The organism is Streptomyces xantholiticus (genome assembly GCF_014651015.1).
In the GTDB taxonomy this organism is placed as follows: Bacteria; Actinomycetota; Actinomycetes; order Streptomycetales; family Streptomycetaceae; genus Streptomyces; species Streptomyces xantholiticus.
In genome coordinates this window covers 1-57671 of the sequence record NZ_BMWB01000030.1, presented here as the reverse complement: position 1 = coordinate 57671, position 57671 = coordinate 1, and the positions used below count along the sequence as shown (strand labels likewise).

Genomic DNA, 57671 nt, shown 5'->3' with positions numbered 1-57671 from the left:
CCTTCCCGGCTGCCCTGCGAGGTCGTCTTCGTCGACGACTCCACCGATGAGACTCGACAGGTGATCCGCAGCGCTGCGAGGGACTGCCCCTTTCCAGTCGCTGTCATCCACCGTCACAAGCCGGTCGGCGGCCTCGGCGGCGCGGTCGTCGAGGGGATGAAGAGCGCGAGCTCCGACTGGATCGTCGTCATGGACGCCGACCTCCAGCATCCGCCCGCGCTCGTCCCGGAGCTCGTGGCCGCGGGGGAGCGGTCATCGGCGGATCTCGTCGTCGCCAGCCGCTACATCCGTGGCGGCAGCCGCGAAGGACTCGCGGGCGGCTGTCGCATCGCCGTGTCGCTCGGCGCGACCTGGCTGGCCAAGGCGCTGTTCCCGCGCCGGCTGCACGGCATGTCCGACCCGATGAGCGGCTTCTTCGCGATCCGACGCAGCGTCGTGACCGCTGATGCGCTCCGTCCGCTCGGCTACAAGATCCTGCTTGAGCTTGTGGTGCGCTGCCGCCCGGAGACGGTCACCGAGGTGCCGTTCGTCTTCCAGGACCGGCTCGCGGGCGAGTCGAAGTCGACGGTGAGGGAAGGGATGCGCTTCCTCGGGCATCTTATCGGGCTGCGTACGGCATCGCCGGTGGCCGGATGCTCGCGTTCAGCCTGATCGGCCTCACCGGCTTCCTACCGAACCTCGTCGGACTGCATCCACTGACCGGCGCCGGGATCACTGCCTCCTGGCCGAGCTCGTCGCCCACCAGTTCGACCTGGCCTGGAACTTCTTCCTCACCGAGCGGCTGCTCTTCCGGGACCGCCGATGCCACCGGCACTGGGCCGACCGGGCCGGCCGATGTGCGCCGCTCCCCAACGCCGACCTGCTGCTGCGCATACCGCTCGTCGCGCTGCTTGTGGGACGGAGGGACATGGCGGTGCTGCCCGCGACCCCGCCGGCGCTGCTGACCACATTCGTCCTGCGGTTCGCGGCGACGGAAGCGCTGGCGTATCCGCCGCGCAACGCAAGAAGCAAGATTCGCCCCCGCCGGGTTCGGCTGACCTCAGAGACGTACGACTCGGACGTCCACAACCGTCCGGCATGTCACCACCGAGATAGGGGCCACCTGCCCCACTCCTACCGACACCTCAGCAGAACCCCCAGCCAGCCCCCAAGGATCCCGCAACCAGGCAGTACTGCAGCTCAGACGCCAGTTCGCCGGTTCCGGCAGGGCTGATGTGCCCCAGGTGATCCATGTGCCGAGCAACGGCGGCTCGCGAGAGGTCCATGGGCACCGCAGAAGGATTCAAAGACCTCACCGGCTGGGCCGATTGCCTGTCAGCGCAGCTTCCCAGCCCCAATGGGCGGCAGTGCGCCGCCGCGAGGAGACGAGCCATGACGACAACCCAGCCCACTCATGTCGAGGGCAGCGAGCCCGCCGAAAAGCCCATATCCGTTCCCGAGCAGCGCCCTGCAGTTCCCGCGAGTCGGTTCCGGAGTGAGGGATCTCATGATGTCGGCCGGGTGAACCCGCTCGCCAGGATCCGTTCTGGCGGGCCCCGCGGCTTCCTCGGCGTCGTCCGGCCGAAAGTTCCATCACCTGTTCTCCTGGCCCTGGTGGTGGGCGCTGTACTGCATGCGCTGTGGCTAGCGCTGCTCGCCAACAGCGGAGGTGATCTGGCGGCGCAGGATGCCTGGGCGGGGTTCGCTGGGGAGCATCCGGACTCGGCTTACCACCTTGGGTGGTATGGCGGGCTTCACCCGGTTTCGTACAGTTTCCTCTCTCCCTATGTCATGGCATTGCTCGGTGTCCGTACGACGATGCTGGTTGCCGGCACCGTCTCGTGCGGCTTGCTGGCGCTGATCCTGGTGCGGAGCCCTGGAGTGAAGCGGCCTGTGCCGCCTGCGCTGGCGGGTGCGTTCGCGCTCGTTTGCAATGCCGTATCGGGCCGTGTCACGTTCGGACTCGGGCTGTGCTTCGCGCTGGCTGCTGTCGCTGTCATGTACTGCTGGCCGCGCACCCCCCGCCTGCGTACGCCTCGGGGCCGGGCAGCCCAGGGGGTGGCTGCGGCTGTACTGTCCGGGCTGGCGACCGCCAGCAGTCCGGTGGCCGGCCTCTTTCTCGGCATTGTTGCCGCCGCGCTGTTCGTTCGCGGGCGCCGGGCTGCGGCATGGGCGCTGGGGATCCCCGCGTGTGCCGTCGTGGGCGTCTCGGCGTGGCTGTTCCCCTTCTCGGGGACTCAGCCGATGCCGTTCGGCGCCGCCGTGATGCCGTTTCTCAGTGCTGTCGGCGCGGTGCTGCTGGTCCCGAGGCAGTGGCGGACGGTCCGGCTGGCCGCTGCCCTCTACGCGGTCGGGGTCGCTCTCACGACGGTTGTCTCCTCGCAGGTGGGCAGCAATGTCACCCGCTTCGCGCTCCTCTTCGCGGGGGTGGTGTTCGCCGCTGCGATTGGGTGGAGCGCTCCACGCTCGCGGCAGTGGCTCCTGCTCTGCATATCCCTTCTTGCGGTCACCGTGTGGCAGGTGACCAACACGGTCGGGGACCAGCTACGGACCACCCCGGCCGCATCCTGGAGCCAGGAGGAACTGGCGCCGCTGCTGGACCAGTTGCAACAGGTGCATGCCGAGCGCGGGCGGGTTGAGGTGGTCCCGTCCGCGAGTCACCGGGAATCCTCCGCCCTCGCCATGCGTATCCGTCTCGCCCGCGGCTGGAACCGGCAGGCCGATGCCGAGCGAAATCCGCTCTTCTATGACGGCACCCTTACTCCGGACAGCTATCGCTCCTGGCTCAAGCGCTGGGCGGTGCGCTATGTCGTGCTGCCCAAGGAAGGCAAGCCGGACCACGCGGCAGTCGAGGAAGCCAAGCTCGTAGAGCGGGGGCAGCCCTACCTCAAAGAGATCTGGGCCAACGCCAAGTGGAGCCTGTACGAGGTCCAAGACCCTGCCCTGCTTGTGGAGGCGCCCGCCACGATCAAGCACGCGACGGCTGCCGAACTGACCATAACCGTGCCGTCACCAGGAACCGTGCTGGTTCGCATCCCGTACTCACCTTGGCTTGCATTGGTCGACGAGGAGAACACCCGCGTGTCGCCAACGCCAACCAGCGGCTCCTCAACCCGTAACGGCTGCCTCACCAAAGCGCCGAAGGACCGGGCGGGTGATGAGTGGACTTACCTGCACGCCCCGGCGGCCGGTGAATACCGGATCGGGGCGCCGTATCAACTCCTGCGGGGAACACCGTGCTCGTAGCGAAGTCCCCGAGCATTAGCGGGGTGGTCGGTAGCGGCATCACCGTGAAGTGATCGACGCCATCGCCTGGAAGTTCCAGACCGGATCGCAGTGGATGCACCTGCCGGAGAACTACGGCGACTGGCGGGGCGTATACAACCGGGTTCGAATGTGGGCCGTCGACGGAAGGTGGGAGCGGGTGTGCGGGGCCACGAAAAGGGTAACGGGGCCCCGGCCGGCGAGCCCGGCGACCATGCCATCGGCCGCTCCCGCGGCGGGCTGACCACGAAGATTCATCTCGCCTCCGACGGCGACTGCCGACCGTTGGCCTTCGTGCTCACGGCCGGCCAGGCCGGTGAGGCACCCGCCTTCCCGGACGTGATGGCCCGTCTGCGTGTCCCACGCCGGCGCGGCAGACCTCGCACCAGGCCGGATGTGGTCCTAGGCGACAAGGGGTACTGCTCACGCGCCATTCGCGACCACCTGAGCAAGCGCGGCATCCGAGTGGTGATTCCCGTCCCGGCGGACCAGCGGGGCCACCGACTGCGTCGAGGCAGCCGCGGCGGTCGGCCACCCGCCTTCGACCGCGAGGCATACAAGCAGCGCGACACGGTCGAGCGGTGCATCAACCGTCTGAAGCAGTGGCGCGGCATCGCAACCCGCTATGAGAAGACCGCGACCATCTACCTGGCCGGACTCCACGTCGCGGACATCTTCCTCTGGTCCGCGAGATGAGGCCTTATGACGATGCCGTCTCTTCCAAGCAGGATTGCAGCCGTCCCTGCAGGGACGGGACGGCTGCGGCATCACAAGACATGACAACCACGAGCCTGCCGAGTTCGATGCCCTCGGGCCGCTGTGTGTAGGACCATGCCTGACCTGCCCGCAGCAGGGTGTTGAAGAGCAGCCGCTGTTCGAAGGGATCGCCCGACAGTGCCTCATCCGCGGCCTCGAGGATCAGTACGCAGTGGTCCGCAGACAGCCACTTCAGATCACGCAGACAGTCGGAGAGGGCATTCCAGTTCCACCCGAAGTAATCCGGCAGCCTCAGTCCGTCGTAGAACTCTTGGAACACAGCGTCCATGTCGCGCATCTCCCGGCCGTCGAGACGCGCTACGTACGTTCTGCCGGTCACGGGCAGCAGCAGATCGACAGGCAGAGCGCCTTGCTTCGCAACTACTTGCAACCAGGGCACGGTGTGCATCGCCAACCTTCCTCCCGTGATTCAGGCCGTCGACCACCGTCAGCCGGTCATGGCGGCGAGCTGCAAAGTCTAGATCCAAACCAAACGCCCCGACTCAACCTCGCCCACTATCTGCGCTGTCGGATCGTGAGCCGCCGCGCCGAGCAACTTCCCGGGCCCGCGCCGTGAGACGGCGCGCGGCGGAGGCGAGGCCGGTGACACCACTCGTGGCATCCCACGAGCTCATCAATGGGTTCGGTGAGGGGAACGATGGACGGCTTCGCGTGCCACTCGCCAGCACTCGACGGTCGCGTCATGGAACCAGTACCGCAAGATCCTGACCAAAGCCGACCAGCAGCCGACCGTCGGAGGTTGCTGCCACGGCTTCGACGGGCACGGGAAAAAGCAGTTCCTCGCCGATCGGTCTGCCGCCGGCAAGGTCCCAGATCCGCACGGTGGCGTCGCGACTGCCCGTGACGGCGACCGGTCGTCCGGCGACCACTGCCGTGGCGACGGCGGACACACAGTCACCGTGCCCAGTCAGAGGCCCCCCGACCGGCTCACGGGTCGTCAGGTCCCAGATGCGAACTGTCGCGTCGTCACTGCCCGTGACAGCAACCGGACGGCCGGAGACCACCGCCGTGGCGACGGCGGACACACAGTCACCGTGCCCAGTCAGAGGCCCCCCGACCGGCTCACGGGTCGTCAGGTCCCAGACACGAGCTGTCGCGTCGTCACTGCCCGTGACAGCAACCGGACGGCCGGAGACCACCGCCGTGGCGACAGCGGACACACAGTCAGAGTGCCCAGTCAGAGGCACTCCGACCGGCTCCCTCGTCGACAAATCCCATACCTGTAGCGTGGTGTCCCAACTTCCGGTGACGGCGACCGGTCGTTCCCGGACCACTGTTGTCGCCACTGCAGAAACACAGGCACTGTGTCCGGTCATCGGCTCACCGACCGGCTCACCGGTCGTCAGGTCCCAGATGAACATGCTCCCGTCACCGCTGCCGGCGACCAGGACCGAACGCCCGTCCACCACGGCAGTGGCCAGCGCCCAGACACCCGAACCGGTAAGGCCGCCGAAGGGTTCGCCGACCGGCTTCCCGCCGACCAGGTCCCATACCCGGACCGTCCCATCGCCGCTGCTTGCCGTGACGGCGACCGGACGGCCGTCGGCCACCCCGGTCGCCACCGCGTCCACCGTGGCGTTGTGGCCAGTGCGGGGTTCACCGAGCGGTTTGCCATAGACCAGGTCCCACACCCGTACCCGTCCCCTGCGACAGCAGGTGACTGCCACCGGGCGACCGCCCACCACGGTCGTGGCGACGCTTTCCAGCCCGACGTCGTCGTAGCCGTCGTCGGGTGAACCGATCCGTTCGCCGCTGGCCAGGTCCCACACCTCGAGCATGCCGCCCTGATCGGTGGAGACTGTCACAGCGACCGGATGACCTTGCAGAGTCGTGGTGGTCACGCCCGTGAGAAACCCGTTGAGTTGCCCGGGGTCCAGAAGCGGTTCGCCAACCGGCTCCCCGGTGGCCAGGTCCCACACCCGCAGGGAACGGGCGTTGGCGGTCACCGCGACCGCGCGGCCGTCGACTTTCGCCGTTGCACAGCCCACGAGTGCGAAAGCGCCTTCGGTATCCGTGTCGATGGGCCCACCTACCGGTTCGCCGGTGCGCAGATCCCACACCCGGACCACCTGGTCTGCGGATGCCACGACGACGGGGCGTCTGTCGAGTACCGCCGTGGCCCGCACTGACACGCTGCCGGCATGACCGGTCAGGACGAGCTCACGGTTCTGCCTGCCGGTCACCAGGTCCCATGCGCGGACCGTCGGGTCATCCCCACCGGTGAGAGCAACCTGCCGGCCGTCCAGCGTGATCGTCGTCCATCCGGAAACCCAGCGCTGTCCCAGGGGGAACTCGCCGACCAGGGCCTGAGCACTCAGGTCCCACATGCGCACGGCCGTGTTCTGCCGAACCCAAGTGAACGCGACCGGACGGCCCTCGACCACCGCGGTGCCCAACACCTTGTCCGCCGGCGGAGTGCACCGGACTTCTCCCACCTGTCCGCCGGTGACCAGGTCCCACACCCGCAGGGTGTTGGTCCAGCGGTTCTTGTAGTCGCCGAGTGTGACGGCAACGGGGCGGCCGTCGACCAGCGCCGTGGCTATCGAGGTGTTCCCGGGCCCGTTGACGAGCTCGTGCCGGAAGGGGCGCCCAGCCGTGGAGGCGGCCCAGGCCACCTGCCACCGCTCCGTCGGCTCGCCGTCCACCTCCACTGCGGAGATGCTATGGCACAGACGCCGGCTTCCCAGACGCGCGGCGTCCAGCGCGAGCACCTGCCGCCGCACCCCCGCAGTGACATCCCGGTGCCGCCCGGCCGACATCCGGTACACCGATGCCACCCAGCACGACTCCGGGACCACAACGCCCTCCAGCAGAGCCTCCACCCGCCCCGGATCGGCCCGCACCAGAAACCCCGGATCCGCCAGTGCCCCGTCGATCGATGCGCACTCCCCCAAATGCTGCGATCCGTCTCCGAAAGTGCTCCACGCGCGTGGGCAATCGGAATCAGGGCACTTCGGCGTAGGAAACATCCGCTCAGTCTGTAAGCAGAACTCCAGCCCGGGCAGAGCATCGATTACTCACCGATGCCGTGCTACTCCCGCAGGCGTCACAGCAGTGGTGCCCTCCAAACCCCGTCAGGGTCCGGTCGCGGGAGCACGAGTCCGGGACAGCTCGCCGCTCCGCTTCCTGCACCCCGTACAGATCATCGCCGTCAGCTCAGCACTCGCCGTATGTCTCGAACGTGAGGTATTCGCCGAACTCATCCTGATCCCAACAGGGGTTCGCCCATCGCCCACCATGCTCCAGCGAGCCTTCATACACGATTTCCAGGACACTTCCCTCGGCATGGCCGGACAGGGCGAGCCGGCGGTTCCTGCTGTACAGAAACAGCGAAACACTGGCGTGGGGCTTCCCGTCGATGGGCTCCATCCCGAGGATTCCCTCCCAGCTGAGCTGGAAAGCTCGGCCCTGCGGGGGTGAACTGCGGATGAGGCAGGAGAAAGCGTCGTCATCGACCAGGCACTCTTTGAGTGACTCCACGAGTATCACCGGCTCTTGCAGAAACTCGCTCAACTCTTCCACGAGCCTTGTGATCCATCGAGGCCGTGGATCGCTACCACTGGACATGCGCGACTGCCCCGATCCCCTGGTCGATTCTTGATGACTGGCCAATGCACCAGACGCCGCCGACCCACAGGTCTTGACAATAACTCCCCCGCTGCCCGGCCTGGGTCAAGGACGTCCGGACCAGGGCCCGCCGCCGGGACAGGGTGCGCGTGAGGACTTCGTGCTGGAAACCGTCTACTGGGACGCCGGCACCGGCGGCTCCTGCCCCGACTGCTCAAGGGCCGCACTCTCGAGGCCGTGTTCGTCACGCACCGGCGCCCGGGGGCGGGGGCGTCAGCCTCGCGACGTCTGCCCGGACACCGGGCCGGCACGGCCACCTGTGCGTCTTGTACCCCGCACAGGCGACGACCTGCACCCGCTGGCTTTCACCGCCACCATCAGCGAACTTCTGGCCCACCTACGGCGGTCACTGACCTGGGATCAGGGCAACGAGCCGGCAAGTCACCACCTCTTCTCCACCGCCACGAACACGCGGCCCACTTCTGTAATCCTGCCTGCCCATGGCAGTGCGGACCGGGCCGAACGAGAACACGAGCGGCCCGCTGCGCCAGTCCCCCCAGGCACCAGCGCGTCGCGTTACAGCCGCCAGGACCTGGACGCCGCCGCCGAACTCAACAGCCGCCCACGCAAGACGCCCGACGGGGAAACCCCAGCCGAGCGTCTGTCCAAACTGCTCACCGCCACACGGCGGTGATCACGCGTTGCGATACGACCACTGGAATTCGCCCACCGGACAGGGGCCCACGCTGCACCGGCTCCCGCTTCGCACGAAGCCACGGATCCCGGGCATCAGACAGCGAGAGGCACCTGTTGCCCCTCGGCCGGGTTCCGGTAGTGGGTCCAGATCTGGTTCAGCTCGTGCTGGTAGTAGAGCGCGTGCAGGCCGGCGATGATCATGAGGATCAGCCCGATCCAGGGATTGCAACTGGGCTGCATCCCGGCCGACTTCTGCATCTCGGCAATGCGCTGACCGGTGTTGTAGACCGACACGAAGGGAGGAACGATCACCAGCCAGCCGATGAGGATGGCCAGGACGGCATACGCCGGATTGACTTCGATCCGCGGATCGAAGTCACGGGCCTCGCGATTCACCTTGTAATACCAGACGAAGTGGTAGACGCCCAGCGTGATCAGCGGCCAGATCAGCCACACAAGAAGGATGTTCCTGGGTTTCCCTGCACGACCGGACACGATGCACCTCCTGATTCCAGTGCAGCACACTCACCGGGATCGTGCGCGCCGCACGGGCGGGACCCCAAACAAGCCCCCTGCCTGCGGGTTTCACCGCACGCAGGGGCCTCGCCCGTGTGCAGGAGCGGCCCGCAGGCAGCCTGCCGCACGTGCCCGGTTCCGCGGGCCGAACGAAAGCGCAAGCGTCGCGTCCATGAGCTACCCGGTGACCGAGTCGACGAAGTCGAGGAAGTACGCGGCCTTGCGCTCGTATCGGCGGTGCAGACGGCGGGCATCCGTTGAGTCACGACGGTGCGTTCCACGACCCTGCGATGCCGGCCCAGTCGGTTGGGAGGTTCGGTGCCGCGGCGGACGATGCGGGACGCGATCCGGGCGGCGCAGCCAGCCGCGCAGACGGCCGAAATCCTAGTACTGCACCGGTGCGTGACGGTGGGCAGTCGGATCGTTCTGCCGGGTATCGGGTGGGAGAGGTTGCGGGCGAATGCCCGGGCGTGGTCGGCGGGCTTGCTGAACTGCAGCCGCATGAGCGGTTCCTGTACCGATTCGGCAGGGTGGAGCCGCGTGAGTCGTCGTTGGCGTATGGCGAAGATCTCCTTCAGCGGCAGCAGGGCGCGCTTGACGGTGTTCCTGCCGTGGGTCCGCCCCGGCCAGGGCATGACCGCCGGGCCGCCCGGCCCAATGGCCGGACGGCCTCTCACCAAGATATTCATGGGCCTTCCAGGGCATATCCGTCGGCCCGCGCCCCGTGGGCCCGGGTGCCGACGACGCTGCGGCTTCACCTGGCCGAAGGACCTTTCAGGTGGGGTCCATTCCCCCGTCTCCGCCCTCCCCCGAGGGAACCGACTCGTCGGGATCCTCCGTCGAGGGCTCATCGGCATAGGTGGGGCGAGAGTGCTCGTCCGCGAAGTCGGGCTCCTCCTCCGGTTCGGGAATCACGTACCCGTTTCCCCGATCAGTCATGGCCCCGATTCCTTCCTGTGATGGACGGTGTACGCCTTCATCGTTGTCCTCCCAGTCCCAGGCCGCATGCCCATCAAGACATGGCAGGTCCGTCAGCGGGAGGTCCCGTCCACTTCCCGAAGGTCCACGTCGTAGCCAGGTCGTCCGGGCCCGACCAGCACGCGCCGGACCATTGGCCCGGTGCTGACTCCCACTCCGGTGAACAGGGCTTTGTGCACCCGCTCCCCTGGGCCGGCACTGTGCCGTCCCGTCCGGTGCAGCTGCAATCACGAGGGAGGCCCCCGCAGGCGGGACCGGCTGCCATCAATGGGCGGGCACGCGATGACACCGTTGCCGCAGTTCCTGCCCTGGCACCGGCAGCGCGGTGGCGCCGAGCGCGCCCGCAGCAAGAAGCAGAATGAGGCCCCCTGGGCGGACCTACGAGGTTGACGTGCGCTTCGGCGGTTCGGCCGGGTTGGCGGGAGCTTGACGGGACTCGGGCTGGGGCCTGACGAGAAGCAGCGCCACGTCGTCGTGGACCATGGGCGGCAGCAATCGGCGCAGGAGGTGGTCGCAGATTTCCTCCAGCGGGACGTGGGGGTGCCGAAGGGCTTGGGAGAGCTGTTGCATGCCCTGGTCGAGGTCTTTGTCGCGGGTCTCGATGAGTCCGTCGGTGTACATCACCAGCAGGCTGTGCGGGGGCAGTGAAACACGTTCGTCGGTGAAGCCCTGTCCGCCTGCCCCTAGCGACGTACCCGAGGGGCCTTCCAGGAACGCGACCGTTCCCTGGGCGTCGGCCACGGCCGGCGGTGGATGGCCGGCCCTGGCGATCAGACAGCTACTGGTGGCTGGATCGTGGACGGCGTAGACGCAGGTCGCCATCGCGTTCTCGCCCAGGTCGGCCACGGTGGCGTCCAGGGCGTAGAGCAGCTGGGCCGGTGCGATGTCGCTGCGAGCCAGCGTTCGCACAGCGGTGCGCAGCTGCCCCATGACGGCCGCGGCATGGATCCCGTGCCCCATCACGTCTCCTATGACGAGCCCTGTCCTGCCGCGCGGCAGCGCGATGACATCGAACCAGTCACCGCCGACCTCCTGATCGCTGGCGGGCAGGTAGCGCCCGGTGAGCTCCAGCCCCGTCACTGTCGGCAGCGAGGCGTTCATCAGGCTGCGCTGCAGGGTGAGCGCCGCATGTCGCTGGCTGGTGTACATGCGTGCGTTGTCGATGTTCAGTGCCGCGCGGGCCACCAGCTCGTCGATGAGCACGATGTCCTGGTCGTCGAACGGCTCCCGGTCACGGGTACGCGTCACCAGCACCGCCCCGAGCGGACTGCCCCGGGCGAGAAGGGGGACCATGCGCGCCGAGCCCACACGGGTGCGAAGGTAGTCACGCAGCTGCTCGCTGCCCGGATCGGTGACCAGGGGTTCGATATCGGTCAGGTAGAGGTTCAGGGGACGTCCCTCGTCGATCACTCGCTCGTACACCGAGCCAGGCGGGACCTGGTAGGTCTTGCCCACCGCCAGTTCCTCTGCCGGGGCGGCCGGATCGGTGTAGAGAACCGCCATACGACGCGCCACGCCGTGAGAGGACGCCGCGGCCTGATCGGGGGCGAGCACCCTGTCCAGCAGGTGCACGTCGGCCGAGTCGGCAAGCTGGGGCACCAGTACCTGCACCACTTCTTCGGCGGTCTTCCGCAGGTCCAGGGTCGTTCCGATGCGCGTGCCGGCCTCGGCCAGCAGGGCGAAGCGCCGGCCCGCCTGTTCGGCCCGGACGTGGGCCTGCTGCCCTTCGGTGATGTCGATCAGGGAAGCGATCAGCCCCAGCGGTTGACCGGGGCCCCCGAGTAGCGGGGCGTAGGAGCAGGACCAGGTCCGGTCGTGATCGGGGTCGGCCGGGGTGCGACCGGCGCGGCGGAAGTCCACCACCGCCTCCCCCCGATCCAGTACCTGCCGCATCACCGTTTCAAGCTCCGCGGCATTGACCCCAGGCGCCACTTCGCCCACCCGCTTGCCGATGTGCTCGGCCGCGGGGACGCCGTTCATCCGCACCAGGGCGTCGTTGACCCGCAGGTAACGCAAGTCAGGGCCGAGCATGGCCAGACCGATCGGGGACTGGGTGAACAGTCCCTCGAGTGCCGCCAGCGAGTCCCGCATGTGCACCACCGCGGAGGTCTCGGCGGCGATGGCCAGGAGACCGGTCCGACCCTGCGCGTCCGCGGCCGGGCAGATCCACATCTCCATCTCCACGATGTGCCCGTCACGGTGCCGCACCGGAAGGCACCCGAGCACGGCTTCGCCCAGCCTGACCTTCCGCGCCAGCTCGTCGGCCAGCTCCCTGTTCGCCTCGGGCACCAGGATCGGCGTCCCGTACCGTCCCAGCAGCTCCTCCGGCGCGTAGCCGAGCAGATCCTTGGCGGCGAGAGACCACTGCACGATGCGCCCCTGCGAATCCGCCCTCCACAGCGCGATCGGCAGCAGATCACGGAACACACCCGCGTACCCGACCGCCGGCTGAGGCGGCCGGTCCGGCACATCACTCGTCGACGCGCGCGTGTCCACCACAGTGACCCATCCCTGCCCGTGAGGGGCGCTCCGCTCGCCGACCGCTCGTCCGGCGCCAGGCCGCCGCCCACGACCATCGGTTCAGCCCCTCAGACGCAAGGTCCTCAGGCACAGGATCCCCGAACACAAACTGCTAACAACCAGGCTATCCGAGGCGCTGACGTGGACAAACGCAGCGGCGGCCCGCGCTTCGCGGCAACGGGCCGACCAATCGCTCCCCACCGCGACCGTATCCGCCCACTTTCTGCTCCCTGTCATCAGGAGGACCCGGCAGTCCCAGTCGATGAGGGGACTTTTGACCTTCTCCCAGGCCAGCGGGAAGATCACCTGGTCCACGAAGAGCAGCTGCCCTGGCCGGGCCCCTCGTAGCCGAGGGCGTTCCAGCCGAGGTCCAGCGCGACCGGAACGCTGCAGGTCTACATATCGACATTCTGCCCGTCACTGCTATTCATGAGGATCACGGTGGGGCGCCGGGTCTTCGACTCGTCCGCCCGTAAGAACCACACCGGCAGCGGGGTCCGCCGTACGGGACAGCCGCCTGCCGCACGCCGAGGGCGGCGCCGGATGAGCGGGTGATGTCCGTCTGAAACCCAAGGGGCGGCATCGTCGTACGAGGCCGTCGTCGGCACCGTGTCGGGGGCGCCGTAGAAGCGGTCCGACCGTCGGGCTCGGCGCAATTTTCCAGCTTCAGCGCTCGGCGGGCGCCTCTGTCTGCGTGGCCCTCCCTGTGGCAGATGGCTCGTCAGCGCGCTGGGGGCCGATGAGGCGGGCCAGCAGAAGAGCGATGTCGTCGCTGCGGCGCGGTGCCCGGTGGGCCCCGGCAAGGAGTTCGTCGGCCAGGACCTCGAGGTCGGCCGTCGCGGCTCCTGCCAGCCCTGTCAGAAATGCTTCGATGGCCACGCCGATGTCTCCGCCCGCGGTTTCCAGGAGCCCGTCGGTGGTGACTGCCAACACGCTGCCGGGGCGGATCGGGATCCGCTCGGTCGGGTACTGGGCCTGCGGGTCGACACCGAGCGGGAGGCCACCGGCGATGTCGAGGAGGCGCGGTGGCTCACCTGGAGCGATCAGGACAGGTGCCAGATGGCCCGCTGTGCAGGCCTCGAGCATCCCCTCGGCAGGGCGGATCAACAGATAGCAGCAGGTGGCGAGCATCGCCCGGTCCGGATCCGGGTTGAACTCGACCAGCAGGCGATTCGTCCGTGCCAGAACGGCCGCCGGACCGTGACCCTCGCTTGCATAGGCGTGAATGGCCGTGCGGAGCTTGCCCATCAGGGAGGCAGCATGCACGCTGTGGCCTTGGACGTCTCCGATCACCAGTGCCACCGCGCCGTCGGGAAGGCAGATGGCGTCGTACCAGTCACCGCCGATCCGCATGTCCGACGTGGCTGCCTGGTAGCGCGCGGCGATCGTCAAACCGGGCGCCGACAGAGGGCCGGGGGGCAGGATTCCGCGCTGCAGTTCCGTGGCCAGAGCGTGCTGCGACTCGTACATTCCCGCCCGCTCCAGGGACTGGGCGAGCAGTCCGGCAAGGGCAACCAGCAGCGCCCGCTCTTCGGGACCGAACTCCCGGGGCGAAGGAAACCCCATCAGGCAGACCCCGATCGGCCCCCGGGAATCCGCCATAGGAATCGCCGCCCACGCCCGGCAAGACCATTCCGCGGTCTGCTGCGCCGCCGACTGCGGGTACGCGGCGGCCAGGTCCGTGACGGAGGCGACGAACACCGGAGCATGGCGCACAAGGGCGTCCTGCAACAGAGAGCCCGTGCCGGTGTCCGCATCGCAGACAGCGGCCAGCTCCTCCTCGTCATAGCCGCAGGAGGCCACGATGGACAGTCCATCGCGCTGCGACGCCACCACGGCGAGCCCGCTCGCACCGAAGTCCTGCAGCCCCACCTGTGTGGCGGCCAGGATGTCCTTGACCGTCACGGCGGCCGCGAGCGCGGCGGTGAGCTGCTGCATCCGCAGATTGCGGGTCGCCCTTTCGCAGAGCCGTCGCTTCTCGGCTTCCTGACGCTCATGAGCGGCCGTGGTGTCCATCACCACCCCGACCATCCTTGTCGGTACTCCCGCCGCATCAGCGAGTACACGCCCGCGAGCTTCCAGCGAGCGCCAGCCGCCCTCACCCAAGGCGATGCGGTAGGCGATCTGGTAGTTGCCCCCGGCCTCCGCCATCGACTGCAGTGCACCTATGAATTCGGGCAGATCGGATTCCGGGATCCTCGACAGGAAGGTCTCGAGTTGAGCGGGGCTGTCCTCGGGCAGGCCGTGGAGGTGGTAGGTGGGCGGATCGCAGTCGATCTCCCCAGTGGCGACGTCCCAGCAGAAGAACCCAGCCTGGACCGGGCCGGCGCTCGGCTGGAACAGGGAGTTCGACGACTTGTGGTCCATGCCGGTGTCCTTGGCACCGTGCTCACCCGTCCGCCGGGCGGGGGAGGGCAGCGCGGAAGTGGTGCGCCCTGTGATGCTCTGGTCGGTGCTCGGCCAGGACTGGAATCCGACATCTGTCACCGATCACTCCCCGCTGTAGGCAACGACGTCTCCCTGAGAGTCATGTGACGAGATATCAGCGTAGAACCACGATGCCCGCCATGCGGAGACCCGATCAGCCAGGCACCTGAAAGGGTGATCCTGTCGCAGAAACTGGACCTGCTCGCCAAGAGGTGTCCCGAGTGCGGATGCTGTTCGCCGGGGTGCCGGGGCCGCGCCGGCGGCGCATCACCCGGTGTAAGGAGCGTCGACACGGTGACGAACGACTCCGGGAGTGAAGGGCGCGGGGCAGGTCGTGTGGGTGCTTCCCTACGCCGGGGTTGTGCTACCACTCTGGACGCGATCACCGGTTCGCGCTCTGATAATCGCACCGAGCGCCGGGTTGGGGTGATGATGCGCCCGAGCCACTGCCACCGTAACCCACATAAAGAAATCTGAACAAGGAGAGCGCTGTGCAAGAATTATCTTTCGACCTTCCCTTCCCCTCGCGGATCAGTCAGGACGTCAAATCGGCAGCGGCTCACCATATCACCTGGATTCAAAAGCACGGACTACTGGGCCAGGGATCCCTGGGCGAGTACTGCCGATGGGATGTACCGGGCGTTGCTGCCCGCTTCTGGCCACATGCGAGTGGAGCAGACCTGGCGTTAGGGACAGATGTTGCAGGTTGGTTCCTCCTGGTGGATGACCAGTTCGATGGACCGCTGGGAATGCAGCCCGGCAGAGTCGCACAGATCATCCAACAACTCATCGATGTCGTGCACTCACCTCGCGGAGCGGTGCCGAGGGGGAACCCCACTCCGGCGGCGAGCGGGCTGGCCTCGATATGGTCTCGCCAGGTCCGCGGCATGTCCGCCTCGTGGCAGCAGCGGTCGTCCCGGAACTGGAAAGACTTCCTCAACGCCTACACCAGCGAGACCATCAACCGCCACAGCGGTATCGTGCCCGACGTCGACACGTACCTCAGACTGCGCCACAAGACAGGGCTGGAAAATGTGTTGATCGACTGCGCCGAACGCATCGGTCATTACGAATTGCCTGAAGCCGTCTTTTCCATGCCGGAAATCCAGAAGATGCATAATGCGACGGTCCAGGTCGTCAACATCATTCAGGACGCGTTCTCCGTGTCCAAGGAGGAAGCCAGGGGCGACTTCCACAACCTGGTGCTCGTGCTCCAACATCACCGGCACTACTCGCGCCAGGAAGCCCTGGCGGAGACCCGATCGACAGTACGCCGCTACACCGACGAATTTCTGCACCTCAAATCGCAGCTCCCCGCACTTTTCGATGCCGCCGCCCTTCCCGTGCCCGACCGGGAAAGCGCCTATGTATTCATCGATGACCTCCAGGCGCAGATGAGAGCCTGTCACGACTGGTGCCGCACCTCCCACCGCTACTCCCGAGTGATCCGCGCGCGGCCTGACCAGCCCACCTACCTCGAGGAAATGCACATGGAAGGACTCGGATGACAGGCACCGTGACGCTACCGTCCCCTGCGTGGTGATCGCAGCCATCCAGGACCCCGCGTCCTCTCGCCCCTGCGCGAGCATCTGGCCGGGAGCCCCATTGCGGGTCATGAAGAAGTGCAGGCGTTCAAACGGCCTTCGGATGAGTCGCTGCGGGGCCCACGGTGCCGGAGGCCGAAGCCGGCATTGAGCGCGCCGATGGCCCGCTCGGGGCACAGCCGGTGCTCGCGGTCGGAGTCGAATGGGAGCTGCCCCGCGACCGCGGCCGCGGCCACCAGGCGGGCAACACGCAAGAACGGCTGGCAGCTCGCCGAAGGGGCAGGCCACCGCACTCCTGACAGCCTCCAGCAGCTGTTGCACAGCAGCGGTGGTCGCGTTGCGTGCCTGGCAGTCACTCGAATTCCTCACCGTCCGCGACCGATAGGCGGCGCGCCGTGGAACAGCGCATTGCGGGCCGCTCTCGCGAACGTCGGCAATCCTTGTGCGGCCATGTGGATGCTGCTCTTGGCCGTCGTGGTGCTCCCGGCCGCGAACACCCTCAACGGGCTGCTCGCGCCCGCTTGGTACGTGCCGGTCTGTGCAGTTGCGGCCGCGCTGCTTGTGTTGATCGCCCGCCGGTCCGGTCTCGCTTGGGACGACCTGGGGTTCGGCAGGGCCGCTGCCCGCCGCGGTCTGCGCTGGGGCCTGGTCCTCGTCGGAGCCGTTCTCTTGGTCTGTCTGGTGGGCCTGGCACTGCCGTTCAGCCGGGAGGCATTCCAGGACGAGCGGGCCGCGGGCCTGTCTCCCGAGGAACTGGTGTACCGCGTACTGGTCCGGGTACCGCTCGGCACGGTGCTGCTTGAGGAGATCGCATTCCGCGGCGTGCTGTGGGCCATGGTTCGGCGACGGTGGGGGCCTCTGTGGGCCACCGTCGTTTCCTCGGTGCTCTTCGGGCTCTGGCATGTACAGCCGTCACTCGGGCTCACGCGCGCGAACGCGGCGGCCCAAGCGGTCTTCGGAGCCGGCCAGGTCGGCGTCGCCCTGTCCGTGACAGCGGCGGTCGTCGGCACCGCCCTCGCCGGTGTGCTTCTCTGCGAACTCCGCCGCCGCTCCGGCAGCCTCATCCCACCCGTGGCGCTGCACTGCGCCCTCAACAGTGCGGGTTACGCACTCGCCTGGGCGGCGAGTCGCTGGTGGGGCTAAGGGCCCCAGGCCGGCGGCCCGGGGCTGCTTTGAACTTCGCCGATGGGCGCGCCATCCATCCATTCCGGGCTCTCGAGCCTGCCGGACGGACGAGGCGCACCTTTTCTGTACATTGCCTTGACATCTTCCACGCATCCGGTGACGATCCCGGAATCCCCCACCGCACGCACTGCATGAGGGGGCGCCCGCCATGGGCCCGCACATCCGCACCTGCGCCGTCATCCACAAGGCTGGGCGGTACACGACCCTCGTCTCTCTCAGCGGCTGGTGTGGCGGGGTGGTGCTGTGCCCCGTTGCCACCCGCACCATTCACGACGTGCTCGGCGACCTGCCCCGCGCCGACTGGCCAGGTGTCGAACTCACCGTGCACGTCCGGGTCGACGCCACCACAGCCGAGGACCTGGACTGTGTCGGCTGGGACATCGTCCGGTTGACGACTGCGGCTGTAGGGAAGGCCCGGCAGCCCCACGGTGACGGAGCCCGAATGTGGATGGGAAGCCAAGGGAGCACGGTGCCGTCCACCCAGAGGGCGGCCTGACCACGCAGCCTCATTGGACCGGCCGGAGGCAGCGTCCCTGTCGCAGACTGCGCAGGCCCTGTCGGTGCCTGGCGGTACCGACAACCGGTTGGGCGACCGGCAGCGTGGCCTACTCCCCCCTCACGGGCACCAGGCAGACGAGGGTGCGTGCGTACCGAGCACGGCTACTGCGGTGGATGGCCGGAAATTCCTATGTACCAGTCGTCAGCCTCGGTCATCCCGTCCATGCTCGGGAAGTACGGCTTGACGACGTCGTCAAAGTCCTTGAAGTACACCGTGGCGCACAGCGGATACTGCTCACCTGTTGGAGCCGTGATCGTTTGACGCGGCGCCACCCACGCGAACTTCCCTGCCTGTCTCCAGCGGGCCCGGGCGAAGGTCAAGCTCGAATCCGCAGTTCCTCGCTCCAGCACATCTGACCAGCTCATGTACGTCACGAGGTCAGCGTAGAGCGCTGTTCCGACCAAGAAGGAGGGGAGTTGACAACTCCCACCGCATTCCGCTAGCGCCGCACTTCTGCACGATTCGTCTGCCTGTCCGTGGTGCCCCTGCTGCCCCGAGCCCGCGAGCCACGGGACTGGCGCTGGGTGATGGCTGCGAGTTCCAAGGCTGTCTGCTGCGCCGCCTGGTGGGCGCGAACCTCATTGATGGCCTCGCGACAGCCCTGCGGCGGCTTCTTCCGAGGCTCTCGTTGAACTTCCCGCACGGCTTCAGCTGGAGCCCCGTCAGCGGCGGGAGGCGCTGACAATTCAGAGTTTGAGGAAGTACCCCCATTGGGATGCAACGACCAACCCGCGAACTCCCCCAGCCGAAGGCGACTTCGGTGCTGCCCGTTGCCGGCGCCGAACCCTCCGGGTAGCCACAGCAGCGAGCCGCGCGATCAAAAGCCGCCCGTGCTTCCCGATACCAACCGATTCGGGAGACCGTGCTGCTGTGCGGCGCGCGGTCGAAGGGATGCCGTCCTCGCTCCGAGTCAGGTCACTGGATACCGGTGGCTCTGGTCACCATGCGTGGATGACCGGCGCGTCGGGTTCGTGCTGCCCCCAGGCCTCGTTGAGGCGCGCGAGCCGGTCCGCGGCGGCGATGCCGCGCAGGGACGCCACCTTGCCGTCGCTGACTTCGAACGCCACGGCGCCCACGACCCGGTCCTCGATCACGGCGAGGACGGCCGGGGAGCCGTTGACCAGCGCGATGTGGAAGGCGGGGGAGCCGCCGGCCAGCCGCCGCTTCGCCGGCGTGGGCTTGAGGCCGGCCCGCACGTGGGAGGCGATGCGCTCGCGCGTCTTGTACCGCAGCAGCCGCCTGGCCAGTCCGGCGCCGTCCGAGACCGCGGTCGCGTCGGCGGTGAGCATCGCCACCAGCCGTTCGGTGCGCCCCGACGTGGCGGCGGCGAGGAACTCCTCGACGATGCGGCGCGCGGACGCGGGGTCCACCTCGTCGCCGCCGCGACGCTCGGCGGTGACCCGGCGTCGGGCCCGGTGGACATGCTGCTGGCTCGCGGACTCGGTGATGTCGAGGATCCCGGCGATCTCGGCGTGGGGGTACGAGAAGGCCTCGCGCAGGACGTAAGCGGCCCGCTCGACCGGCGAGAGGCGCTCCATGAGGGTCAGTACGGCCAAGGACACCGATTCGCGCTGCTCGAAGGTATCGGCAGGGCCGAGCATCGGGTCGCCCTCGAGGAGTGGCTCGGGCAGCCAGTCCCCGACGGCGCGCTCATGGCGCGCCTGCGCGGAGCGGAGCCGGTCGAGGCAGAGATTGGTGACGACCTTGGTCAGCCACGCCTCCGGCACCTCGATACGTTCCCGGTCCGCGGCCTGCCAGCGCAGGAACGCGTCCTGCACCGCGTCCTCGGCGTCGGCCGCCGAGCCGAGCAGACGGTACGCGAGCGAGGCCAGCCGGCCCCGGCTGGCCTCGAACCGATCGATGGCGACGCTGTCCATGCGGAACAGGCTATGCGGCGACCCGTACACCGGACCGGTCCGGTGCGGTGGCCAGCCGGCGCTTGCGTTTCGGCATGCCGAAGGTCGGGTGGGCGATGCCCCACCCGGCCCCCTTGAGCACGCCCGACTTGAGCCGCGCGGCGGTCCGGCCGCCCAGGTACCAGGACTTCGACCGGACGTCCCCGTCCACCATCTGGAAGATCGCGTCCCGCCGCCCGAGGCTGATGTGGTTGCCGTGGTACTTCAGCCCGGTGGTCGGGACCTCGCGGCCCGTCAGGCGGGCGATGATCGCGGCGGTCGCCTGCATGTTGGTGAAGCCGGCCGAGGCGCAGGACATCGGCAGCGGCCGGCCGTTCTCGCCGATCGCGTAGGCGCAGTCACCGGCGGCGTAGACGTCCGGGTGCGAGACCGAGCGCATGGTGCGGTCGACGACGATCTGGCCGGTCTCGGCGACCTCCAGGCCGCCGGCGGCAGCGATGGGGTGCACGGCGAACCCGGCCGACCACACGGTCACGTCGGACGGGATGGACGTACCGTCGGCGGCGATCGCACGTGTCGGCTCGACGGCTTCGATGCCGGTGTGCTCGTGGACGGTGATGCCGAGCCGGTCGAAGGCCTGGCGCAGGTGGCGGCGGGCCTTCGGGGAGAGCCAGGCGCCCAGCTCGCCGCGGGCGGCGAGCGCGACCGACAGGTCGGGCCGGGCCTCGGCGAACTCGGTGGCGGTCTCGATGCCGGTCAGCCCCTCACCGACGACCAGCACGGTGCCGCCCCCGTCCAGGCCGGCCAGGCGCTCGCGCAGCCGCAGCGCCGAGGACCGGCCGGCCACATCGAAGGCGTACTCGGCCACGCCGGGGACGCCATGGTGGGCGACAGAGCTGCCGAGCGCATAGAGAAGCGTGTCGTACGCGAGCTCGCCGTCGCCGTCCTCGCCGGTCACGGCGACGGTCCTGCGCTCGGGGCCGACGCCGGTGACGCGCGCCAGGCGCAGCCGCACCCCCGTACCGGCGAACACGTCGGCGAGCTTGCGGAACGCGACGTCCTGGCCGATCGCCAGCTGGTGGAGCCGCATCCGCTCGACGAAGTCGGGCTCGGCGTTGACGACGGTGATCTCGGTGTCGGCGGGGGAAAGGCGGCGGGCCAGGTTTCCGGCGGCGAAGGCCCCGGCGTATCCGGCGCCGAGTACGACGATGCGGTGCTTCATTGCGTTGCTCCTGTCTCGTTCGCGTGCCCCTTGAACGAGACGGCGCCCCGATTGCTGACAGCCGCCGGGTGTGACGCGGGTCACCGAACCAAGACGAGCGGCTGGGCCTACGACAGGCGCGGCCTGTCTTGGGCAGTCGAAACGGGGCGCTGGCCGACTGGGGATCTCTGCGCCCGCGGCGACCTCGCAGAGCGCCTCGGCGGCCTGCGCCGGGTCGGTGGCCGACGGTGGTGGGCCTGCGATCACGGCAGGCCCACCGTTCGCCGCGTCAGCGGCCCGGCAGGCGGTCACTGCCAGAACTGGCCGTGTGTCGGACAGGTCTGGCCGGTCCCGCCGCAGGTGCTGCATGTTCTGCCTGCCCGGCCATTGCAGTGAGGACAGTTGACGACCGGCGTGTGGTCCTTGCGACATCTGGCGCCGCTGCCCGTGCGGCCGGAGCTGAACAGGCCGCCCCCGGTCGTGCGGGCCCAGTCTTTGCCATGTGTCGAGCAGCGGTATCCCGAGGTGCAGCGGCTGCAACCGCGTGTGCAGCACTTCTCCAGTGTCTGGCCGCACCTGCACTTGACCTGGCTCATGTTCGTTCCTCCTCCGCCTCGGCGAATCAGGCGATGGTCCAGCCGCGGGTGCGGATACTGCATTGCTGGAACGTGAGGGAGAGGCCGCCGGTGAGCCCCATGGCGTTGCCCATCCAGCGGTTGATCGCTCCCATGCGCCGGTCGAAGTACGCCTCACCGACGCAGCCGCTGCCGTTGGACGTGACGTCGACCATGAAGCGGAAGTACGTCTCGATCCTGTTGCCCGCGGTCACCGTCAGGCCGCTGTCGTCGAAGCGGGTCAGGTAGATCGAGGCGGCCAGGCCGGGCTCTGAGACAGTCGGCGTGGCGTTGCTGAGCTGCTCGGACACGCCGTTGTAGAGGATCGTCATCGTGTCGGCGACCGAGTGCGGGGACTCGAAGGCGCCGACCCGCTTGGTGAACCTGCCCATGGTCTGCTCCTGATCTGTGGGTGTGTGGTGCGCCGGCACCGCGGCCACTCGCCAAGTGGCTGCGGGGACCGGCCGGTTCACCTACCTTCGCTTCGGCGGGACGTCACTGTATGTCCCCGGGAAAGGGGACATACTCGCCCGCCGCCCGGTGGTAGACCCTTCCTCAGGCTTTCAGGGGCGTCATCGTGAGGGAGAAGGATGAACGGTACGCAGGGTGCGAGCAGTGAGGACACAGCGGCCGGGGCGCTCCTGGCCGCCGTCGACGACCACCCGGTGATCCTGCACGGCATTCGTGCCTGCCTCACCGAGTTGGCGCCCGAGGTCACATGGGTGGGCAGCGCCGAGACCGTCACGGACCTGCCCTCGAGGGTGACGGTGGTTCCCACCGTCGTACTGCTGGACATCGAGTTGAGCGACGGAAGCGACGTCGGCGAGAACGTCGGGCGTCTGCGGGAATGGGGCCCGCACGTCATGCTGTTCAGCCGTGAGCACCGCCCCGTGGTGGTCCGCAGAGGTATCGAGGCCGGGGCCTTGGGACTGGTGCTGAAGGAGGACCCGGACGCTCAGCTCGTCGAGGCCATCGGGGCCGCGCACAGCGGGAAGGCGTACGTCTCCAGCCGGCTGGCCCACCAGATCGTCAACGACCAGCGGGGGAAGGTCCGTCTCAGTGCGAGGCAGCTCGAGGTGCTGGAGCTGCTGGCCCGCGGATTGAGGCCGGCGGACATCGCCAAGCGCCTGTACATGTCGGAGGACACCGTGAAGACCCACCGCAGGCGTGCCATCGACGCGTTCGCCAAAGGCGGCGGCAAGAAGCTCGACTACAACTCCCAGCTGGTGTGGCGCTCGGTGCTGGACGGGCACATCGACATCGGCCCGGACGTGGCGGAGTGACGGGACGCGGCACCTACCGCTCCGGCGTGGAGAGCGCGCTCCGGCGGTCGTTCGCCGGCATGGCCCTGCTGTTCGTCGTCGCCTGGTGGATCGTGGTGGCGTCGCTGGTCGTCTCCGGGTCGGTCGGGCTCCATCCGCTGACATCGGCGGCAGCGGTGCTCTTCGCGGGGTGCACCGCGGCCTGGGCCTACCGGGGTGCCTTCGTACGGATCGGGCGGTACGACGCCCTGACGGCGGTGGCCGTGGCACTGGCCGTGCACGCCGCGTACGCGCTCGAGCAGCCCGACGAGATCGTAACGGGACTGCGTTGCATGGTGACGGTCACGGCGGTTCTCCTCGCCGTGGCATACCTTCCCGGCGTATGGGGCCGGCCCCTGGCCGTGGTTTGTCTGGCGGCACAGGTGGCGGCCGGGTGGCACGAGGGCATGTGGACGGCTCTGGAGGGGATCTGGCCGCCGTTCGCCGGGGGTGTGGCCGCGGCCGTGCTGGCCCCGGTCATGCGTGGCGCCGGGGAGCGAGCCGACGCCGCCGTACGCGAGGACCTGGACGCGAGCGAGGCCGCCGCGCGGGAACAGGCCGCGCGACGGAGCCAACGGGACTTCCAGCGTCTGCTTCATGACGACGTCGGTGCCGCGCTTCGAGCCGCGGGCACACGCGGCGTCCCCGTCGACGAGCAGCGCGCGGAGGCCCGTCGTGCGGTGGCCGGGCTCACCGCCGGGGCGGCCCCGGAGGAGGACGGCGCCGAGACCGACCTCGTGTCGTTGCTGTCGGGGCTCGTGGCGACCTCCGTCGGTGGCCTCCCCCGCCCGCGGGTCTCGACCGACTTCCCGTCGGGTGGATTGCCGCTGCCGCACGAGGTGGCTGCCGCGTGTACCGGGGCGGCCGTCGAGGCGCTGCGCAATGTGCGGTACGCCGGCGCCTCGCACGTCCACGTCCGGCTGAGCGGAGACCGGCGCGCCCTGGAACTGGCCGTCTGCGACAACGGCAAGGGGTTCTCCGTCTCCCAGGTCCGCAAGACGGCCGTGGGACTGCAGGACTCGGTGCGTCAGCGCATGACGGACGTCGGCGGGGAGGCCGACGTCCACAGCGAACCCGGACGCGGTACCACGGTGCGTCTGCGGTGGAGCTCGCCGGTGGCCGCCCCGGGCGGTGGTGTGCCGGCGGGCCGACGCGGGCGGCTGGAGACGCTGCGGGCAGCGGTGGGGGACGTCCGTGCACCGCTGGCCGCGGTGTGTCTGCCGTATCTGGCGGTCATGGTCGTCGTCGCGGTGGTCCGGACCGTGCACATGCCCCAGATGGTGGCGCATCTGGTGTGGTACGCGGCCCTGACCGCGGCTACGTGCATCCTGCTCGGCCGGGCACACCGCCGGATCAGCGCGAAGGTGGCCGCCGTGCTGCTGGTCGTGGCGACCGCCGGCGCGGTGAGCAGCCTGCTGGTGATCCCGCCGGAGGGCATAACGGACTATCGGTCGTGGCCGATCGGCGCGGTGACGCCGCTTCTGACCCTGCTCGTCGTCGTGCGTCCGCTGCGGCAGACGGCACTGGCACTGGCGTGCGAGGAGGCGGGCATAGTCATCCTGGTGGCCGCCGATCCGCCGGCCGCGGCGACACCGACGGGTGCGGTCGCCATGGCGCTGCCGGCGATGCTCGCTCCGGCGATGGGCGTCGTGATGGGGCTGGTCATCAGACGCACACTGGTCACTTTGGGCGGCGCGGTCCTGGACGCCCACCGGCACCGCATGGTGGTCGTGGCGACCGAGTCGGCGGCCCGGGCGCGAGCGGTGCAGCATCGCAGACGGCTCGCCGAGATCGACGAGCAGGTGCTGCCGTTCCTCCGCTCGGTGGCCACCGGCGAAACGCACGATCCGGGTGCACTGCGGGGACGGGCGGACCGGCTGGCCCAGTCCATCCGCGACGAACTCCACCTGCCAGGGGTGTTCGACCGGCCCCTGCGTGAACTGGTCGGCGGTGCCCGGGAGTCGGGCTGTGTGGTGACCGTCCACGCCCATGCGGACCTCGACGTGCCGCCCGTGGACGCAGCGGCCCGGACGGCACTGGTGCGCAGCGTTCTCAGCGCGGCCCTTCGCGGGCAGGAGACCCCTGCTGAGATGGTGCTCAGCATCCAGGACGGGGCACGACAACCAGGCCTCAGCCTGGTCGTCATGCCCGGAGACACGCGCCGGGCGGACGCGCTGCGCGCCGCTCTGGAACCCGGGACCTACACGCTGGAGGACACCGCCGACCTGACGTGGGCCGAGGTGAGCTTCCGCCGCTCGTGACAGTGGCCTCGTCTCGTCCGGCGTCCCCCCGTCCCGCATCGGCGGCGACCTCACCACAGCAGCCGCCGGCCTCGCCACCGGCACCCGCTCCGGCGGCCTCCGACCGCAGCGACACGGGCCCAGCAGCGGCGCCCGACGGCGGCGGCCACCGAGGCACGGACCAGGGAGCGTCCCAGCCGAGCCCCCCGACGACCACACAACCGGACCAGCACTGCCTGCTGGTGGTCTGCCTCGGCCGACCCACCTGCCCAGCCGGCCCGGCTCCGCAGGCCGGGATTCATCCGCGCTGAGAGGAGGTCTCCGCGTGGGTCGGTGCCTGTTCCACGGTGGTTCGGACCCGGGCCTCGCTCACGGCCCGGTGAAGGAGCCGGGCGAGGCGCTGGTCGGCGTCGGGGGCGGTGAGCAGGACGCGGAGGGCGTGTTCGAGGTGGTGGTGGCCGGGGCCGCGCCACCACAGCATGTCGGCGATGCGGGCCGGTGTCGTCGCGGTACGGGCTCGGGCGAGCCGGTGGGCCCGGGCGTGGCAGGCCGCGCTGCGCCATTTCAGGCGCCGAGACTCGGGCCGCACGCGGAGGGCGGCGTCCACGACCGTGCCCACCAATAGCGGACCGTAGGCACGGTCGGCGGGGTTGGCGTCGGCAAGATCGGCGGCCAGCGGCCACAGGGTGTGGCGGGTGGCGTCGTCGACGGCGTCGTTGACCGCACGGGCGAGCGCCGCGAGTACCGGATGCGTGCCGGGCGGTCGGTCGGTGAAGCGGCCGGTGGCCAGCAGGGAGGCCTCCTCCATCAGGCAGGCGCCGTCGTCGGGGTGCAGATGACTGAAGCGGCCTGGCACGGGGAGGCCGTCGGGGAGGCCGGCGCCTGGTGGCTTGCCCGACTTGGGAGTGGGTGGGGTGGGCATCGTGGGCCTCCGCTGCGGTCACAGGCCAGTGATGGCGTGCAGGATCAGATAGAGGGCGGCGGCGGGCAGCCCGGCTCCGGGGAAGGTGAGGATCCACGCGGTGCCGATGGAACGGGCCACCTGCCAGCGCACGGCCGAGATGCGCCGGGTCGCGCCGGCGCCCAGAATGGCCGCGGTGATCGTCTGGGTGGTGGAGATCGGGGCCTTGAAGACGAACGCGGTGGTGTAGAGGACGGCCGTGGCGGCGGTCTCGGCGGCGAAGCCGCGTGGCGGGTCGAGGTGGACGATGCGCCGGCCCAGGGTGGTGATGATGCGGCGTCCGCCGCTGTAGGTGCCGGCGGCCATCGCCACGGCCACTGCCGCGATCACCCAAAGGGGTACGGAGAAGTCGTCCTGCCATCCCGCCGTGACCAACGCGAGGACGATGACGCCCATGGTCTTCTGCGCGTCCTGCAGCCCGTGTCCGAGGCCCATGGCGGCGGCTGACATGGTCTGCGCCATACGGAAGCGGCGGGTGACGGGGCGCGGGGCGGAGCGGCGGAACGCCCACAGGATGATCGTGTGCAGTGTGTAGCCGAGGGCCACGCCGACCAGCGGGGACAGCAGCATGGGCAGCAGGACCTTGTCCACAATGCCGGTCCAGTGCACGGTGGCGGAGGCGGCGAGGGCGGCACCGACCAGTCCGCCGATCAGGGCGTGGGAGGACGAGGTCGGCAGCCCCCGCCACCAGGTGAAGACGTTCCAGCCGATCGCGCCGATGAGCGCGCACAACACCAGCAGCAGGCCGGACAGTTCCTGAGGTGCAGCGATGATGCCGCTGCCGACGGTCTTGGCCACCTCGGTGCCCAGGAAGGCACCGAGGAAGTTCATCACGGCGGCCATGGCCAGGGCGATGCGGGGCGTGAGGGCCCGGGTGGAGATGGAGGTGGCAATCGCGTTCGCGGCGTCGTGGAAGCCGTTGGTGAAGTCGAACGTCAGCCCCACGATGATGATCAGCACCACCAGAGTGAGCTCCATGGCCGGATCACCTTTCGCCACGCACACGGTCACGGCACCCGGACGGCCGCAGGCACCCTCGCCCTGTCTCCATCCTGCCGCGAAACCCCCGCGGTTGCCGGGCACGGACACGCGACACGCACACGGCGGATGAACGTCGCTCTGCACGGACCGGAACAGGCCGCAGGGTGCCCATACACGGTGCGGGCCGGGCGCGAGCCGGGCGCCATGCCGGGCACTGGGGTGCTGGTGACGTATGCCGAGATGATCCGCCGCGCCCGGACCGAAACGACGCAGGTCAGTGATCGGTGGCATCCGTGGCACGGCCTGGCGAGGGCGGTGGAGAAGGTGGTGGCGGCGCACAGCACCTGCTGGGCGAAGGCCGGACCGAAACGACAGGGGCTCACCCGCGAACACACCGCCCTGGAACGCCGGCACGCGTTCCATGCCCTGATCGACAACGGTGTGGGACTGCTGGACTGCGCTCGACGGCTCAATCTCGCCCTGAACACATCCGAGCGGTACGTACCCGAGCCCGACCGGCTCCATCGCCCGCCCCAATACCGCGCCTGCCTGGTCGACCCCTACCGCGATCACCTGCGCCGCACCGAAGAGCCCGGTGTGCCGGCCGTTTCTCAACGGCCTCGACCCGGACCACGACGCCGGCGTCGCCGGCCTCGCCCTCCCCTACGGCAACGGCCCCGCCGAGGGCGTCAACACCAAGACCATGCTGATCGCGCGACAGATGTAAGGCCGGGCGGGATTCGCCCTCCTGCGTCACCGGATCCTCCCCGGGTAGCAGCACGCTGCGTCACCACCGAAAAGGTGAGACAGGACCGAACCACTTACAGCCCCATCTCGGTGACCGCGTCCCGCTGATGCGGAATGGTGACCGAGCCCTGTTGGAGCGCGACCGTCCGTGCGGGCGCCGGAATGCGGATGCCCTCCGCCGAGTACCGCTTGTGCAGACGCTTGATGAACTCGTGCTTGATGCGGTACTGGTCGCTGAACTCACCGACCCCCAGGATGACGGTCATGCCGATGCGGGAGTCGCCGAAGGTGTGGAAGCGCACGGCGGGCTCGTGGTCGGGGACGGCACCGGTGATCTCGGTCATCACCTCCGTGACGACCTCGTTGGTCACCTGCTCGACGTGGTCCAGGTCGCTGTCGTAGCCGACGCCCACTTGGACGAGCAGGGTCATCTGCTGCTCGGGGCGGTTGTAGTTGGTCATGTTCGAGCCGGCGAGCCGGCTGTTTGGGATGATGACCAGGTTGTTGGAGAGCTCACGGATGGTCGTCTGGCGCCAGTTGATGTCGACGACGTATCCCTCTTCGCCACTGCTCAGCTTGATGTAGTCGCCTTGCTGGACCGTCTTCGAAGCGAGGATGTGGATGCCCGCGAAGAGGTTGGCGAGCGTGTCCTGGAGGGCCAGGGCGACCGCGAGACCGCCCACGCCCAGGGCCGTGAGGAGCGGGGCTATCGAGATACCAAGGGTCTGCAGCACCACCAGGCAGCCGATCGCGAGGACAACGACGCGCGTGATGTTGACGAAGATGGTGGCCGAGCCTGCGACCCCGGGGCGTGACTGCGTGATCGTACGCAACAGGCCGGTGATCACCCGGGCCGCCGTGATGGTCGTGACGAGGATGAGCAGCACGGTCAGGGACTGGTTGACGTGCCGCTGGACCGTCCTGGTCAGCGGCAGCACCGCAGCCGCAGCCGCAGCGCCACCAGCGATCGCAGCCCAGGGCACCAGCGCGCGCATCGCGTGCACGATGACGTCATCGCCGCTCCAGCGCGTCCTCATCGCGTGCTTGCCCAACCAGAGCAGCAGCATGCGGAGAAGGAGCGCAACCAACAGGCCTGCCGCCAGGACGACCCCGGCCACGATCAAGTCGCCGAGGGCGAGGTCCCGGTTCATCGGTCGCCTCCCGAAGGACGCGGGAATCGGCCCACCGGCCGGATCTGATCATTCGTCACTTGCCACCTGCTCGAGTCCAGGATGCACGATCACGCCCGGACGTGTTTACGACATCGGGTGCGACCGCTCATCCTGCCCTACATGCCTGGCCGCTTGTCACCGGGGCGGCGCAGACCAGCCACTACTGGTGCGGTATCAGGCAGCGTTGGCCCTGTTCCGGAGGAGAGGAGCACCTCGCAATCACCGGGGCTGACGGTCTCGACCTCGGCGACCACGCTGATTGTGGCGGTCACCGTGAACGCGGCCCTGGCGGCGCCGGGCCGAGGGGCGGGCCCGCTGCGCCGGTGGGTCTGTGCTGTCGTCCCGCCATGGGTCGTCCGGCCGTCTGCCGGACCGTCGACCGGATGTCTTCGGCGGTGTGCGGGACCGTGGGCGGGTCCCCTTTGGTGGCCTGACCGGGCGGCGGTCAAGCGGGGGCGTCGGGGTCCGCCCCGGGGGGATCCGGTGCGGCGGGACCGTCACGCTCGGTACGGGGCGTGCCCAGGCGATCGGTGAACATGCAGCCGATCACCGCGCCCAAATGGATGACCACCCCTACCGCCACCAGCCAGGAGATAATGATCAAGACGACGCCGACCGGGCCATACCGCTGTTCGTTTGCCACGATCGATGCCGAGAAGTAATGCGTGGAGAACAGGCCCAAGCCTGACCAGCACACACCTGTGGCCAGCGCCGCAGGCAGGAGGGCGCGCCACCGTACTGCGCCGGAGAGGAGGATCCAGACCGTGCCCCACCAGAAGGCGACCGCCCAGACCCATCCCGCCAGGCTCCTGAGAGGCAGCCCTCCCATCACGCGGCCCAGTCCGGTTTGGACGGCGCTGAAGACGAGCAGGCCCACGAGCCAGACCACTTGGACCACGACGTCCCGCCATCCCCGACCAGGGGCGTCGAAGAGCAGCCGGTACCAACTCTGCAGAGTTCCCGCCACGGCCATAGCCCCCAGTGCCATGAGGAAGCCGCTCACCACCGTCACGGTGTCCGAGCCGGGCCCGGGAACGATGAGCGAGGCCACCGCCATTGCCGCCTCCTGGTTCAGCCCCAGCCACTGGATCAGGACCGCCGCGGTGTCGCGGCCTGTCGCCTCCGTGAGGACGATGAGCATCGGGAAGAAGCACAGCAGCGCGAGTGCGGCCAGCTGAAGCGCGTGATCGAAGAAGTCGGCCTCGGTGAGCCGGCTCCACAGGTCACCCCACAACCTGCCCGGCTGGCTCTCCCTGAGGCGCCGAGTCGCCTGAGATGCCCATTGCCCGGCCTGTAGCGGACCTTTGCGCCTGCGCCGAGCCTCGCCTCCCATGAAGGCATTGAAACCCGCGGCTCCCTGCCTGTCGCGCTGCCGTGCCGTTCCGGGCCTGGGATGTCGTCCTGCCGGGCTGGGACCGCGTCGTGCACCACCGCCGTCCCGGCCCTTCGGATACCCCCGTGCCCCGCCGTCCCGCAGCCGTGCCGCGTCACGGTGCCGCCGGCTCGGCCGCTCGGCCCATGCCCGTTCCGCCGTGGTGCCCGACGCTGTGCCGGCAGTCCCCCTCCTGGCCACGACCGTTCGGCCGCATGCGACCCTCGCCGGCGCGCACCAGGAACCATCAGGTCGTCGGCGCCGGGGTGGGACCGCTCAGCGGGCTTGATGCCCAGCTGCGCCACAACGGCGGCCGCGTACGCGACCGGTTACCCGTGCTTCGATGCGGCGAACCGGACGAACGTCAAAATTTCGTGGCGGCGATCGCTGCACCTCACCCGAACTGGGTGAGGCGTCCAGCCGCCCGCCGACGGCAGTCTCGGAGCGCGCCCGTTTGCGCCGGCCTGGACCCTCGCCGGACGGCCGCCGCCGTCCCGACACCCGTAGACCCTCGCGGTCCCGATTCCATGGCCGATCCGACTCCCCGCTCGGGAGTCGGATCGTCAGTTCGGTCCGAAACCGGGGTCGCGCCGCCACCGGCCCGGCGTCAGGGGGGCCAGCGCCAGCCGTGTGACGCGCGGCCAGTCGGCGGCCACCTTGCTGAGTGGCGTACGCGGGCGTCCGCGCGGAAGGCGGACACGCAGTGTCCCGGGAGCTGTCCGGCAGATCACGGGTGTCGGCAGCAGCACATGCTCCCCGTCGATACCGGCCGGAACACTGCCCGTGTCCGCTTCCACGACCACCTTTTCAGCGGTCAGCCGCTGGATGCCGGAGGAACGGGTGCCGCGTACCATCTGTGCCGCCTGGGCCGTGTTGGCGACCTGCACGCACAGGACGCCGAGCAGCCCCGAGTCCAGCCGCGCCCGACGCCCGGGGTGGGCCGAGTCCACGGCTCGCCGATACGGGTTGTTGCTGATGAGCAGTGCCTGCAGCGCCTCGGCGCGGACGTCTCCGGCCTGCATCCGCAGTCTGGGCGCGTCAGGACCGGTGAGGAGGCCGGGGAGCGTCTGCAGGGTCGTGTGCACCTTCTCGCCACGGTAGGCGGGGTTGCCGACAACGGCCGCGTACGTTCCGAAGGATGCATTGTTGACGAACACCCGGTCGGCGGCGAATCCGAGGTCGACGCGGAGCTCGACGCCGTCGGTGAGGGCCTTGAGGGCCGCCGCCGGATCGTCACGATCGAGGCCGAGGTCAAGGGCGAAGTGGTTGCGGGTGCCTGCGGGAATCACCAGGAAAGGCAGGTCATATCGCGCCGCGACCTCGGCCACCAGCGCTTGCGTGCCGTCGCCCCCCGCCACGGCCAGCAGGTCGGCGCCCTCGGCCACGGCCCGGCGGGCCAGTTCGGCCGCGTCGTTACCTTCTCGGCCGAGCAGGACGACGCGGGCGCCTGCCTCGTGCGCCTGTTCCTCCAGGTGGAAGCGTTCCACCTTCCCGCCTCCGGACCGCGGGTTCATAAGGATCCAGGGGTGACGGGGGGCCTCGGCAGGTGCAAGGTCCTGCGGAGAGGGGGCCGGTGCCGGCGCTGTGGCGGTCTGCGCCGCCTGTACGGCCAGCACCCACAAGACGAGGGAGCAGAGGGCCGGCCCCAGCATGCCGAAGGCTGCGTACAGGACCAGGACGGTGAACGGCGCGGCCACGCTCAGAAAGACACCTGTCCACCGCACGAGGCCGGTGTGAGCCAGAGCCCACCACACTCCGACGGCTGCGAGGGCCAGCCCGGCGAGGCCGGCCACCACCCATAGCACGCTGCGCAAGCCGGCGGCCACGAGTGCCACGACCACGCTTGCCATCAGGGTGATCAGTGCCACGCGTGCCCATCCGGCACGGCCTTCGGCCGCCGTGGTGCGGCCACCGGGTTCGTCCGCCTCAGCGCTGTGACGGCCCATAAGGCCCCCTGCCCGGTGCCGGGACGGGGATCCCGGTCACAGGTCGTCCGGCCGCACCACGCACAGGGCCCAGATGATGAACGCGGAGGCAGCGATCATCACGATGGACCACACCGGGTAGTACGGCAGGGAAAGGAAGTTGGCGATGATGACCAGTCCGCCGATGGCCACCCCGGCGAAGCGGGCCCACAGCCCCGCGGTGAAGAGTCCGATACTGACGATGATGGCGACGGCGCCGAGAACGAGGTGGATCCAGCCCCAGCTGGTGAGGTCGAACTCGAAGACGTAGTTGCTCGTCGTGACGAAGACGTCGTCCTCGGCGATCGCCATGATGCCGCGGCAGACCCCCAGAATACCCGCGATCATGAGCATGACTGCTGCGAACAGCGTCAGGCCACCGGCCCACGGGTTCCTGTCCGTCTTCGTCTGGGCAAATGTTGTGTGGGTCATCCTGCTGCCTCCATCGAATCTCGCAGAGTTTGACGGGATGTCATGCTGCTTCATACGACGTGATGCAGTGCCCTCAAGGAGCAGGTGCGGACGGGCCACCGCCCGCTCGTTCCGATGAGCCCGCGCCACTGAGGACCAGTTCCTTCGCCCTGCGGAATTCCTCGTCCGTTATGTCACCGCGGGAACGGATGTCGGACAGCCTGGCGAGCTCGTCGACGCTGGTGGGCCCAGCCTTCGCGGTCTGGCGGACGTAGCTGTCGAACGCCTCCTGCTGCGCACGCGCCTGCGCGATCTCCCGGCGGCCCATGTTCTTGCCCCGGGTGATCACGTAGATGAAGACACCGAGGAAGGGCAGGACGAGAACCGTGATCAGCCAGCCGGTCTTGGCCCAGCCGCTCAGGGCGTCGTCCCGGAAGATGTCCGTGACGATCCGGAAGAGCAGAACGAACCACACGACCCACAGGAAGAACACGAGCATGGTCCAGAAAACGCTCAGCAGCGGAAAGTCGTACGCGAGGTACACCGGCCCACTCATGGCTCACCTCCGTCGTCCCGGGCATGCGCCCGGCAGTCGATCTGTGCCGTTATCAGGCTGTCCTCGTCAGGGGCTCATGGCTTCACCCGAGGCGGGTGAAGTGACCGCTGCGGCAGTATCCGGACGACGTCGCTCACAGGCCCCTAGGACGGTATCCGGACGGCGCGGCCCACCGGCCTGTTCACTTGCCGGCCTTGACCCGGCGTATGGCGAAGGCCGTCCGATACCAGGTGGACGCCGTGATCGCCTCGCCGAGGGCCAGGCCCGAGACAGCCGGCAGGAACACGGGGACATAGCCAGGACAGGAAGGTGAAGACGGCCCCGAGTAAGCGGAAGTCGTCGGAACCGCGCTCCATGGCCGCAGGCACCAGCAGTCGAGCGGCCCAGCTCAGCACCACCACGCCCGTTGCGGCCGGCACCGCCCCCCGGCGCAGGAGCCCACCAGCCGACCCTGCCGCCCAGCAGCAAGTGCTTATCCACCACCACAGGAGTGCCGCGGACAACGCGGAGAGCACCGCTCCGGTCAGGCCACCCCGGCCGAAGCCGTGACGCAGCGGTGCCTGGACCAGAAGCGCGGCCGGCCGGACGACCAGCCACAGCAGCGAGCGCCGGACCACGTTCCGCAGTGGCGCCCTGGGCAGTGCCGGCATCGTCTCCACACCGCGCCGGAGGCAGCGCGGTGGCTTCCCCCCGCCGCGCGCACTCCGCCCGCGCGGCGGGGAGGAGTCAGTCCGTGGCGGCCGCGTCGGACTCGGTCCCGGTGCGCGACCCGTCGGCCGCGGCTCGCGAGGCGAAGGCGACGGCAGCCTCGACGAGGCCGAGCAGAACGAGCCACAGACCGAGCAGACGGGTCAGCGCCAGCGCCGACTCCATCGGCAGGGCGAGCACCACGATCCCGGCGACGATGCCGAGCAGCCCGGCGCCGAGGACGGCCCCGCGATGGGGCAGGTTGCCGGCGGCGATGGCCGTGTAGAGGGTGAGGATGCCGGACGCGAGCCAGACGATCCCGGTGATCAGCGACAGCGCGGCGATGGTCTGCAGCGGATTCCTCAGGCACAGCACCCCGCCCATGACGTACAGGATCGCGAGAAGCAGCCCGGGCAGCCGCTCGCCGTGCCCCTCCCGGGCGAAGATCCCGACGAACCGGAAGGCACCGGCCACGAGCAGGTGGAGGCCGATGAGGACGGCCAGGACATGCAGCGTCTCATCCGGCCAGACCAGGATCAGCACACCCGGCACGAGCGAGGCGAGTGCCGCAGCCAGGATCCACGTCCAGGAGCGCTCGAGCTTCACCGGCAGGTCCACCGGAGCGCCCGACGGCACACAGGGCGCGCGCTGGGACTGGCGTTCCTGTCCGGTTGGCGACGCCGGACCACCCGGCACGGTCATGGCTCCTCCTTGCGGGGTCGAGCCGCTCGCAGGTGCCGCCGACGCGGTGTGGTGCGGCGCTCCCATCCGGGGTGCGGTCGATCCCTGGTGTGGTGCGGTGATCCCGCCCGGCCGGCGGTCCCACCGGGCCAGTGTCCTGCCCGCCGCCGGGCGCAGGGTCACCCCCGGCGGGTGATCCGGTCGCACCGCCGGGGCGATGAGGTAAACGTCCGGAGACATGCGCCGCCGCAGTGCGGGACGGCGGGCCGACGCACCGCGGAACGACGATGAGACGCGACATGAACGATCCAGCGGCATCCCCTGTGGAGCCCGGCGCCACAGTACGGGCTCCCCCACCGCAGGTGGCCGCGCCGCCTGCGACGGGCGCCGGTGGTGACCGTTGCCTTGCGACGCCCCCTGGGCCCCGCACGTGACGGCACCACGGGCTCCGGCTGCCGTTGGGCAACCGAGCGATCCGATGGTCGACGCCCCCACCGAGTCATTCCGGTAGCTGGCGCATCTCCATGACTCGCAGTCCAAGCGACCGGCAGCGGGCCAGCAGGCCGTACAGGTGCGCCTCGTCGACGACGTGCCCGAACAAGACGGTCTGGCCGGACATCACTACGTGCTCCAGCTCCGGAAAAGTTGTGGTCAGCGGCTCGGACATGTGTCCTTCGACGCGGATCTCGTAGCGCATGAGCTGCTCTCCCCGCGGGCGACCCGGAACAGGCGGATTTCCCGTTCTCTCCGATGGTCAGCCATCGAGTAGCCTCCGACCTCACCCCGCAGAGGTGACTGTGGTGCCGGTGCGCGGCCTTGCGGCGTCAACGTGCGGCGTCAGTGTGTCAGGAAGATCTTGAGCGAGATGATGAGCAGGCCGAACACGAGGTTCGCCGAAGCCGTGAGGGCCACCAGGCGCCAAGTGGCGCCGACGCGTCGCGCTGCGGCCACCGACCAGCCCACCTGCCCGGTCACCGCCACCGAGAGCGCGAGCCACAGGGCACCCTGCACGTCGAGTCCCAGAAGGGGGCTGACGGCCACGGCGACAGCCGGAGGGACGGCGGCGTTGACGATCGGCCACTCGTCACGGCATGCGTCCCGCAGGGCCCGGAAGTCCAGGCTGTGCTGCGCCAGGCGCGCGCCGAACAACTGGGCATGCACATGGGCGATCCAGAAGACCAGGCCGGTGAGCAGGAGCAGCAGCACCACCTGCAAGCGCGGAAAGGAGCCCAGGGACCCGGCGCCGACGACCACGGAAGCGGCGAGCATCGATCCGTAGACCCCGCCGGTGTAATCGGCACCGGCCCGGTGTGCGGCACGGGGCGCCACTCGGGCTGTCTTCTTCTCCGTGCGGGACATCGCGGCCTCCTTGCCGGCTCAGCACGTCGAGTCCGACGCGTCGCCCCCGGCGTCGCCGTCGGGTGGCTTCGTACCGCTCGCCCGCCCGTTCGGCAGGTGTGGTGTGACGAGGAAGCCGTGGAGGGTGATGCCTCCGGTGGTGAGGGTGGCCGCCTTCAGGCCATCCAGTTGCTCCGACGCGTAGGAGTCCACGAGAGCGTCGGCTAGGGAGACGTTCATGCGGACGTGTCCAGAACCATCAGGAACTGGGCCGTACCGAGGACGATCAGAGCCCTCCAGCGTTTCACGGTGTCCACCTCTCGGGGGCGGCTGGGGGACGTCGGCGGAGTCGGCCGGGCGACGGCAGGCGTACGACCGGCCACCCTCTCGATGCCAGTCGAACAACGCGATGGACACCTCACCCACCGCGGGCGAGGCGGTCGGTCCACCGGGGCACCGGCCGGGCCGCACTACCGCAAGGTTGTGCCGGGGCGGCCCGGCCCCCACCTCACAGCAGCCGGTGTTCGCGCGCACGGCGCACCGCGTCATTGCGGCGGTTGACCGCAAGCTTCCGGTAGACGCTCTTGAGGTGCGTCTTGACGGTGTTGACCGATACGTGTAGATCGGCGGCGATGTCCTCCGTCGACATCATCTCGGCCAACCGCTGCAGCACGTCGCGTTCGCGTCCGCTGAGCTCCTCCAGAACCGGTAGCGGATGATCGTCCGCCCGGGACGGGCTGCCGTTCGGCGAGAGAGTGGGGCTGAGCCATCCTTCGGCCAGCCCTCGCAACGGCGCCGTGCTCAGCAGGGGCCAGATCCATGGCCCGACTTCGAAGAAGGGACGCCGCAACCTCTCGCGGCGGGCCTCACGCAGGGCCTGCGCGACAGCACTGCGCGACGTCGCGTGATCCCCCTCCTGGTCGGCGGCCTGCGCGCGCACCAGCATGGCCCGGACGATCAGCGCCGGGCCCGCGCGGCCCCGGAGGGTGTCGAGCAGGTCGTCCGCCGAAACGGACTCACCGATGGCGAGCCGGGCCCGCGCGACCTCCACGTCACAGGCCGGCTGACCGTCCGGCACCGTGCGCAGCAACTTGGCGGCCTTGTCCGGTCGGCCCTCGGCCAGGTGCGCGGCCGAGGCGACGAGCGCGGTGCCCCCCTGCGCCCAGGGCGAGGCCACATCGGCCGGGACCGCCTGTTCCGCCGCCTCGAGCGCGGCTCGCGTTTCGCCGCGGGCCAGCAGCAGGCGCCCGGTGGTGATCGCCCGGCCCGCCTCCGTCACCGGGTCCCGCAGCACGCCCCGCGGGCTGGCCTTTACGTCGAGGAGGAGTTGCGCCTTGTCCAGTTCGTTGCGGTCGACGGCCACGGCGGCCAGAACCAGCCGTCCGATGTCGGAACCAGATGGCTGCGCCGGGCTGAACCGCTCCGACGCGGTCACGGCCGCCAGCGCCTTGCGCTCCGCCCTGCCGAGCCAGCCGTTGAGGTAGTCGATCAACGCCAGGCTTCCCAGCGAGTCCCCCCGCGGCAGTGCCGTCGCAGCCCCTCCCGAAACGCCGGCCACCCGGGACAGGGCGGCACGCGCGTCCTCGAAACGCCCGGCCCACAACCACGCCAGACCCACATGGGTCAGCAGGAGGGCGGTCAGCTCCGGATGCTTGTCCAGGAGGTGGGCCGGAACCTCGTGCCGCAGCCTCTGGGCCGCCTCCGCGGCCACCTCCGCCCTTCCCGGCGAGCCGGTGAGCCGCGCTGCCAGGGCTTCCAGCAGAGCGCAGCTCAGCCGGGCCGTCGACTGGCCGGCCGGGTCCTCGCCCAGGCTCTCCTCCGCGTGGCGCAAGTGGGTCAGACCGCGGTCGACGTCCGACCGTGACAGCTCCCGGGCCGCCCGTACGAGATCCATGGCGGGGGTCGCGGCCTCGGGTCCCATGCTGGAGAACAGTTCGGCCAGGTCCCCGGAGCGGAGACCGGTGAAGAGCTGACCGATGGCGAGGTCGTCCACCAGGGCGCCGGCAGTGAACTCCCAGTCACCCGCGGCGGCACCGTGCCCGAGCGTCTCCTCCAGTGCCCCGGCGCCTCGCAGCCATCGCGCGGCCCGCCGGTGGAGCTCCGGTTCGAGGCCTGGGGAGCGCAATCGGAGGTGGGCGCGGAGGATCTCGCCGAACAGGGGGTGGAGGCGGTACCAGGCATGCCCGAGGTGCTCGACGAAGGCGTTCTCATGATGCAGTTCGACCAGGATCGCTTCGCCGTCGTCGCGCTCCGTCAGCGCGTTCGCCAATTCGGGGCAGAAGCGCTCCAGGACACTGACCTTCAGCAGGAGGTCCTGCTTCTCCGGGGACTGCCGCTTGAGTACCTCCGCGAGCAGGAAATCCGCCACGACGGAATGGTCGGCCTCGAACTCGCGCAGATAGGTTTGGGGGTCTGGGCTTTCCCCTGCTGCCAGGGCGCACAGTCGCAGGCCGGCCGCCCACCCCCGGGTGCGCTCCACGAGGGCGCGTGCTGCGGGCAGCGGAAGGCTCACACCGTGCAGCTCCAGCAGCGCGGCCGCCTCCTCGGGCGTGAAGGAGAGCTCGGCGTCCCGGATCTCGGTGATGTCGCCGACCGCCCGGTACCGGTGCAGAGGCAGGAGCGGTTCGGTACGGGTGACCAGGACCAGGCGCATACCCCGTCCCGCGTGGTGCAGGACGAACTCCAGCTGTTCCGCGAACTCGGGATCGGTGACGCGGTCGAATTCGTCCAGCACCACGATGACGGGTTGGTCCCGGGTGCTCAGATGGGCGGCGAGCCGCACCAGCAGCCCCGGATCCACACGGCTTGCGTCCGCGGGACAGCCGATGTCGGCGGGCAGCGGCACACCCGCGAGAACCAGTGCCTGGAGCATGTAGGCCCACAGCATCCCCGGGCCCTGCTCCGCGGCGTCGGTCGTGAACCAGGCGACGGGTTCGTCCCGTCCGGCGACCCACTGGGCGACCAGCAGGGTCTTGCCGGAACCGGCGGCTCCGTTGACCATGGTCAACGGAGTCCCGGGGGCCTGGTCGAGATGTCTGCTCAATCGTTTCCGCGCCAGGAACGTCGCCGGGAGTGTGGGGACGGCGAACCGCGTGAGCAGGAACGGCTCCCCCTGAGGGTCGGCATACGGTGAGGCCGGGCCCGCCGCCCCGCTCTCCCCGGACTCGGCCATGGTGCTCACCACCACCGTTCGCCTGGCTCTGGCAACGCTGCTCCTTCCAGCATCCCAGTGTGCGAGCACATGTGCGCGCCACCCGGGCCATGGCTGCCCGGGCGCGACGACGTCAGGCGACGGCGTCCATCTGATGGTCCAGCCAGAGAGCGGCCGTGATCAGCGCCAGGTGCGTGAACGCCTGGGGGAAGTTCCCCGGCTGCTCCCCGGCCGGCCCGACCTCCTCGGCCAACAGGCCACGGCGATTGGCATACGTGAGCATCCTGTCGAAGGCAGACAAGGCATACCTGGCCGGACCGAGCTGCCCGGCCCGCGCGAGCGCGTGGACGTACAGGAAGCTGCACGAACATGCTCGCTGCCGCGCAGCCGTCCGGAGAGGCTTCCGGGTCGCAGCGGTTGACCAGGCTGTCGGAGACGAGCTCCTCACCCATCGCCTCCAGGGTTGACTGCGTCAGCACAGCGCATGCGGAGGAGGCGTATCCCCGGGAGCCATGGACCGGCAAGTTGCCGATGGTCACCTGCTCCGTGGCTGGTCCGGATCTTGGCCCTGCTGTCGACAATCACGGTGTGTCCCGATCACAGGTGTGTCCCGATCACAGGTGACGACCTGCGCAAAGGGCCGCCGGCTACACGTGCCGAGCCTCCAGCATGCCGCCGCAGATGACGTGATCGCGATCGAGCGCCCCGAGGAGGTGCCCGGTAGCGTTGGGTCGAGGGGAGGGTGAGACGAACCGTCGGTGTAACCGAAGGACGGACTCTCATGCCCGGCCGCAACCCCGATGATGCCGAGCGGCGCGAGGTACGAGCGCACCGCGCCGTGAGCGGCACGCTCGGGAGCCGATGCCGAAGACCGATCGGCACCTGGCCGGCCGTGGGACTCACGGTGGCTGTTCTCATCGCCGCCAACCTGGTCATGCACCGCTGGACCGGCCTGTTCGGCCTGGTGACGGCCGTCGTGGTCAGCGTTCTGCTGCTCGGTGTGCTCCGCTGGGCCGGCGGTACCCGAGCGGACGCGGGCCTGGCGCCCGGCACACTGGCTCGCGGTGCCCGCTGGGCGCTGGCCCTGATCGGCCTGGTCGGCCTCGTCTACCTTGCCGGGGCTCTGTTGCCGACCACCAGCATGCTGTTCGAGGACCGACGGTACGACGCGATGAGTGGGACCGAGCTGATGCTGCGTGTTCTCGTGGTGGTCCCCGTCGGCACGGTCCTGGTGGAGGAGATCGCCTTCCGCGGCGTGCTCTACGGTCTGGTGTGCCGCGCCCGCGGGGCGGTATGGGCGACCGCCGTGTCGAGCCTGCTCTTCGGCCTGTGGCACGTGCTGCCGTCACTGCAGCTGGCGACCGCGAAACCCGCTCTGACCACGGTCTTCGGCGACTCCGCGATCGGTGCCGCCCTGGCGGTTCTGGCAGCCGTGCTGTTCACGGCGGCAGCGGGCGTACTGTTCTGCGAATTGCGGCGCCGCAGCGGCAGTCTGGTGGCTCCCATGGGCCTGCACTGGGCGGTCAACGCACTCGGCTACCTCGTCGGGTTCCTGCTGCACTGACCGCCCGGAAGCTAAGACCCCGTGGCTGTGGGTTCAGGTTCCGGCCAGATGATGTCCTTCAGCCGGTCCAGGTCCTGCGCCGTGAATCCGGCGGGTCGCATGACTGTGTTCCAGCCGTCGACGTACGCGGCCTTGTACGTGTGGCCGTGGCCGTCCGGTACGTTCGTGGAGAACGGCAGGTCGGCGGTGACCTGCCAGAAGGTCACGAAGGGCATCCAGACCATCTCTTCGAGCACGTCTCCGCCGGGCGCCTCGCCGATCCAGTCGGGTTCGGAGAGGGCGAGCCGGGGGCTCCACCAGACGATCGGATCGGAAGGGTGCATGAGGTAGAGCACCCTTGCACCGTCCCAGGGCCGGCCCGTCGGGGGCATTCCGGTGGCTGGGTCGTCGGTGAACCGGACGGTCCGCCCGTCCTTGTAGACGGGCTTGATCTCGGGACTCCCCGCCTCGCGCTGATCGCTGAACTCGCGGAACAGGGTGTTGAAGTTGGGCGGGCCTGCGAACAGGGTGCCGGCGGTGCGGTTGCGCAGGTCGTACTCCCCGCTGAAGGCCGTCTCACCGCCGAACGACCCCAGGCTCTCACCTGCTACGAACAGCCGCGGACGCTGGTCCTGAGGCAGCTTGGACCAGGTGTCGTAGACCGCGTCGAAGAGTTCGCGGCCGGCCTCGCGCGCCTTGGACTGATCGACGAGATACGACAGCCACGACGGCAGGTACGAGTACTGCATCGCCACGGTGGCCGAGTCGCCGTTGCCCAGGTACTCGAACGAGTCCACTGCGGCGGGGTCGACCCAGCCGCTACCCGTCGTGGTCATCACGAGCAGGTTCTCGCGTTCGAAGCCGCCTGCCCGTTCGAGGTCCGCGACGGCGCGGGCCGCCCGGGTCTCCGTGTCGTCGGAGGTCGTCAGCCCGGCGTAGGCCCGGATGGGCTCCTGCGCCGCGCGGTGGGTGAACGCGCCGATGTCGCGGGCCGACGGTCCGCTGCCGGCGAAGGCACGGCCTTGCCTGCCCAGCGAGTCCCACGGCACGAGAGAACTGGGCCCGCCCGAGCGCAGGGCAGACGTGGGCTGGTGCACGCCTTCCGGTGTCTGCGTGTCACGCAGCGAGAACGCCTCGTTGGCCGCGTTCACGAAGCCGCTCAGCAGCAGTCCGGTGAACGCGGACCACGCCAGAGCCGCCACCAGGAGCCACCCGACCACTCGCGCTGCTCGCCTGCCGATCCAGCGCCCGAGCAGGCGGGCGGCCCAGCGGTACAGCCTCCGGATCCCCCGCCCGCACAGCAGCAGGAAGTAGAAGACGAGAGCGGCGACGAACGGGCTGGCGACGGTGGTGAGGACGTTGTAGTCAGTGACCCCCATGAGTCCGCGGATTTCGTGCTGCCAGTACTGTCCGAGCCCGAACGAGAGGCCGAACAGTACGATCGCGCTGACGAGCAGAACGAGCCACGACCTGCGCGAGGCGCTCCGCGCGTCCCTGTCGGCGAAAGCGCGCCAGATGTAGGCCGCGACCACACCGAGCCCGTACCCGATGGCCGCGCTGATGCCGCAGATCAGTCCTTGGAGAATGCCTCCGCGGGGAAGCAGCGACGGAGTGAAGGACAGGCACGCCAGGACGAGCGCGCCCCAGCAGCCGGGCAGCGTGAAGTGGAGCAGCCGGCGGCGCTTCGAGTCGGGGGACGGCTCGGTGCGGGGCGGGGGAGATGGCTCGCCGTGCTCGTCCCCCGCCTCCCGCGACGCGTCGCCCTCGACCCCCGCCGCGTTCGTGCCGCCAGGCCGGTCAACCCGGTCGTCCCCCGTGGGCGAGGTCGGCCCTTCCGACGGAGAATCTGGCGGGTCGTGGCTCATGGCTCACCTCCGGGACAATCGTCCCAAGGCCCGGCTGGTACTGCCATCCGGGCCATTGCCCCGAGCCACCCATGAGTTGATCGCGTTGCAACCCATGGGGCCGTTCGGACGTTCACGGTGGACGTGCCACGCAGGGTGACCGCTCGTACCTGAAGTGGATGCCTGCGGTCGTCCATGTCCACGGGAAGTTCGGCCTACCAGGTACGCAGTGGTCGAGATCCCTGACGGGCAGCCGGTGGACGGGCGGGAGGAGGCCCCATGAGCAGGCGCTGGACCGCGCGTCTTGCCTTGGCGGCGGGCGCAGCGGCGCTTCTGGTGCTGGTGGTCTTCGCCGGGCTCGCAAGCTCAGCTCCTTGGCGTGACGTCACGACAGGAGAGGGCCCGTCTCGGCGGGCAGGGGCAGGGGCAGGGGCCAACGGGGAGTGGCCCGGGAGGCACGCCTGACTCAAGGAACGAGTCCTTATGGATGCTTGAGAGCATGCTTGACGCGTGTGTGCACGTCGTCGTTCGCAGGGCTGACAGGGGCGGACGTTCCACGAGGTGTGCGGGCGCTCGGCCATCTCCGGTATCCACAACCAGGAGTCGATGGGCGGGAGCTTCCACAACTTCATGAAACAGATGCGCATCATGGACAAGGACGCCTACTGGCTCGACACCCGCATGACTGGAAACTGTGCGGCCACCGACGCGTTCGGCAAGCCGGTCAACCCCTGTCATCTGCACGATGACCGTGAAGTAGCGGCCATCCAGCAGCCGGTGGGGGGCGCCCCAAGGGCAGCGTCCAGCCACCGGTCAGTGGGTCAGATCACCGGCAAGGGGAGAATGACCAGTGGGAGCAGTCCGGCCTCGACCCTGGCGCGGTCGATCGTGAGGCCGCAGTAGTGGCCGACACCGGCGAACACCCGTGCCGGGATCTCGTGCGCATGTTCCTCGTAGTACAGCTCCACCTCCTCCTCGGTGGACACGCCGTCGTACAGGGACGGGAACACAGCCCCCGCCGCCCGCAGTGCGACGCCCAATTCCGGCGACCAATCCACGCTCCCACGGAACTCGGCCTCCCACGTCCGCCCGTCGTCTCCCGGGGCATGGAGGATCAGGGAGGGGGCATCGTGGCGGTTCAGCGTGAGGCAAATGATCTCCTCACCAACGCGGGGCGCCATCTCCGGCACGCTCCGGTAGCCGAAGAACCAGGTGGCGGCAAAGCCGTCCTCCAGGATGTACACCCAGTCCCCGCAGGTGCCGTACATCGCACGGCTGACGTGCGTCATGTCCACATCGGAGGGCATGGCCAACTCATCCCGGTCCTTGTACAGATCCTGGCACTGAAGCTGTTCGCGGTCCGCTCCGAGACGGACCAGGAACTCCTCCGCCTCCAGACCACGGGCTGCCGTCAGCGAAATGCTGCCACGCATCCCGGGTACGCCGCTTTTCGCATCCTCGTAGGCGTGCTCGCCGATCCATCCAATTCCGTCAGACATCCCGCCAACCTACCGATTGGCCGTCAGGGTTCTCCAAGGAGCGTCATGCTCGCCATCGCGATGGTGGCCCCCGCCAATGGCGGTTGGGGCGCGCACCAAGTGCTGAGCGGATACTCGCGAGACTCCGACATGGCAGCTGTGGCAGCCTGCGGACATGCCAGAGCTGCGCGTTCATGCCGGACCGCCACAACACTGTCCAGGGCCACTACGCCTTGCCGGACGATGCCTGGTGTGCGGAGATGAGCGAGGCCGTCCCGGCGCCGGCTGCGTCTTGCCCACGATCAGCCGAGTGATCGACGTCTGAACCTTCATCAACCGTCTGCCCATACTTGCCCAGCACCGTTCCACTGCCGTTGGCGGGTATCCGGCAGTTTCAGCGGCCGCGAGTGCGCGGCGCGCGCATTTGCGTGACCGTTCGAGGGGGACCACATGACGCAGCAAGAGATCATCGCGATACAGGGCATGGATGGGTCGGCCGCAGTGCAGGCCGAAGACGCGTTCAAGCTGATCTACGCCGAAGCGTTCGCCGAGCCTCCTTACAACGAGACCGAGGACGACGTCGCCGCCGCCTTCCGCCGCTTCCCCGTACAAGCTCGCAACCGCGCCTTTCGCGCTGTCTTGGCCCGTGCCGAGGACGGCGAGCCGATCGGCATGGCGTACGGCCACCCGCTCGGGCCCGACACGGTGTGGTGGGACGAACTGACCGAGCCCGTGCCCGACGACATGCGGCGCGAGGACGGGCACCGCACCTTCGGGCTCATGGAACTCGCCGTGCGCGGACCGTGGCGCGAACAGGGTGTTGCGCGGCGTCTGCACAAGACGCTGCTCGACGCCATCGGAGCCGAGCGGGTGCTGTTGAACGTCCACCCGGCGAGCAAGGCGGCGTCGGCCGCTTACCAAGCGTGGGGATACCGCAAGATCGGCGCGGCGCGGCCATGGGGCGAAGGCGCGGACCTTCATGACGTGATGCTGCTCGATCTGCGCTGAACGCAGTCTGTGAACTCGTAGCCTCGAGCCGGCCGTCCACATGCACAGCCACGACGAGGACGTCATCCTCTACGAGATCATGTGCTGGTTCGTCGAGCAGGTGGCCGAGCAGGTTGAATGCTGCCGCCTCATCGGGCAGGAATGATCACACAAAGGACCGGTGCGCGCACGGCGTCGGAGCCTTCCTGGACAGCCCCGTTCAGCGGACTGAGACCGCGGCGGTTCGGCAAGTCGATCACCGCGTGACGACGCGAGCGCGCAGACCCCGTCCACAAGGGACGGCCATCGAGCATGCCGCTGGAGGACCGAGTCCTGCTGGTCGCCGCGTACTGGCGGACGGACCTGACACTAGCGGCAGCTTGCCCCCTCTTCGGTATCTCGAAGTCGGCAGCGGATCGCATCATTGCCCGCTTCGGGCCCTTGCCGGCACTGCAACTTCGCTACCGGTCGGCACGACAGCCCTTTCAGTTCTTACGGATGCGGTGGGCCTTGGCAACGAGTCTCCGAGGCAGCTTCGGCCCTGCACATGCGTAGTCGATCAGCAGGTTCCGGTAGGTGGTGTTCGGGAGCTCCGGCGCCAGTGCGATCAGGGCCCTCAGGTCGTCGGACGAGCCGGAAAGGCGTGTACGGTAAGCGGCGCCCGCCGCGCGCAGGGAGACTTCGTGAGGTTCGTATTCCAGGCCCTGTTCGACGAGGCTCACGGCTGCGGCGAAGTTGCCCTGCTCGGCACGCACGTCCGCTAGGTCCAGGTAGAGGGACCAGTTGTCGGAGTCCAGGAGCAAGGCGCATTCGAAGGCCGCAGCAGCCTGATCCCGGTCGCCCATCACGCGCCAGGTGGTCGCTCGTGCGACTGCGGTCCACATGACCCGATCGACGGCATCGGCGCGGTCGCACAGAGCGAAGGACAGTTCGTACCGGCCGCAGGCCCGGGGCAGCCGGGCCATGGCGGCCAGCGACTCCGGTACGGGATTCCGTTCGGACACCACGTCGACGGCATGGAACCAGGGCGCGAACCGCTTCCGCATCTCGTCGGTGTCCAAGTCGTGGCCGTAGTCCAACGTCCGCAGACACGCCTCGGCCAGCGCCTCGGCACTCACCGCGCCGAGAAAGCGCGCATCGCCGAACCAGGGTGCAGCGCCCCATGCCACGTTGGGCCGCACACCCGTGACCGAACCAAGGGCCATCACCGCGTCGTCCATGTCCCCATCAAGGAACAAGAAGTACGCCTGCGCCAGCACAGCGCTCAAGGAGCCGTCCTCTTCCAGGCTCTCCTTCAGTTCCGAGCGTCGGTCCTGCCACAACTCGGCGAGGGCCGCATAGGGCTCCGGAGCCGCCGGTGCCGAGGCTATTGCCCCCACCAGAAGCTCCACGGCGCCCACCGGGCTTCCGCCGCAGTGCGCCATCACACCAGCGAGACTGACTCCCGCCGCCACTGACTGATTCGACATCGCCAGAGAATATCCGTGGCCAAATGTTCTGTGAACACTTCCGCTTGGACGGCAGTACCGCTGTCGGTGATCTGTCAGTGACGGCAACCCTGACGGCAACGACGGCGCGCCAAGGCGACGATCACCGCAGTCGGCGATCAGACCAGGAGAGCGAGAGCCCCCTCTCAACGCACTGCACGACCCCGCCGGGTTGCCGGCTCGTCGGTCCAGCATGGGGCGGGGCGATTTGACGGACTCCCAGATCCAACTGTCGCGCTCTTCCCGTGAAACCCAGCCCGCTGGTGACTTTGCATGACCTCCCGAGGCGGGTCGGCTCCATGCCTCGCCAGTAGTCGTACAGTAGCCAGGAGATGTACTCGACGAGCTGTGCGGGACGTCGAGCATGGCAAACTGACCCGGGGCTACCCTGTCGTCGGCGACATCGCCGACCCCCTCTCCAAGAGCACCCACTCAACACACGCGACCTCGTGTCGCACCTGCACGCAGAAAGTGCCCTCCGCCTGGACCGACAGAACCCCTCAGCAAGGTTCATCGTCCCAGGCCGGGAAGGCACTTTCGCGTTCCGCCGCAATAGCCGCCATATTCAAGTGAAACGGCGAGGCTGAAACCCAAGATTTCCAAGGCCGGGGCATCGCCCCGCCCGGCTGCCCGGTTGCCCGACTGCCGGCCGGGTCAGGTCAGGTGGCCGAGTACTGAGCCGTGTACGTTCCCGTGCCGGTGAGGTTCAGCCGAATCCACGGCGAGTTGGATCCGTAGCAGCCTCCGGCCCACGTGCACATGCTCACGCGCCGCTGGTAGAACGACCAGGCATTGGCTGCCGGAAAGGTCGACACCTGGTCGGCGATCGGTGACGTCTCGGGGAAAGCCGTGCCGCTGACCTCAGTGAAGTACGAATAGCGGTTGTAGATGTTGGTGACCTGCGAGCCGTTGCCGCACCAGCTCAGCGCATGGTGGAACACATAGAGCGTCGTCCCGAGCCAGCTCGTTGCCCGCACCGGGTAGTCCACGGACCAGCAGGACAGCGCGGCTGCGCGGGCGGTGCCCCCGACGGTGGCGGGCGGGGCGGCGAGCCGCTTCACGGGCGGCATGGCAGCGAGGGTAACCGAACCGGCGCGCCGGTGGGGTGCCTCTTCAGCGGATGCGGTCGACGCGAACCCCACAAGTCCGAAGAACGCGGCCAGGACGAGGGTCAGGGTCAGAGCCGTCCTTCCCAGGGACGACCGAGTTTCCAGCATTCTTTCTCCCATCACTGAGGACTTGGTGAACCGTCTTGATTCAAGAACTGATCCTGAAGCAGCCGAGCCGGCCATTTCGTGAGTAGGAGGTGCTCAGAAACGGCCGAGGAAGCCGAGGCCGCGCCGGAGGCCTTGGTACAGGCATGGTGGCGAACTGGGTGACGGCTGGGTCTGCAACGACGGCTCTGGACCTGCTTACGACACCACCTGACATGCACTACCAGGGCCGCCGGCTAACTTGATCTTTAGACCGTGTCCTATGTGGTGAGGCGGACGAGTCGCTTGTAGCAGCAGAAGGCGGCGGCGAGGCCGAGGAAGTCCAGGTAGTTGCGGGGGTGGCGTTCGTATCGGTGGTTGAGTCGGCGGTACCCGATCAGCCAGGACATGGTGCGCTCGATGACCCACCGACGGCGGCCCAGGCGTTCGCTGGACTCGATGCCTTTGCGGGCGATGCGGACGCCGATGCGTTTGCCTCGCAACCAACTCCGCAGGTGAGGTATGTCGTAAGCCTTGTCTGCGTGCAGGCGTAGGGGCTTGAAGTAGCGGCCCCTGTGCGGGTCGTGTCTCGTTTGGTGACCCGCGACCATGGGCTTCAGCGCGAGGCTGTCGGGGGTGTTGGCGGCCGAGACACCGACGACCAGGGGCAGTCCATTCGCGTCCGACAGGACGTGCATCTTGGAGCCCGGCTTGCCCCGGTCCACGGGGCTCGGACCTGTGAGGTCGCCCCCTTGTTTCGCCCTCACATGGGCGGAGTCGAGGACGGCTCGGGAGAGTTCGAGGAGCTGTGCGTCGCCGAGCCGGTGCAGGATCGCCTCGTGCAGCCGGCCCCACACACCTGCCCGGGACCAGATCAGGAACCACCCTCGCGCCGCAGCGCAGTGATGAGCTTGCCGAACTGACGCGGGATGAGCCCGGTGAACGGGGCTGTCCAGGAAGGCTCCGACGCCGTGATCACACCAGACACAGCAAGATGGCTTCGACCGGCCGCCGCACAGGTGCTGTGGGCGGTCGTGCCGGCCGGGCGGTGGCAAAGCGCCCGACCCGTCGGCGGCGAGCCGGTGCTCGTCGCGTATGTGGTCGCTCCCGGCTTCGACTGGGCGGACTTCAACCTCCTTCCGGCCGCTGACTGATCCCCCTGCCACCGCCCCCCGAGACTGGTCCTGGTCCTCCGGACGTCTTCGCCAGCACCAACTCCAGCCCCAGCCGGGCCGCCAGTTACCTCGCCGGCATCCCCTCACCGTCGCCCGGATCGGCGTCAAGCAGCTCGACGATCCGCCGGTACTCCGGCGCGAGCGCACGGCCGTCATCTCCTCCCCACGCCGCGGCACGATGGATCTGGCGACCGGCGCCCTGCCCGCTTCGGCCTCCGGCGCCGGATCCTGCACGCTGACCACGGGTGCATCCGCGGCATCGCCGGGAGCGGCCAGGGCCTCGGCCAACTCCGCCCGTGCAGTCACCCGCCGTTCCAATACCGCCTCGGCCACGCCGAGTTCAGCCAGATCCGGTCCGCCTCCGCCTGGAGCTCCTCCACCCGCACCCGGGCAGCCGCCTCCCGCTCCTCCAGCAACCCCATCACCGAACGCCACCGCCCACCTCCGCATCGTCGAGACCGAACAGAACATCCGGCCCCTCCACGACAACGCCGAAACCACGCCTGATCAGCGGAAACTCAGCTATCACATCCGGAAAGCCAACGGCTTCTCACCCTGGATCCTCGCCCCGCCCTGACCATCACCCCGAAGAGCAAGCCTCAGCTGCCGACGCCGACGTTCAGCCGCGAATTGAGCAAGTCTTACTCATGAAAGAATCCACAATCCCTGGCACCTTGAAATCACTGCACTTGCAGTCTGACCCGGGTGACATGTGGATACCCGCCCGAGCAGCGCCCAGATGGGGGTCCTTTCAGCAGGTGTCGGCCTAGAAAATACTATCCAAAGGATCGACTTCAATGAAACTTGCGACGCACATCAACTGGCGGAGAGCTGGAATCTCTGCCGCCGCCGTAGTCATGTCCGCAGGGGCAACACTCGCCTCCGCCTCCCCTGCCAGTGCAAGTGGACCTATCTCCGGGCCGGTTGGCGGAATCTACTCATGCCAAGACAGCGGAGTCTACAGGGATTCCAACGGGAGCTACCGGGCGTATGCAAATAATTGCAAGCCCTACGCAGGTGCATTTGGCGCCGGAGACAAAAGCGTTCGCCTGAAGGTGAACTGCTCGTGGGGACTTAACTATTACAGCGGCTGGGTGCGTGTCCAACCTGGATATACCACCAATCTGATCGCCCCTAGTCCGTTGTGGCAAGGATGCTTGTGGGGCGTCAACAGCTACTCGCTTGAAGAGAAGTGGTACTGGGAGTAATCCCAAGACTCCGGCACTTCAATGATCTGGCGGCACGAAGCCAGGGCTACGGTGTAGTCGTTGGCACGAAACCCCCGACCGAAAGTGCGGACGCGGTTGATAAATCCGGGGTCTGCGTGACGACGGCCTGCATGACCCCGTTGGGGTTGTGCAGGCCGTCGTCGTGTTTCTGAGGTGGGTTCGTATCGTTGCGTGGGGTGGAGCTGGCGGAGATTCCGGAGGGACCGTGCGATGGCGTTGTCAACTTGAGCGGGCGCAACTCGGGTTGGAGTATCGTCCAGGGCTCTTGCAAGTCCCTGACGGAGTCCATGAAGCCTGGAACAGCCCATCGCAGCGGAATCTATCTGACACCCGTCACATGAAACGGTGACGAACTACATTTCCGCCTGCTACGGTGCTCCACGAATCTCTCGGGGCCGACCGAGAGCTTTCGCCCGGCCGACACGCGCATCGTCGAGGCTCTGAACCGCGAGGCCGCCGCCGTCTTCCGGAATCAGGCACCGCTGAATCACGTACACGCCCAGATCTACCACAACACCGTTGCCACGGCCGAGCGCAAGCAGTCCAAAGCCAAGATCTCGGCCCATGCCGAGAAGACCAAGGTCATGTCCGTCAATGGCATCATGGCCTTCTGGGCCTTCTATTGATCCGAAACTCAATCAGTTCTATTCGAGGATGTAGCGGACGTGTGGTCCGCCGAAGTAGCCGCGGGACGATATGTGTCTGGCGTTGACGCCAGGGCTGATTCAAAGTCCTGATGATCGTGTCGTGTTGCTGGTCAGGGCAGGCCGATCAAGTCCAGCGGACGGGTGAAGGGCGTGTAGGAGACCTCGCGCAGGCTGGCGGCGATGCTGTGGACTACCGGGCCTCTGCTGCTCAGTGGCACGCCGACCGGCAGGCGCGTCGGCCCAAGCTGAGCAGGCTCGCCGTGAACGATCGGCTACGGCAGTATGTGCAGGACCGGCTTGCCAGCACGGTCTTCGCGCCGGACGGCCGCGCGGTCGAAGACCGGAGGTCCGTTGGATGGGGCGGCGCCACGGGCGCCGTCAGGACCGGCGCTGGGCGCTGTCATGGAGTCCTGAGCAGATCGCCCGCCGGCTCCCGGTCGAGTTCCCCGAGGATGAGTCCTTGCGCATCTCGCATGAAGCGATCTACCAGACACCCAAACGCATCGGCGTCCGCATCGCCCGCAAAGGCATCGAGTCCAGCGAACGCCTGGGCCGCCGTCGGTGGGTCATCGAGCGCACCATGTCCTGGCTGACCGGGTACCGCCGACTCAACCACCGATACGAACGCCACCCCCGCAACTACCTGGACTTCCTCGGCCTCGCCGCCGCCCTCTGCTGCTACAAGCGACTCGTCCGCCTCACCACATAGGACACGGTCTTAACCTTGCGGGGTCGAACGACTCCTCTACTTGATCACTCGGACTGGTAACTGCCGTACGCGCAGGCGGCCTTCAGCTGAGATGCGCTCCGAGCAAGGAACGCACACGCCCAGCACGAAGGCCATGGGGATGAGTCCGTTGCATCATGCTGTCCGGCAGGATCCGTTTGCGGAACTGTCACGCTTCCGGGACGAGTTCCACTCCTGCCTGACCCGGCGTGCGGATGCATTGTTCGAGCTGGCGGACGCCGTGTTGTGTGCGGACGGCCCGGTCCGGTCGCTGGTGGAGCTGTCGCTGGTGGGTGAAGCACCGTCGTGGGCATGGTGGACTCTACGACGCCCTGGCTGCGGGCCGGCTGGACGTGGCCCCGCTGCGGCGGACCCTGGCGACGACGCCGCGACCGTCACCGCTCGGCAGATGCGCGAGCTCTCGAGCGCCTGATCGCAGCCGGGCAGTGGCACAACGGCGACCTGGACGTCCTCGTCGTGGTGGACGCCGGTTACGACGTGCCCCGCCTGTCCTTCCTTCTACGGGATCTGCCAGTGCAGGTCTGGGCCGGATTCGCGCGGACCGTGTCCTTCGCCGCGCGGTCCCGCCACGGGACGAGCAGATCGAGCGGAGATCGGGCATCGGCTCGGCCACCAACCTCAGGGAAATGTCGAGTAGCGACTACTCACGAGGTCTCCAGGAGGTTGATTACATCATGAAGTCGGCACGCGCGGCGACTGAAACTCTCGGTCGCGAAATTACAGCAAGGCTCTTGGGGAAGTCTGCTCATCGCCCGGATGCACAACTGCCGCATGGCTTCCGCAAGCCTCTATCTGTTCGAGCACCGTGTTTCCCAGCTGTGTCGACTGCCTGCAGGCGCAGCAGCGCTGGTCTCGTTCTCAATAGTGCCCAACTCGTCAATGAGCTCCCGTGACCGCTCGCAAGCGGTCGCTAACGATCGAGGACCGTGATGGAAAACACCTCGCACAATGATGAAGCCGGACCCGGTTCGGGGATGTCGCGCAGACGTCTCGCCACCTTGGCATTCGGAGCGCTTGGCGGCGCCATCGCCACAACGGCGCTCGGGACTCCAATCGCCACCGCCGCGCCGTGGCCGCTGAAGCTCAACACGATGGCGGAACTGCGGGCATTGCCGCGCTCTCCCGATCCGGTGCCCAGCGAGACGACGATTGAGCTCCTGGGCTACTGGACTGCTGGTGATGGAGGAGGCGGGACGTTTCATTGGGATCCCGCGGCGACGGATCCCGATGATGGCGGCACGGTCATCATCCTCGACGAAGACCGGGCGGCGGGTGACCGCCCCGGGCGATGGCTGCGCCCTTGGGACGACTGCTTGTCGGTGCGTTGGTTCGGTGCGCGTGGGGACGGTGCGGCTCTTGACGATACCGCCATAGCGGCGGCATTTGCGAGGGCGGCCACCCGCACCGGGACGACGGTGTACTTTCCCGACTCGACGAATCCCTATCTGATCAGTCACGCGATACGGATCAGCACCGGAACAGTTTCCGTTGAGGGCCTTGGAAGGGAACGATCGACCACGATCAAGCAACGCACGTGGGGGCTCGCTGTATTTGATATTCGCGACGCCGACGACGTTGAGATCCGCAACCTCACCTTGCGCGCCAATCCAGTCGACCGGAGCGTCCGACCCGATGACGCCACGATCGCGGAAGGTCGCGTCATGGTGTACAACGCAGGAATTTTTTCGAACGGAAGCCGAACGAGCGTCAGCAACGTCACCATTCACGGATTCATGTCAGGCGTCCTGCTGACCGTGTACAACTGGCCAGTGAATCGTTTTGACCTACCCCTTCGCGAAGACTGCCGAATATCCGACGTGGAGGTCCACGACGTCGACTTCGGACTGACTGCCGTGGGACAGCTCCGGCCCGTCGTCAGGCGGCTATCGGGAAGTTACAGCATGTCTTACTACAGCGCACCACCCCATCTGATTTACTTCTCCGGAAGCGACGCCAATCCGACAACTCTGTCTTATGACGCCTTGATTGAGGATTGCCGGGCGCAGAATGGTCATAACAATGGAGATGCGTACCGCCTCGGCGGTATAGTCCGGGGCAGGATGGCGAACTGCAGCGCTCAAAGCTGCGATGGTCTGATCTCCATTGGAGACTGCCATGACCTCAGCCTCGCGAACATCACGTCGTCGGATGACTCCGCCCCTAACTGGTCGGTGTACGTCTCAGCCACATCGTCTCGAGTGATAATGTCGCACTTCAAGGTCGAACGAAAAACATCCAATGTGATCACTGTGCGATGCGAGGGAAGCGACATCACACTGGACGACTTCGACCTCCAGGTAAAACACGCGATTTGGCCAAGTGGGCCGGACTTCCGGGTCACCGGAAATCGAAACACCCTGCGTAACATAAAGATCAATAATACTGAAGCAAGCGGAGGATCTCTCGGGATCCAATTCGAAAGTGGCACCGGTCACGCGTTGCACTCATACGCAGCGGAAGGGGTCCATAAAGGGATGTTCGTTGGCGGCGCAGTTCGAAATTCGACTTTCAACTACGATCCGAATCTTATTCACCTGAACCCCGATTCCGGCATTACCGGAGAACTAACCGTCCAGTACACGGAGCCTCCTGTAAGCGTCGCCGCCGATCCCGGGGTCCGGCTAAATCGAGCGAGCAGCTCTCGACACTTCCCGTCAACATCACCGGTGATCGTGGAAGCATCTGCGGTAACAGATGCCCATATCGACGCAACCGGACCGGTAACCATCAGCCAGACCACCCAGCAGGCAGTGGGAATGCCTCTCAACTTCCACATCACCAACCAGACGGCCGCACCGATCTCGATCACGTGGGGCAGCACATTCGACCACCCCGTCAACGCGGTGGCGCCGGGAGCGACGGAGCACGTCACATTCGACTATCGGTCAGACCGGCACTGGCACACTGGTTGAAGCTTCCCCTTGATGTTGGGCACCGCCCAACTGGTCAGCACCGCCGCACGCAAGGCGGTACGGATCGAGCCGCACCCTCACCATCGGGGAGTCCCTTCTCGCTGGAAGCAACACCCGTCGGCCGCAGACGACCCTCCTCGTAGGACGAGGAGGGTCGTCTGCGGTCGGATCAGCGCTTGTCCGTCGTAAGGAAGTCAAGCAGGATCTGGCGGCTGGTCTGAGAAGTGAGGCTGCCGTACGCGTCGTCGAAGGCGTGCTCGGCGAAGGGCAGTTCCTTGACCTCGGTTTCGACGCCCTGCTTCTTGAGTGCGTCGCCGAAGTCGGTGATGGTCTCGGGGCGGGCGCTGCGGTCGCGGTCGCCGACCACGAGCAGGGTGCGGGGCAGGCCGGGGCGGATGTCGGAGGTTGGGGACACCTCGCGGTAGCGGTCCGGGTACTGCTCCGGTGTGCCGCCCGTGAACATTTCCGCCGCCTCGCAGGTTCCGGCCACGTCGTCCTTCCACATCTGGAGGACGTCGGTGCCGGGGTAGAAGCCGACCACGGAGGCCGGGGGCTTGGGGGTGGTCCCGTCGGTGACCTCGATGGTGCCGTTGTGGAGGCGGTAGGCGGTGTTCATCGCCAGGGTGCCACCCGCCGACATGCCACCGAGCGAGATCCGTGAGCTGTCGATGCCGTACATGTCGGCGTTCTGCTGTACCCAGCGCAGGGCGGAGACGAGGTCCTGCGGGGCCTTGTTCCAGGTGGGGCGGTCGGGGCCGGCCAGACGGTAGTCGACGGCGAAGACGGCGACGTCGTGGTCGGCGAGCCAGAGGCCGGTGCCGCGCAGGTCGCTCTTGTCGAAGGTGTGGAAGCCGCCTGCGTGAGCGAGCACGACGGCCGGGGTCTTCCTGCCCGGGTTCTTCTTGGGAAGGTACGCGTCCACCCGCAGCGGCTTGCCTTCGGGGCTCGCGTACGTCTTGGTCTCGTCGGGCTTGGCCGCCGGGTAGGCGAGCTCGGTGAACGGCTCGCTCAGGGAGATGTCCACGCCGGCGTTCTGCGCGGCCCGGAACTGGATTCCGCCGATGGCCAGGGCGGCCAGGGCGCATACCGTCGCGATGACGGTGACCGTCCGTCCCCAGCACACCAGGCCGGCACGCCAGGCCAGCGCGGCGAGGACAGCTGTCACAAGGGCGAGCAGGGCCAGGTGGAACGGGTACTGCCCGCCGAGGACCGGTCCGATCACCCCCGCCTTCGGGATGGCCGGAAAGTACGCGCCGAGGACGATGGCGACGACCAGGAACGCGAGGAACGACGCCGAGACGGCGGAGATGCCCCGTAGGATCCGGACCCGCCAACGGGTCGACGCGGCGGAGCTTTTGTGGGTGGTCATGGCTGCGCTCCTGCGGTGGTACGTGGGCGGGCTTGCGGCCTGCGGGACTGTTGCGAGCTGCGAAGTCCTCGAGGACCGCAGGTGCGGCGGCGAGGACCGACTCACATAAGGAAGATAGAAATCGGGTACTCGCTCCGGCCTCACCCTGCAGAGCCATTCCTCGGCATAGCTCTCAGGTAAGAGCCGTCCCGCAATGTGCCTGCGGAACGGCGTCACGGGCGGTTGTCGAGCGGCGGTGAAGTCAGTCCAGGCCGGTCGCCCATGCCGTCAGCGCGGCGAAGTCGTCGATGGCGAGGCCGCATCGGGGGTCGATTCGGTGCAGTAGGGCGGGACCGTCGTGGTGTTCCTTCACCCAGGCGCGATCGGCTTCTGTGATCTCGTCGTCAATCCAAGCGAACGCACGGCCTTTCGCCCACGCGACGATCTGCGGCGTCTTCCAGAACACACCGCTGCCGGGCTGGGTCCGCGGCGAGGTCCAGGGAATGAAGGGCAGCTCGGGCAGTCCCAGGACTGGCGCGATGAAAGCGTTGGCTTCTTCCTCCCAGGTGGTCGCCCACACAAGGTCGAAGGGAAGGGCATCCAGCGCCGTGCCGTGATCCGGGTTAAGCCACACCCGCAGCGGCTTCACGGGCTTGTTCGGCAGCCCCCACTCAGTCAGTCGGCGCCGCTCGGCGGCCTTCCAGCGAGGCGTCAGCACGCGGTGCGTCTGATAGCCCTCGGGCCGGCGGTGGGGCTTCGCGGCATACGGATTGAGCGGACCGTCGACATCCACCAACAGCACTGGGCGCACCAGCTCATCCCCCTTGGTTCTGCGTCGCACGGTACCGGCCGATGACGAGACCGCCCAGTGAAATTTCCGGCGCGTAGGGATCTCCGTAAGTCCGGGCTCTGGGGCGGTGGGACGATCTTGATGTGGCAGCAGTGATCACGGCGTCGGAGCCGTCTTGGATAGCCCCGTTCACCGGGCTGAACCCGTGCGCTTTCCGCAAGCTGATCACGATGCTGCGCCGCGAGGGAGCCGAAGTGCTGCGGCCGGGACGCCCATGGTCGCTACCGCTGGAGGACCGGGTGTTGCTCGTCGCCGCTTACTGGCGCACCAACCTGACGCTGCGGCAGCTCGCCCCGCTGTTCGGCGTCTCGAAGTCCGCAGCCGACCGGATCGTGGCCCGCACCGGCCCACTGCTCGCGCTCAAGCAGCGACAGCGTTTCCGCAAGGGCACGGTGCTCATCGTGGACGGCACCCTGGTTCCCACTCGCGACCACAGCATCGCCGAACAATCGAAGAACTACAGGTACTCCACCAACCACCAGGTCGTCATCGACGCCGACACCCGACGCGTCGTGGTGGTCGGCCGGCCGTTGCCCGGCAACCGCAACGACTGCAAGGCGTGGGAGGAGTCGGGCGCGAAGGCCGCCGTCGGCAAGACCATGACGATTGCCGACGGCGGCTATCCAGGCACCGGGCTCGTGATGCCCCACCGTCGCCGCAAAGGCGAAGACCTGCCCGACTGGAAACACGCCCACAACAAGTCCCACAAACAGGTCCGCGCCCGCGTCGAGCATGTCTTCGCCCGCATGAAGACCTGGAAGATCCTCCGCGACTGTCGCCTCAAGGGCGACGGCGTCCACCACGCCATGCTCGGCATCGCCCGCCTGCATAACCTCAACCTCGCCGGATAGGCGAGCGGGCCGGACAGGCCACCGACCACGTCCCCTACGAGTCAAAGATCATTTACGGGACAGGCCTTAGGTTCTGTCCGGCGGATCATGTCCTGAGCCATAACCGGATGGCTGCCAGGGTGACGGCGCCGTGG

The 57671-nt window shown here is 68.3% G+C and carries 41 protein-coding genes and 10 pseudogenes (1 of these 51 running past the window's edge); 19 read left to right on the top strand and 32 right to left on the bottom strand.

Annotated elements, in window-relative coordinates; translation table 11 throughout:
* The 3 genes and pseudogenes from IE198_RS30600 to IE198_RS30590 form a co-directional block, all read left to right on the top strand.
* Window positions 1–1213: pseudogene (locus IE198_RS30600) on the top strand (glycosyltransferase) (it extends 207 nt beyond the left edge of the window).
* A gap of 158 nt (window positions 1214–1371) precedes the next feature.
* Entirely contained in the window at window positions 1372–3225 is a 1854-nt protein-coding gene (locus tag IE198_RS30595; RefSeq protein ID WP_189892493.1) for a DUF8823 domain-containing protein, read from the top strand.
* Window positions 3226–3265: 40 nt separating this feature from the next.
* Window positions 3266–3939: pseudogene (locus IE198_RS30590) on the top strand (IS5 family transposase); the annotation flags it as partial.
* A 4-nt stretch (window positions 3940–3943) separates the two neighbouring features.
* Here the strand turns inward: IE198_RS30590 and IE198_RS30585 are convergent.
* From IE198_RS30585 to IE198_RS30575, 3 genes are all read right to left on the bottom strand, one after another.
* A complete protein-coding gene (locus IE198_RS30585; protein ID WP_189892489.1) occupies window positions 3944–4408 on the bottom strand; it encodes a barstar family protein in 465 nt (154 codons plus the stop codon).
* A 292-nt stretch (window positions 4409–4700) separates the two neighbouring features.
* Complete coding sequence (locus tag IE198_RS30580) at window positions 4701–6863, bottom strand: WD40 repeat domain-containing protein (protein WP_229834519.1); 2163 nt, start codon at window positions 6861–6863, stop codon at window positions 4701–4703.
* 313 nt (window positions 6864–7176) lie between these two features.
* On the bottom strand, window positions 7177–7542 hold the full coding sequence (locus IE198_RS30575) for a hypothetical protein (RefSeq protein ID WP_189892485.1): 366 nt from the start codon (window positions 7540–7542) through the stop codon (window positions 7177–7179).
* A 406-nt stretch (window positions 7543–7948) separates the two neighbouring features.
* Between IE198_RS30575 and IE198_RS36965 the strand changes: the two are divergent.
* A pseudogene (locus tag IE198_RS36965) lies at window positions 7949–8281 on the top strand (transposase); the annotation flags it as partial.
* 95 nt (window positions 8282–8376) lie between these two features.
* On the opposite strand, the gene IE198_RS30570 reads toward IE198_RS36965, so the two are convergent.
* The 4 genes from IE198_RS30570 to IE198_RS30555 all read right to left on the bottom strand — a co-directional run bounded on the left by IE198_RS30570 (window position 8377) and on the right by IE198_RS30555 (window position 14784).
* Window positions 8377–8778, bottom strand: coding sequence for a DUF4234 domain-containing protein (locus tag IE198_RS30570; protein ID WP_229834516.1), 402 nt, complete (start codon window positions 8776–8778; stop codon window positions 8377–8379).
* 795 nt (window positions 8779–9573) lie between these two features.
* Window positions 9574–9738, bottom strand: coding sequence for a hypothetical protein (locus tag IE198_RS30565; protein WP_189892483.1), 165 nt, complete (start codon window positions 9736–9738; stop codon window positions 9574–9576).
* Window positions 9739–10155: 417 nt separating this feature from the next.
* Window positions 10156–12276: a SpoIIE family protein phosphatase gene (locus IE198_RS30560; protein ID WP_308426880.1), complete on the bottom strand. Its 2121-nt coding sequence runs from the start codon at window positions 12274–12276 to the stop codon at window positions 10156–10158.
* A 687-nt stretch (window positions 12277–12963) separates the two neighbouring features.
* Window positions 12964–14784: a SpoIIE family protein phosphatase gene (locus tag IE198_RS30555; RefSeq protein WP_189892481.1), complete on the bottom strand. Its 1821-nt coding sequence runs from the start codon at window positions 14782–14784 to the stop codon at window positions 12964–12966.
* Window positions 14785–15215: 431 nt separating this feature from the next.
* Between IE198_RS30555 and IE198_RS30550 the strand changes: the two genes are divergently transcribed.
* The 3 genes from IE198_RS30550 to IE198_RS30540 all read left to right on the top strand — a co-directional run bounded on the left by IE198_RS30550 (window position 15216) and on the right by IE198_RS30540 (window position 17949).
* Window positions 15216–16232 (top strand): terpene synthase family protein, encoded by a 1017-nt coding sequence (locus tag IE198_RS30550; protein ID WP_189892479.1) that lies wholly within the window; start codon window positions 15216–15218, stop codon window positions 16230–16232.
* A 492-nt stretch (window positions 16233–16724) separates the two neighbouring features.
* Window positions 16725–17411: a CPBP family intramembrane glutamic endopeptidase gene (locus IE198_RS30545; protein ID WP_229834512.1), complete on the top strand. Its 687-nt coding sequence runs from the start codon at window positions 16725–16727 to the stop codon at window positions 17409–17411.
* A 190-nt stretch (window positions 17412–17601) separates the two neighbouring features.
* Window positions 17602–17949: a hypothetical protein gene (locus IE198_RS30540; protein ID WP_189892475.1), complete on the top strand. Its 348-nt coding sequence runs from the start codon at window positions 17602–17604 to the stop codon at window positions 17947–17949.
* 164 nt (window positions 17950–18113) lie between these two features.
* Here the strand turns inward: IE198_RS30540 and IE198_RS30535 are convergent, their stop codons facing one another.
* The 4 genes from IE198_RS30535 to IE198_RS30520 form a co-directional block, all read right to left on the bottom strand.
* Complete coding sequence (locus IE198_RS30535; RefSeq protein ID WP_189892526.1) at window positions 18114–18377, bottom strand: Thoeris anti-defense Tad2 family protein; 264 nt, start codon at window positions 18375–18377, stop codon at window positions 18114–18116.
* Between the two features lie 573 nt (window positions 18378–18950).
* Window positions 18951–19889 carry a sigma-70 family RNA polymerase sigma factor gene (locus IE198_RS30530; protein ID WP_189892473.1) on the bottom strand — a complete coding sequence of 313 codons (939 nt, stop codon included), beginning with the start codon at window positions 19887–19889 and terminating at the stop codon, window positions 18951–18953.
* Between the two features lie 10 nt (window positions 19890–19899).
* Window positions 19900–21090, bottom strand: coding sequence for an NAD(P)/FAD-dependent oxidoreductase (locus tag IE198_RS30525; RefSeq protein WP_189892471.1), 1191 nt, complete (start codon window positions 21088–21090; stop codon window positions 19900–19902).
* A 601-nt stretch (window positions 21091–21691) separates the two neighbouring features.
* Window positions 21692–22075 (bottom strand): hypothetical protein, encoded by a 384-nt coding sequence (locus tag IE198_RS30520; RefSeq protein WP_189892469.1) that lies wholly within the window; start codon window positions 22073–22075, stop codon window positions 21692–21694.
* A gap of 198 nt (window positions 22076–22273) precedes the next feature.
* Between IE198_RS30520 and IE198_RS30515 the strand changes: the two genes are divergently transcribed.
* Window positions 22274–22966, top strand: coding sequence for a LuxR C-terminal-related transcriptional regulator (locus IE198_RS30515; RefSeq protein ID WP_189892468.1), 693 nt, complete (start codon window positions 22274–22276; stop codon window positions 22964–22966).
* 26 nt (window positions 22967–22992) lie between these two features.
* Window positions 22993–25245 carry a sensor histidine kinase gene (locus IE198_RS30510; RefSeq protein WP_189892466.1) on the top strand — a complete coding sequence of 751 codons (2253 nt, stop codon included), beginning with the start codon at window positions 22993–22995 and terminating at the stop codon, window positions 25243–25245.
* Between the two features lie 277 nt (window positions 25246–25522).
* On the opposite strand, the gene IE198_RS30505 is transcribed toward IE198_RS30510, so the two are convergent.
* Both IE198_RS30505 and IE198_RS30500 read right to left on the bottom strand, forming a co-directional pair.
* Window positions 25523–26146, bottom strand: a complete 624-nt coding sequence (locus IE198_RS30505; RefSeq protein WP_189892462.1) for a hypothetical protein — start codon at window positions 26144–26146, stop codon at window positions 25523–25525.
* Window positions 26147–26164: 18 nt separating this feature from the next.
* Window positions 26165–27163, bottom strand: coding sequence for an inorganic phosphate transporter (locus IE198_RS30500; RefSeq protein ID WP_189892460.1), 999 nt, complete (start codon window positions 27161–27163; stop codon window positions 26165–26167).
* Between the two features lie 598 nt (window positions 27164–27761).
* On the opposite strand from IE198_RS30500, the gene IE198_RS36795 reads away from it, so the two are divergent.
* On the top strand, window positions 27762–27893 hold the full coding sequence (locus IE198_RS36795; RefSeq protein WP_189892458.1) for a transposase: 132 nt from the start codon (window positions 27762–27764) through the stop codon (window positions 27891–27893).
* 94 nt (window positions 27894–27987) lie between these two features.
* Here the strand turns inward: IE198_RS36795 and IE198_RS30490 are convergent, their stop codons facing one another.
* The 11 genes and pseudogenes from IE198_RS30490 to IE198_RS30440 form a co-directional block, all read right to left on the bottom strand.
* Window positions 27988–29064, bottom strand: a complete 1077-nt coding sequence (locus tag IE198_RS30490; protein ID WP_189892455.1) for a mechanosensitive ion channel family protein — start codon at window positions 29062–29064, stop codon at window positions 27988–27990.
* Window positions 29065–29530: 466 nt separating this feature from the next.
* Complete coding sequence (locus tag IE198_RS30485) at window positions 29531–30319, bottom strand: YhjD/YihY/BrkB family envelope integrity protein (protein WP_229834509.1); 789 nt, start codon at window positions 30317–30319, stop codon at window positions 29531–29533.
* A gap of 701 nt (window positions 30320–31020) precedes the next feature.
* Window positions 31021–32403 carry a diacylglycerol/lipid kinase family protein gene (locus IE198_RS30480; protein WP_189892451.1) on the bottom strand — a complete coding sequence of 461 codons (1383 nt, stop codon included), beginning with the start codon at window positions 32401–32403 and terminating at the stop codon, window positions 31021–31023.
* A 36-nt stretch (window positions 32404–32439) separates the two neighbouring features.
* On the bottom strand, window positions 32440–32853 hold the full coding sequence (locus IE198_RS30475) for a DUF7144 family membrane protein (RefSeq protein WP_189892449.1): 414 nt from the start codon (window positions 32851–32853) through the stop codon (window positions 32440–32442).
* A 73-nt stretch (window positions 32854–32926) separates the two neighbouring features.
* Window positions 32927–33388 (bottom strand): SHOCT domain-containing protein, encoded by a 462-nt coding sequence (locus IE198_RS30470; protein ID WP_189892447.1) that lies wholly within the window; start codon window positions 33386–33388, stop codon window positions 32927–32929.
* Between the two features lie 726 nt (window positions 33389–34114).
* Entirely contained in the window at window positions 34115–34777 is a 663-nt protein-coding gene (locus IE198_RS30465; protein ID WP_189892445.1) for an HdeD family acid-resistance protein, read from the bottom strand.
* 478 nt (window positions 34778–35255) lie between these two features.
* Window positions 35256–35453 (bottom strand): DUF8691 family protein, encoded by a 198-nt coding sequence (locus tag IE198_RS30460; RefSeq protein ID WP_189892443.1) that lies wholly within the window; start codon window positions 35451–35453, stop codon window positions 35256–35258.
* A gap of 140 nt (window positions 35454–35593) precedes the next feature.
* Complete coding sequence (locus IE198_RS30455; RefSeq protein ID WP_189892441.1) at window positions 35594–36115, bottom strand: hypothetical protein; 522 nt, start codon at window positions 36113–36115, stop codon at window positions 35594–35596.
* An 18-nt stretch (window positions 36116–36133) separates the two neighbouring features.
* Window positions 36134–36402 (bottom strand): annotated as a pseudogene (locus tag IE198_RS30450) (hypothetical protein).
* A gap of 200 nt (window positions 36403–36602) precedes the next feature.
* Entirely contained in the window at window positions 36603–39266 is a 2664-nt protein-coding gene (locus tag IE198_RS30445) for a winged helix-turn-helix domain-containing protein (protein ID WP_189892438.1), read from the bottom strand.
* Window positions 39267–39378: 112 nt separating this feature from the next.
* Window positions 39379–39712: pseudogene (locus IE198_RS30440) on the bottom strand (glycoside hydrolase family 15 protein); the annotation flags it as partial.
* A gap of 314 nt (window positions 39713–40026) precedes the next feature.
* Here IE198_RS30440 and IE198_RS30435 point away from each other — a divergent pair.
* A complete protein-coding gene (locus IE198_RS30435) occupies window positions 40027–40809 on the top strand; it encodes a CPBP family intramembrane glutamic endopeptidase (RefSeq protein ID WP_189892436.1) in 783 nt (260 codons plus the stop codon).
* Between the two features lie 11 nt (window positions 40810–40820).
* On the opposite strand, the gene IE198_RS30430 is transcribed toward IE198_RS30435, so the two are convergent.
* Entirely contained in the window at window positions 40821–42653 is a 1833-nt protein-coding gene (locus IE198_RS30430) for an alpha/beta hydrolase (RefSeq protein ID WP_189892434.1), read from the bottom strand.
* 800 nt (window positions 42654–43453) lie between these two features.
* Complete coding sequence (locus tag IE198_RS30425) at window positions 43454–44131, bottom strand: hypothetical protein (RefSeq protein WP_189892432.1); 678 nt, start codon at window positions 44129–44131, stop codon at window positions 43454–43456.
* Between the two features lie 429 nt (window positions 44132–44560).
* Here IE198_RS30425 and IE198_RS30420 point away from each other — a divergent pair, with 429 nt between their 5' ends.
* Window positions 44561–45118: a GNAT family N-acetyltransferase gene (locus IE198_RS30420; protein ID WP_189892430.1), complete on the top strand. Its 558-nt coding sequence runs from the start codon at window positions 44561–44563 to the stop codon at window positions 45116–45118.
* Between the two features lie 141 nt (window positions 45119–45259).
* Window positions 45260–45574: pseudogene (locus IE198_RS30415) on the top strand (helix-turn-helix domain-containing protein); the annotation flags it as partial.
* Window positions 45575–45582: 8 nt separating this feature from the next.
* Here IE198_RS30415 and IE198_RS30410 read toward each other — a convergent pair.
* The 4 genes and pseudogenes from IE198_RS30410 to IE198_RS36790 form a co-directional block, all read right to left on the bottom strand.
* A complete protein-coding gene (locus IE198_RS30410; protein WP_189892428.1) occupies window positions 45583–46566 on the bottom strand; it encodes a tetratricopeptide repeat protein in 984 nt (327 codons plus the stop codon).
* A 677-nt stretch (window positions 46567–47243) separates the two neighbouring features.
* Window positions 47244–47654, bottom strand: coding sequence for a hypothetical protein (locus tag IE198_RS30405; RefSeq protein WP_189892426.1), 411 nt, complete (start codon window positions 47652–47654; stop codon window positions 47244–47246).
* A gap of 404 nt (window positions 47655–48058) precedes the next feature.
* Window positions 48059–48658 (bottom strand): annotated as a pseudogene (locus IE198_RS30400) (IS5 family transposase); the annotation flags it as partial.
* Window positions 48659–48660: 2 nt separating this feature from the next.
* Window positions 48661–48765 (bottom strand): annotated as a pseudogene (locus IE198_RS36790) (IS5/IS1182 family transposase); the annotation flags it as partial.
* On the opposite strand from IE198_RS36790, the gene IE198_RS30395 reads away from it, so the two are divergent.
* The 5 genes and pseudogenes from IE198_RS30395 (at window position 48749) to IE198_RS30385 (ending at window position 54488) form a co-directional block, all read left to right on the top strand.
* A complete protein-coding gene (locus IE198_RS30395; protein ID WP_229834505.1) occupies window positions 48749–48931 on the top strand; it encodes a cupin domain-containing protein in 183 nt (60 codons plus the stop codon). The pseudogene IE198_RS36790 and the gene IE198_RS30395 sit on opposite strands and share 17 nt — an antisense overlap.
* A gap of 1519 nt (window positions 48932–50450) precedes the next feature.
* Window positions 50451–50804: pseudogene (locus IE198_RS35735) on the top strand (hypothetical protein); the annotation flags it as partial.
* Between the two features lie 520 nt (window positions 50805–51324).
* Window positions 51325–51537 (top strand): annotated as a pseudogene (locus IE198_RS30390) (transposase); the annotation flags it as partial.
* A gap of 330 nt (window positions 51538–51867) precedes the next feature.
* Window positions 51868–52254, top strand: a complete 387-nt coding sequence (locus IE198_RS36785; protein WP_373300023.1) for a transposase — start codon at window positions 51868–51870, stop codon at window positions 52252–52254.
* Between the two features lie 251 nt (window positions 52255–52505).
* Window positions 52506–54488: a putative phage tail protein gene (locus tag IE198_RS30385; RefSeq protein WP_229834503.1), complete on the top strand. Its 1983-nt coding sequence runs from the start codon at window positions 52506–52508 to the stop codon at window positions 54486–54488.
* A gap of 169 nt (window positions 54489–54657) precedes the next feature.
* Here the strand turns inward: IE198_RS30385 and IE198_RS30380 are convergent, their stop codons facing one another.
* Complete coding sequence (locus IE198_RS30380) at window positions 54658–55857, bottom strand: alpha/beta hydrolase (RefSeq protein ID WP_189892421.1); 1200 nt, start codon at window positions 55855–55857, stop codon at window positions 54658–54660.
* 241 nt (window positions 55858–56098) lie between these two features.
* Entirely contained in the window at window positions 56099–56650 is a 552-nt protein-coding gene (locus tag IE198_RS30375; RefSeq protein WP_189892522.1) for a hypothetical protein, read from the bottom strand.
* 119 nt (window positions 56651–56769) lie between these two features.
* On the opposite strand from IE198_RS30375, the gene IE198_RS30370 reads away from it, so the two are divergent.
* Window positions 56770–57537, top strand: coding sequence for a transposase (locus tag IE198_RS30370; protein ID WP_189892419.1), 768 nt, complete (start codon window positions 56770–56772; stop codon window positions 57535–57537).
* The last annotated feature ends 134 nt before the right edge of the window (window positions 57538–57671 follow it).

Coding starts and splice junctions, on each gene's coding strand:
- IE198_RS30410 (WP_189892428.1), bottom strand. CDS start 46,566: ATGTCGAATCAGTCAGTGGCGGCGGGAGTCAGTCTCGCTGGTGTGATG.
- IE198_RS30475 (WP_189892449.1), bottom strand. CDS start 32,853: ATGACCCACACAACATTTGCCCAGACGAAGACGGACAGGAACCCGTGG.
- IE198_RS30545 (WP_229834512.1), top strand. CDS start 16,725: ATGCTGCTCTTGGCCGTCGTGGTGCTCCCGGCCGCGAACACCCTCAAC.
- IE198_RS30515 (WP_189892468.1), top strand. CDS start 22,274: ATGAACGGTACGCAGGGTGCGAGCAGTGAGGACACAGCGGCCGGGGCG.
- IE198_RS30585 (WP_189892489.1), bottom strand. CDS start 4,408: ATGCACACCGTGCCCTGGTTGCAAGTAGTTGCGAAGCAAGGCGCTCTG.
- IE198_RS30455 (WP_189892441.1), bottom strand. CDS start 36,115: ATGTCCCGCACGGAGAAGAAGACAGCCCGAGTGGCGCCCCGTGCCGCA.
- IE198_RS30385 (WP_229834503.1), top strand. CDS start 52,506: ATGGAAAACACCTCGCACAATGATGAAGCCGGACCCGGTTCGGGGATG.
- IE198_RS30595 (WP_189892493.1), top strand. CDS start 1,372: ATGACGACAACCCAGCCCACTCATGTCGAGGGCAGCGAGCCCGCCGAA.
- IE198_RS30420 (WP_189892430.1), top strand. CDS start 44,561: ATGACGCAGCAAGAGATCATCGCGATACAGGGCATGGATGGGTCGGCC.
- IE198_RS30435 (WP_189892436.1), top strand. CDS start 40,027: ATGCCCGGCCGCAACCCCGATGATGCCGAGCGGCGCGAGGTACGAGCG.
- IE198_RS30430 (WP_189892434.1), bottom strand. CDS start 42,653: ATGAGCCACGACCCGCCAGATTCTCCGTCGGAAGGGCCGACCTCGCCC.
- IE198_RS30530 (WP_189892473.1), bottom strand. CDS start 19,889: ATGGACAGCGTCGCCATCGATCGGTTCGAGGCCAGCCGGGGCCGGCTG.
- IE198_RS30505 (WP_189892462.1), bottom strand. CDS start 26,146: ATGCCCACCCCACCCACTCCCAAGTCGGGCAAGCCACCAGGCGCCGGC.
- IE198_RS30490 (WP_189892455.1), bottom strand. CDS start 29,064: ATGAACCGGGACCTCGCCCTCGGCGACTTGATCGTGGCCGGGGTCGTC.
- IE198_RS36785 (WP_373300023.1), top strand. CDS start 51,868: ATGGTGGACTCTACGACGCCCTGGCTGCGGGCCGGCTGGACGTGGCCC.
- IE198_RS30470 (WP_189892447.1), bottom strand. CDS start 33,388: ATGAGTGGGCCGGTGTACCTCGCGTACGACTTTCCGCTGCTGAGCGTT.
- IE198_RS30445 (WP_189892438.1), bottom strand. CDS start 39,266: ATGGCCGAGTCCGGGGAGAGCGGGGCGGCGGGCCCGGCCTCACCGTAT.
- IE198_RS30525 (WP_189892471.1), bottom strand. CDS start 21,090: ATGAAGCACCGCATCGTCGTACTCGGCGCCGGATACGCCGGGGCCTTC.
- IE198_RS30500 (WP_189892460.1), bottom strand. CDS start 27,163: ATGGAGCTCACTCTGGTGGTGCTGATCATCATCGTGGGGCTGACGTTC.
- IE198_RS30540 (WP_189892475.1), top strand. CDS start 17,602: ATGGGCCCGCACATCCGCACCTGCGCCGTCATCCACAAGGCTGGGCGG.
- IE198_RS30535 (WP_189892526.1), bottom strand. CDS start 18,377: ATGAGCTGGTCAGATGTGCTGGAGCGAGGAACTGCGGATTCGAGCTTG.
- IE198_RS30565 (WP_189892483.1), bottom strand. CDS start 9,738: ATGACTGATCGGGGAAACGGGTACGTGATTCCCGAACCGGAGGAGGAG.
- IE198_RS30425 (WP_189892432.1), bottom strand. CDS start 44,131: ATGTCTGACGGAATTGGATGGATCGGCGAGCACGCCTACGAGGATGCG.
- IE198_RS30405 (WP_189892426.1), bottom strand. CDS start 47,654: ATGCCGCCCGTGAAGCGGCTCGCCGCCCCGCCCGCCACCGTCGGGGGC.
- IE198_RS30480 (WP_189892451.1), bottom strand. CDS start 32,403: ATGGGCCGTCACAGCGCTGAGGCGGACGAACCCGGTGGCCGCACCACG.
- IE198_RS30465 (WP_189892445.1), bottom strand. CDS start 34,777: ATGACCGTGCCGGGTGGTCCGGCGTCGCCAACCGGACAGGAACGCCAG.
- IE198_RS30460 (WP_189892443.1), bottom strand. CDS start 35,453: ATGCGCTACGAGATCCGCGTCGAAGGACACATGTCCGAGCCGCTGACC.
- IE198_RS30520 (WP_189892469.1), bottom strand. CDS start 22,075: ATGGGCAGGTTCACCAAGCGGGTCGGCGCCTTCGAGTCCCCGCACTCG.
- IE198_RS30380 (WP_189892421.1), bottom strand. CDS start 55,857: ATGACCACCCACAAAAGCTCCGCCGCGTCGACCCGTTGGCGGGTCCGG.